43 protein-coding genes are annotated in these 41,044 nt (G+C 48.3%); 19 read left to right on the top strand and 24 right to left on the bottom strand.

The genetic code is table 11. The features are described 5' to 3' along the window. The 9 genes from ACQY33_RS00360 to ACQY33_RS00320 form a co-directional block, all read right to left on the bottom strand. Positions 1-483, bottom strand: a 483-nt coding sequence (locus ACQY33_RS00360) for a hypothetical protein (protein ID WP_428073133.1), incomplete at its 3' end; no start/stop codon positions are given. Positions 484-664: 181 nt separating this feature from the next. Further along, positions 665-2,161 carry an HD domain-containing protein gene (locus tag ACQY33_RS00355; RefSeq protein WP_428073131.1) on the bottom strand — a complete coding sequence of 499 codons (1,497 nt, stop codon included), beginning with the start codon at positions 2,159-2,161 and terminating at the stop codon, positions 665-667. Positions 2,162-2,164: 3 nt separating this feature from the next. Beyond that, the gene (locus tag ACQY33_RS00350) at positions 2,165-3,781 is read right to left on the bottom strand and encodes a long-chain-fatty-acid--CoA ligase (protein WP_428073129.1); all 1,617 of its coding nucleotides are present in this window, start codon (positions 3,779-3,781) and stop codon (positions 2,165-2,167) included. 48 nt (positions 3,782-3,829) lie between these two features. After that, on the bottom strand, positions 3,830-4,705 hold the full coding sequence (locus tag ACQY33_RS00345) for an ABC transporter permease (protein ID WP_428073127.1): 876 nt from the start codon (positions 4,703-4,705) through the stop codon (positions 3,830-3,832). 4 nt (positions 4,706-4,709) lie between these two features. Beyond that, entirely contained in the window at positions 4,710-5,735 is a 1,026-nt protein-coding gene (locus ACQY33_RS00340) for an ABC transporter permease (protein ID WP_428073125.1), read from the bottom strand. A gap of 27 nt (positions 5,736-5,762) precedes the next feature. Beyond that, the gene (locus ACQY33_RS00335; RefSeq protein ID WP_428073123.1) at positions 5,763-6,908 is read right to left on the bottom strand and encodes a M20/M25/M40 family metallo-hydrolase; all 1,146 of its coding nucleotides are present in this window, start codon (positions 6,906-6,908) and stop codon (positions 5,763-5,765) included. Positions 6,909-6,916: 8 nt separating this feature from the next. Beyond that, positions 6,917-7,981: an ABC transporter ATP-binding protein gene (locus ACQY33_RS00330; RefSeq protein ID WP_428073121.1), complete on the bottom strand. Its 1,065-nt coding sequence runs from the start codon at positions 7,979-7,981 to the stop codon at positions 6,917-6,919. Beyond that, the gene (locus ACQY33_RS00325; RefSeq protein WP_428073119.1) at positions 7,903-8,880 is read right to left on the bottom strand and encodes an ABC transporter ATP-binding protein; all 978 of its coding nucleotides are present in this window, start codon (positions 8,878-8,880) and stop codon (positions 7,903-7,905) included. The genes ACQY33_RS00330 and ACQY33_RS00325 overlap by 79 nt, the downstream gene beginning before the upstream one ends. A 78-nt stretch (positions 8,881-8,958) precedes the next feature. Beyond that, positions 8,959-9,492 (bottom strand): type IV pilin protein, encoded by a 534-nt coding sequence (locus ACQY33_RS00320; protein ID WP_428073117.1) that lies wholly within the window; start codon positions 9,490-9,492, stop codon positions 8,959-8,961. Between the two features lie 107 nt (positions 9,493-9,599). On the opposite strand from ACQY33_RS00320, the gene ACQY33_RS00315 reads away from it, so the two are divergent. Genes ACQY33_RS00315 through ACQY33_RS00305 form a run of 3 tightly spaced genes read left to right on the top strand, consistent with a single transcriptional unit; the run spans position 9,600 to position 12,361 of the window. After that, entirely contained in the window at positions 9,600-10,040 is a 441-nt protein-coding gene (locus ACQY33_RS00315) for a DUF192 domain-containing protein (protein ID WP_428073115.1), read from the top strand. Beyond that, complete coding sequence (locus ACQY33_RS00310; protein WP_428073113.1) at positions 10,037-11,476, top strand: M20/M25/M40 family metallo-hydrolase; 1,440 nt, start codon at positions 10,037-10,039, stop codon at positions 11,474-11,476. Before ACQY33_RS00315 ends, ACQY33_RS00310 begins: the two co-directional genes overlap by 4 nt. A gap of 9 nt (positions 11,477-11,485) precedes the next feature. Beyond that, positions 11,486-12,361: a VIT1/CCC1 transporter family protein gene (locus ACQY33_RS00305; RefSeq protein ID WP_428073111.1), complete on the top strand. Its 876-nt coding sequence runs from the start codon at positions 11,486-11,488 to the stop codon at positions 12,359-12,361. 60 nt (positions 12,362-12,421) lie between these two features. Here ACQY33_RS00305 and ACQY33_RS00300 read toward each other — a convergent pair whose 3' ends face one another. Next, entirely contained in the window at positions 12,422-13,192 is a 771-nt protein-coding gene (locus ACQY33_RS00300; protein WP_428073109.1) for an exodeoxyribonuclease III, read from the bottom strand. 112 nt (positions 13,193-13,304) lie between these two features. Between ACQY33_RS00300 and metK the strand changes: the two genes are divergently transcribed. Genes metK through ACQY33_RS00285 form a run of 3 tightly spaced genes read left to right on the top strand, consistent with a single transcriptional unit; the run spans position 13,305 to position 15,512 of the window. Continuing rightward, positions 13,305-14,465 (top strand): methionine adenosyltransferase, encoded by a 1,161-nt coding sequence (gene metK / locus ACQY33_RS00295; protein WP_428073107.1) that lies wholly within the window; start codon positions 13,305-13,307, stop codon positions 14,463-14,465. 46 nt (positions 14,466-14,511) lie between these two features. Next, positions 14,512-14,967, top strand: a complete 456-nt coding sequence (locus tag ACQY33_RS00290; protein ID WP_428073105.1) for a C-GCAxxG-C-C family protein — start codon at positions 14,512-14,514, stop codon at positions 14,965-14,967. Between the two features lie 2 nt (positions 14,968-14,969). Next, positions 14,970-15,512 (top strand): DJ-1/PfpI family protein, encoded by a 543-nt coding sequence (locus tag ACQY33_RS00285; RefSeq protein ID WP_428073103.1) that lies wholly within the window; start codon positions 14,970-14,972, stop codon positions 15,510-15,512. A 106-nt stretch (positions 15,513-15,618) separates the two neighbouring features. On the opposite strand, the gene ACQY33_RS00280 is transcribed toward ACQY33_RS00285, so the two are convergent. Together ACQY33_RS00280 and ACQY33_RS00275 are read right to left on the bottom strand one after the other, a co-directional pair. Next, positions 15,619-17,577, bottom strand: a complete 1,959-nt coding sequence (locus ACQY33_RS00280; RefSeq protein ID WP_428073101.1) for an APC family permease — start codon at positions 17,575-17,577, stop codon at positions 15,619-15,621. Between the two features lie 72 nt (positions 17,578-17,649). Then, positions 17,650-18,129, bottom strand: a complete 480-nt coding sequence (locus ACQY33_RS00275) for a PTS sugar transporter subunit IIA (protein WP_428073099.1) — start codon at positions 18,127-18,129, stop codon at positions 17,650-17,652. Positions 18,130-18,236: 107 nt separating this feature from the next. Between ACQY33_RS00275 and ACQY33_RS00270 the strand changes: the two genes are divergently transcribed. From ACQY33_RS00270 to ACQY33_RS00260, 3 genes are all read left to right on the top strand, one after another. Beyond that, entirely contained in the window at positions 18,237-19,736 is a 1,500-nt protein-coding gene (locus tag ACQY33_RS00270; RefSeq protein WP_428073097.1) for a TM0106 family RecB-like putative nuclease, read from the top strand. Next, the gene (locus tag ACQY33_RS00265) at positions 19,711-20,487 is read left to right on the top strand and encodes an inositol monophosphatase family protein (protein WP_428073095.1); all 777 of its coding nucleotides are present in this window, start codon (positions 19,711-19,713) and stop codon (positions 20,485-20,487) included. The genes ACQY33_RS00270 and ACQY33_RS00265 overlap by 26 nt, the downstream gene beginning before the upstream one ends. A 111-nt stretch (positions 20,488-20,598) precedes the next feature. Next, positions 20,599-21,009: an ACT domain-containing protein gene (locus ACQY33_RS00260; RefSeq protein WP_428073093.1), complete on the top strand. Its 411-nt coding sequence runs from the start codon at positions 20,599-20,601 to the stop codon at positions 21,007-21,009. A 159-nt stretch (positions 21,010-21,168) separates the two neighbouring features. Here ACQY33_RS00260 and ACQY33_RS00255 read toward each other — a convergent pair whose 3' ends face one another. Genes ACQY33_RS00255 through rlmN form a run of 5 tightly spaced genes read right to left on the bottom strand, consistent with a single transcriptional unit; the run spans position 21,169 to position 25,194 of the window. Continuing rightward, positions 21,169-21,672, bottom strand: a complete 504-nt coding sequence (locus tag ACQY33_RS00255; protein WP_428073091.1) for a hypothetical protein — start codon at positions 21,670-21,672, stop codon at positions 21,169-21,171. A gap of 9 nt (positions 21,673-21,681) precedes the next feature. Then, positions 21,682-22,014, bottom strand: a complete 333-nt coding sequence (locus ACQY33_RS00250) for a DMT family transporter (protein ID WP_428073135.1) — start codon at positions 22,012-22,014, stop codon at positions 21,682-21,684. A 7-nt stretch (positions 22,015-22,021) separates the two neighbouring features. Next, positions 22,022-23,737, bottom strand: a complete 1,716-nt coding sequence (queC, locus tag ACQY33_RS00245; protein ID WP_428073089.1) for a 7-cyano-7-deazaguanine synthase QueC — start codon at positions 23,735-23,737, stop codon at positions 22,022-22,024. Continuing rightward, the gene (locus ACQY33_RS00240; protein ID WP_428073087.1) at positions 23,718-24,155 is read right to left on the bottom strand and encodes a hypothetical protein; all 438 of its coding nucleotides are present in this window, start codon (positions 24,153-24,155) and stop codon (positions 23,718-23,720) included. The genes queC and ACQY33_RS00240 overlap by 20 nt, the downstream gene beginning before the upstream one ends. A gap of 19 nt (positions 24,156-24,174) precedes the next feature. After that, positions 24,175-25,194 carry a 23S rRNA (adenine(2503)-C(2))-methyltransferase RlmN gene (gene rlmN / locus ACQY33_RS00235; RefSeq protein ID WP_428073085.1) on the bottom strand — a complete coding sequence of 340 codons (1,020 nt, stop codon included), beginning with the start codon at positions 25,192-25,194 and terminating at the stop codon, positions 24,175-24,177. Between the two features lie 134 nt (positions 25,195-25,328). Here rlmN and ACQY33_RS00230 point away from each other — a divergent pair, with 134 nt between their 5' ends. From ACQY33_RS00230 to ACQY33_RS00205, 6 genes are read left to right on the top strand one after another with little or no spacing between them, the layout of a single operon-like run. Further along, positions 25,329-26,816, top strand: a complete 1,488-nt coding sequence (locus ACQY33_RS00230; protein ID WP_428073084.1) for a hypothetical protein — start codon at positions 25,329-25,331, stop codon at positions 26,814-26,816. A 29-nt stretch (positions 26,817-26,845) separates the two neighbouring features. Then, the gene (gene eno, locus ACQY33_RS00225) at positions 26,846-28,117 is read left to right on the top strand and encodes a phosphopyruvate hydratase (RefSeq protein WP_428073082.1); all 1,272 of its coding nucleotides are present in this window, start codon (positions 26,846-26,848) and stop codon (positions 28,115-28,117) included. Beyond that, positions 28,114-28,416 carry an FtsB family cell division protein gene (locus ACQY33_RS00220; RefSeq protein ID WP_428073080.1) on the top strand — a complete coding sequence of 101 codons (303 nt, stop codon included), beginning with the start codon at positions 28,114-28,116 and terminating at the stop codon, positions 28,414-28,416. Before eno ends, ACQY33_RS00220 begins: the two co-directional genes overlap by 4 nt. An 18-nt stretch (positions 28,417-28,434) precedes the next feature. After that, positions 28,435-29,043 (top strand): MBL fold metallo-hydrolase, encoded by a 609-nt coding sequence (locus ACQY33_RS00215; protein ID WP_428073078.1) that lies wholly within the window; start codon positions 28,435-28,437, stop codon positions 29,041-29,043. Then, entirely contained in the window at positions 29,043-29,828 is a 786-nt protein-coding gene (gene lgt, locus ACQY33_RS00210; RefSeq protein ID WP_428073076.1) for a prolipoprotein diacylglyceryl transferase, read from the top strand. Before ACQY33_RS00215 ends, lgt begins: the two co-directional genes overlap by 1 nt. After that, positions 29,821-30,735 (top strand): RluA family pseudouridine synthase, encoded by a 915-nt coding sequence (locus ACQY33_RS00205; RefSeq protein WP_428073075.1) that lies wholly within the window; start codon positions 29,821-29,823, stop codon positions 30,733-30,735. The genes lgt and ACQY33_RS00205 overlap by 8 nt, the downstream gene beginning before the upstream one ends. Before the next feature lie 123 nt (positions 30,736-30,858). Here the strand turns inward: ACQY33_RS00205 and ACQY33_RS00200 are convergent, their stop codons facing one another. From ACQY33_RS00200 to ACQY33_RS00180, 5 genes are all read right to left on the bottom strand, one after another. Continuing rightward, complete coding sequence (locus ACQY33_RS00200) at positions 30,859-31,965, bottom strand: GNAT family N-acetyltransferase (protein ID WP_428073073.1); 1,107 nt, start codon at positions 31,963-31,965, stop codon at positions 30,859-30,861. Positions 31,966-32,030: 65 nt separating this feature from the next. Continuing rightward, complete coding sequence (locus ACQY33_RS00195) at positions 32,031-33,221, bottom strand: aminotransferase class I/II-fold pyridoxal phosphate-dependent enzyme (RefSeq protein ID WP_428073071.1); 1,191 nt, start codon at positions 33,219-33,221, stop codon at positions 32,031-32,033. 59 nt (positions 33,222-33,280) lie between these two features. Beyond that, positions 33,281-33,745 (bottom strand): D-glycero-beta-D-manno-heptose 1-phosphate adenylyltransferase, encoded by a 465-nt coding sequence (gene rfaE2, locus ACQY33_RS00190; RefSeq protein WP_428073069.1) that lies wholly within the window; start codon positions 33,743-33,745, stop codon positions 33,281-33,283. Then, on the bottom strand, positions 33,729-35,120 hold the full coding sequence (gene accC / locus ACQY33_RS00185) for an acetyl-CoA carboxylase biotin carboxylase subunit (protein WP_428073067.1): 1,392 nt from the start codon (positions 35,118-35,120) through the stop codon (positions 33,729-33,731). The genes rfaE2 and accC overlap by 17 nt, the downstream gene beginning before the upstream one ends. A gap of 11 nt (positions 35,121-35,131) precedes the next feature. Then, entirely contained in the window at positions 35,132-35,506 is a 375-nt protein-coding gene (locus ACQY33_RS00180; protein WP_428073065.1) for an acetyl-CoA carboxylase biotin carboxyl carrier protein, read from the bottom strand. A gap of 130 nt (positions 35,507-35,636) precedes the next feature. On the opposite strand from ACQY33_RS00180, the gene ACQY33_RS00175 reads away from it, so the two are divergent. After that, positions 35,637-36,107 carry a TspO/MBR family protein gene (locus tag ACQY33_RS00175; protein ID WP_428073063.1) on the top strand — a complete coding sequence of 157 codons (471 nt, stop codon included), beginning with the start codon at positions 35,637-35,639 and terminating at the stop codon, positions 36,105-36,107. 53 nt (positions 36,108-36,160) lie between these two features. On the opposite strand, the gene ACQY33_RS00170 is transcribed toward ACQY33_RS00175, so the two are convergent. Next, complete coding sequence (locus ACQY33_RS00170; protein WP_428073061.1) at positions 36,161-36,418, bottom strand: hypothetical protein; 258 nt, start codon at positions 36,416-36,418, stop codon at positions 36,161-36,163. 439 nt (positions 36,419-36,857) lie between these two features. Between ACQY33_RS00170 and ACQY33_RS00165 the strand changes: the two genes are divergently transcribed. The 3 genes from ACQY33_RS00165 (at position 36,858) to ACQY33_RS00155 (ending at position 39,902) form a co-directional block, all read left to right on the top strand. After that, entirely contained in the window at positions 36,858-38,918 is a 2,061-nt protein-coding gene (locus tag ACQY33_RS00165) for a ribonucleoside triphosphate reductase (protein ID WP_428073059.1), read from the top strand. 127 nt (positions 38,919-39,045) lie between these two features. Continuing rightward, complete coding sequence (nrdD, locus tag ACQY33_RS00160) at positions 39,046-39,246, top strand: anaerobic ribonucleoside-triphosphate reductase (RefSeq protein WP_428073057.1); 201 nt, start codon at positions 39,046-39,048, stop codon at positions 39,244-39,246. A gap of 32 nt (positions 39,247-39,278) precedes the next feature. Then, positions 39,279-39,902, top strand: a complete 624-nt coding sequence (locus tag ACQY33_RS00155) for an anaerobic ribonucleoside-triphosphate reductase activating protein (protein WP_428073055.1) — start codon at positions 39,279-39,281, stop codon at positions 39,900-39,902. Positions 39,903-40,014: 112 nt separating this feature from the next. Here ACQY33_RS00155 and ACQY33_RS00150 read toward each other — a convergent pair whose 3' ends face one another. Then, positions 40,015-40,797, bottom strand: coding sequence for a hypothetical protein (locus tag ACQY33_RS00150; protein ID WP_428073053.1), 783 nt, complete (start codon positions 40,795-40,797; stop codon positions 40,015-40,017). Between the last annotated feature and the right edge of the window lie 247 nt (positions 40,798-41,044).

Genomic DNA, 41,044 nt, shown 5'->3' with positions numbered 1-41,044 from the left:
TTCCAAACGAAGCTGATTTGCGTTCGTGGTAATTTGGTTAATGCGGCTGGCCGGATCGTTATACCCGCTGGGGCCCACAAACCGGGCGGCGCCCCCGTTGAACTTAACGTTTAAGTTCCCGGTGCTGCTGGAAGAAACGCAATTTTCCAAAGAAGAGAAACACGTACCGGGAAAGTCCAAGGTAGGTTCGGCCGGGAAATTATTGACGACATCGTCCGACTGTGCGCCTTTGCGGCCGTCCAATAACGGAATGTCATAGGCTAAAGCGTCTGACTCGCTTTCGTTAATGCTGACTGTTCCGGCGGAACGTACTTGCATGGACTGCGCCGTCAAGCCCCCTTGGAAAGTTGCCTTTTCAGACACTTTCAAGCGTTCATATTGGCCTAAACGTGCAGGGTTAAAGTTAATGGTTTGGATGACTTCTGCACTTAAGGGCGCAAAAGCCAAAACAAAAAACATTCCTGTCATTATTAAATGTTTCATATTCACCCTCCTTAGGGGCGTAACTGCCTTTTAAACAGCAAAAACAAGACCCCGTGTACCCCTATACACGGATATTTCAAAACCCACTGTAGCAAAAAAAAAAAAACAAGTCAAGCCCTATTTAAACAAACAAAAAAATCCGTTTGGGAAACCCAAACGGATTAATAACAAAACCTGTTTTCTATTTGCTTAGATGGGCAAGAAACGCCAGGGCGTCCTCCCGCGTGAAGACTTTGCCCTCCGCCTGCGCTTCCGCCACTTTTTCCAATATTTCCCCTATTTGCGGGCCGGGCGGAAGATGCAGCGTATCCATCACGTCTTTGCCGTTAATCAAACGGGAAGGCTTCATTTTTTTAGGTTGGTCAAAATATTTGCTAAGCAGTAAAGACAGCACCTGCATATGCCGCAGCGTTTTGCCGATGTTGGCGGTTTTTTTGGCGCGTTCCAAACTCATCATCCGTTCCCCGCTGCGGGGAATAATGCGTTTTAGCTGGTAGTCTGTCACGTAGCTGGTATAATCGGCCCAGCATAATAATAATAAAGGAAGGGCGGCATCGGCCAAATCTTTAAAAAAATGGTAGGCGCCACGGTCTGTAATAACGTCGTTGCTGGCTAAATTGCTGGGGCGCAAATGCTGCCCTATCATAGCGCAAATAAGCCGTATATCCGCCCGGCTGTAATGTAACTTCTCTAAAATGGTTTTAGCCATACGGGCGCCGCGTTCTTCATGATAAAAAAAACGCAGTCTGTCCCCTACTTTTTTGGCGGTGGCGGGTTTGGCGATATCATGCAACAGGGCCGCCATTTTTAGCAAAGCTTTGTTGGCAATATAGGGTTTTAACTTTTTAGCGTACTTAGGAAAAGCTTTATCCAAATGTTCCAGCAAATACTCCATGCGCTTAAATACCGCCAGCGTATGCGAAAGCACCCCGCCGGTACCATAATACACCCGCGCGCAGGAGCGTTGTTCTTCCAAAACCGGGAACAGCGCCGTAAGCAAACCGCTTTTTTCCATTAACAGCAATTTCTCATAGGATTTGGGGGTATTAAACAGGCGGGTAAGTTCTTCCTGTATGCGTTCCCCGGCACTTTGCCAAATAAGAGGGGCATCTTTTTTTATTTGTTTTAATACGGAGACGTCTATACTAAAATTTAATTCCGCCCCGCAGCGAAAAGCCCTCAACATACGCAAAGGGTCTTCTTTAAAAACTTTGGCGGAAGTAAGACGGATTTGACGTTCTTTCACCGCCTGCAAACCGCCGCAAAAATCTATAATTTGGCTGCGGCGCAATCCTTTTAGTAAAACCTTGGTTTGTTTATTTTCTTTTTTAACGGCAACGCAGACCGGCTGGGTAACCGGGTAAGCCAAGGCGTTGAACGTAAAGTCCCGCCGCAGCAAATCCTCTTTTAAATTTTTACCTTGCCAGGCGCACACGTCTATTTGAATCCCTTCCCGCCGGGTTACCAAACGCCAAACGCCAAAGGCGGGGTCCATCTCAAACACGGCGGCATTTAGTTTTTTGCCCAAAGCCAGGGCCACGGTTTTTACGTCTTGCTGGGGAAGGGTTATATCCACATCACTAGACCACCGTTTTAATAAACTGTTGCGCACCGCACCGCCTACATAAAAGGCCTGCGGGGCTACTTCTTTTAAAACGGCGGCCAAACTGACAGACATGGGTTAAAGGGTTTCCTCCGTCTTTACTTGACGCTCGGCCAGTTTAGCCACCGCGTCTTTGCGAAGCTCGCGCTTTAATACCTTTTTAAGCGCGTTTTTAGGCAGTTCGTCCACAAATTCAAAATCGCGCGGACGTTTATAGGTATCTAAATGTTGTTTTAAAAATTTGCGGAAGTCATTGTCCGAAAGTTCCGCCCCTTCTTTTTTAACCGCGTAGCATTTTACAAATTCACCGCCGCGGCCGTCCGGCACGCCGATGATGGCGCACTCCTCAATGGCCGGGTGTTCGCAAATAACGGCTTCCACCTGGGCGGAAAACACTTTCAGCCCTTTGATGATAATCATGTCTTTTTTGCGGTCTTTAATAAAGATAAAACCGTCATCGTCAATCACGCCGATGTCCCCCGTTTTAAACCAGCCGTCTTGGGTAAAAGCGTCCTGCGTGGCCTTGGGATTGTTAAAGTACCCTCTAAACACGTTGGGGCCTTTAATACACAGTTCCCCTTCCTGGTTGCGGGGCAGTTCTTTGCCGTCATCATCCAGTACAATCACGCTTACGGCAGGCAAAGCCGGCCCCACGGATTTGATTTTTTGAAGTTCTTCCGTATTCACGCTTACCACCGGGCTGGTTTCCGTTAAGCCGTACCCTTCCAATATGGGTACGCCTATTTTTTGTTCAAAGCGGTCTTTAATTTCTTGCGTAAGCGGGGCCGCGCCCGATACCGCAAAGCGCACATCTTTAAACGGCCAAAACTGTAAATACAGCCGTTTGAAACCTTTGGCTTCTTTAGACAGCACGGCGTAAATTTGCGGAACCGCCAAAATAAGGGTTACTTTTTCCGAACCCATCGCGCTGAGCCAATGGCTGGCGGGCATGATGTTAGCCACAATAACCACTTTTAAGTTAAGGTATAGAGGGATAACCACGCACGTCGTCCACGCGAAAGAGTGAAACATAGGCAACAGACACAAGAACACGTCCTCGTCGGTTATTTTAAAAATCTGCGCGGCGGAAATTACGTTGGAGGCCAAATTTCCGTGCGTCAACATAGCCCCTTTGGGCAGACCGGTAGTGCCGGAAGTATATAAAATAAAAGCCAAATCATCCAACCCGGCGCCGGGGTTGGAGGTTTCTTCGTGATAAGTGGATTTTTCCACTTCGTCCCAAAATTTAAGAACGGCCGGGTTATCCTGCACGGAAACAGGAATTTCATCCGTGGAAAAAATATACTTGATATCCGGCAAACTGGGCAGCACTTTTACATAATGGCGGATAAACTCCGCCTGCGTTACCACCGCTTTGGCGCCGGAATCTTTTAAAATAAATTCCAGTTCCTCCGGCTTAGTAACCATAAAATTCATGGGAATGCATACCGCGCCCAATTTATATAAACCGAAATTGGCCACTACCGTATCTATGGAATTGCGGTGCGCCACGGCTACGCGGTCCCCCTTGCGGACCCCGTGTTCAAAAAACATATCAGCCGCACGGTCCACTTTCATTAAAAGTTCCATGTAGGTAACCGAACGTTTTGTACCGGTTTCCACCAAAGCGGTTTTATCCGGGAAACGGAAAGCACTGTCCGCCAACGCGGTATATAAATCTTTACGTCTAATCATGCGCTGCACCTCTGTAACACGATAAACTCTCTTTCTATTGTAGTAAAATTAGCCTTGGCGCGGGTCTAAAATATCCCGGAAGGCGTCTCCCAGCAGGTTCCAACCCAATACAAAAAAGAAAATCGCCCCGCCGGGAATAAAAACCGTATGCCAATAGGCCAGCGTATTGCCGCTGGTACCCAACACCCAGTTGCGCGCCATGGCAATCAGCTGCCCCCAGTCCGCCGTGCCGGGCTGGGCTCCCAATCCTAAGAAAGATAAAGAAGCCGCCGTAAGCACAATATAGCCTATATCCAAACTGGCTACCACCACGGAAGGATAAATGGAATTGGGCAAAATATGCCTTAACATAATGCGGGGGCCTCCCGCGCCCAGCGCGCGGGCAGCGGTAACAAAATCCCGCTGTTTAACAGATAAAATATCCCCCCTTACCAAACGAGCGTAGGAAGGCCAAGCCACCGCGGTAAGGGCTATCATCATATTTTTAATATCCGGCCCCAGCATAGCGGCAATTACCATAGCCAACACCAAAGAAGGCACGGCAAAAACCACATCCGTTAAACGCATGATTACTTCGTCTGTTTTTCCGCCGAAATAAGCCGCCGCGCTGCCTACCAAAAGCCCAATTAAAAACGCAAAAAACGTAACGGTAATGCCTATCTTAAACGCAAGCCGGGCCCCCCACACTACGCCGTAATATAAATCGTATTGCTGTTCCGTTGTTCCAAACCAATGGGAAGCAGACGGCGTTTGCGGTTCAATAGCATAACTGCTTTGGGGCATTTGATACGGATTGCGCGCATTATCCACAGGCGCCAATACCGGCGCGAACAAAGCGATAAAAGCAAAAAAACAAACCAGTAAAAGCCCCACTAAAGAAGTTTTGTTTCTGGTAAAACGTTTAAAAATACGGTTTTGTAACATATCATTAGTCCAGCCTGATGCGCGGGTCTACCGCGGTATATAAAACATCTGAAAGCAAATTCCCCAACACAAATAAAACCGCCACCATGAGCGAAAACCCCATAATGCCCGCAATATCCAGCTGCTGCGCGGCAATTACGCCAAAACGCCCGATGCCGGGATATTCAAAAATCGTTTCCACAATAACCGTTCCCCCCAACAAACGGATAAATTGTATACTGGCCAGCGTGATAACGGGAATAACGGCATTTTTCCCCGCGTGTTTATAGGTAATTTGCCATGGGGCCAACCCTTTGGCGCGCGCCGTGCGCACATAATCTTTTCCTAATTCCTCCAGCATACTGGAACGCATCACCCGCACCATTAAAGCAAAAGAGCCGATACACAGCGTAACCGCAGGCAACACCAAATGCGAAAGGACGTCCCCAAACACACGGAAATTTAAATTTAATAAAGAGTCCACCAACAAAAACCCGGTATAGGAGTGGAAGTCCCCCCCGTGTACAATCATATCCGTGTATACGGAATATCCCCCCGGTGAGAACCAACCCAGCCGTCCGTAAAACAACATTAAAAGCAAAAGCCCCAGCACAAATATCGGCAGGGAAAACCCCCCTACCGAAAACAATCTGGCCACCACGTCCTGCCATTTATCTTTCTTTACCGCCGATACACACCCGAACCACACGCCAAAAAACACTACCAAAATAATGGTTACCACCGCCAGCTGCACCGTGGCCGGCAAATACGCTTTAATAGCCTGCCCTACCGGCATATTGGCGCTTTGGCTGTATCCCAAATCCCCTTTTAACGCGTTAGCCAGCCAATGGCCGTATTGCTTAAACACGCTGTCACGCAGGCCATATTTTTGGATGACTTCTTCCAGCGCGCCCATTTGGCGGGGATCTTTAATATATAAGGAAGCGCGCATCTCCGGGCTCAAGCGCTGGGTAAGGAAAAAGAGCAAAAAAGTTACCCCCAGTATGACTACTGGCAATAACAAAAGCCGACGCAAAACATAATTAAACATAAAACGCTTTTTCCTTTTGTTGGTTTTTTATTTTTGGTATTTAAGTACGGTGCCCATTACAATTTTAAAAGCCGTAAAAAAGGGTTTTAATTCCAAATATTCAGCCGTAGTATGGCATTTTTGCACGCCCACGCCCAAATTAGGAAGCGTGAATCCGAAATCGCTCAGCACGTTGGCGTCACAACCGCCGCCGGAAGCGCAAGCGCGCAGCTTTACGCCCTGTTCTTTGGCGGACTGGGTTACTAATTTTACGATGGGCGCATTCTTTGCCACACACACCGCCCCATACCGGCGGGAAGTAACAAATTTAATTTGAGGGCGCAAAACTTTGCCGTCCACTTTTTTTACGAACAGTTTGGCTGCTTTATCAAAACAGCTTTTCATATGGGCAAGCTGTTTTTTTAATTTGGCCTCATTTAAGCTGCGCGCTTCCCCTTTGATAAAAATATCTTCGGTCACTATATTGGAAGCGGCTCCGCCTTTAATAATGGCAAAATTAGCGACGGTTTCTTTGTCTATGCGCCCCAGTTTCATTGAAGCAAGCGCTTTGGCGGCCAATTCCAAAGCGGAAATGCCTTTTTCCGGGCAGACGCCCGCATGCGCCGGCACCCCTTTAATCCATACTTCCACATCGCTTACGCAAGGGCCCTGGATGAGAAGCTCGTCATACTCCTCATTATCCAAGATAAGGCCTTCGCGGCTTTTTATTTTTTTATAATCCAAATTCTTTGCCCCGCGCATACCGCTCTCTTCCGTAAGAGTAAATACTACTTCTAATGGGGCATGCGGAATTTTTTGTTCTTTTAAAGAGGCAAGTACTTCCAAAATAATGGCAATACCGGCTTTGTCGTCCCCTCCTAAAATGGTGGTTCCGTCAGAAGTGATGCGGTCTTTTTTAACAATGGGCTTGATACCGCACCCGGGGGGAACTGTATCCATATGGCAGGATAAAATCATCGGCCGGCTTTTTTTAGTGCCTTTAAAGGAAGCGATAATATTGCCTTTGGCATCTGTTTCATACTTGGAACCGGCGTTATCCACATACACGCTGCATCCTAAAGCTTTTAATTTCTTAACCAATAAATCCTGTATGTTTTTTTCATGAAAGGATTCACTGTCCGTGCGGACCAGTTCCAAAAAAGTATCAACCAAACGTTTTTCATTTACTTGCATGCTTCCTCCTATACGGCAAAAGAGCTTTTTTTATTCTTAAACGGCAAAGCCGCACACGCGCAAAAATGGCCGGGGCGAACTTGCGCAAGAAGCGGCGCAGTGTGACAGGCTTCACACACATAAGCGCAGCGCGGCGCAAACGGACAAGGATGATTTTCCATACCAGGGAGGGCGGTAAGAGAAACAGCCTCCCTCTTTTTTTGACGGACGGGATCCGGCACCGGCACGGCAGAAAACAAAGCCTCTGTATACGGGTGCTGCGGGTTGGAAAACAATTCCTCCGCGGGCGCGTATTCCATAATGCGGCCTTTATACATGACGGCTATCTCATCACACAAAAAACGCGCCACGGCAAAATCATGCGACACAAACAGCATGGAAAGCCGTCTTTTTTGTTTTATTTCTTTTAACAAATTCAAAATTTGCGCTTGCACCGATACATCCAACGCCGATACCGGCTCATCCGCTATTAAAACTTTAGGGTCCAGCGCTAAGGCGCGCGCAATGGCAATGCGCTGGCGCTGCCCGCCGGAAAACTCATGCGGGTAGCGGGTTAAATGCTCAGGAGATAGCCCTACGGATTTCACCAGTTCTTCCAATATTTTACGCCGGGAAAGTTTGTCTTTGTACAAACCGTGTATATCCAGCGGTTCCCCAATAATTTGGCCGACGTTCATGCGCGGGTCTAAGCTGGAATACGGGTCCTGAAAAATTACTTGCATTAAACGGCGCAGCTTCTTAAAAGCGGGCTTCGTTAACTTGCTTATTTCTTTGCCGTCCACTATCACTTGCCCGCTGGAAGCTTTTTCCAAACCTAAAATAATTTTAGACAAAGTGGTCTTTCCGCAGCCAGATTCCCCCACCAAACCCAATACGTGGTTTTCTTTTAAGCAAAGAGATACATCTTGCAAAACGGGGGTTTCTTCCCTCTTGCCAAAGGATAAAAAACGTTTACGCGTATAGGTTTTATATACGTTTTTAATCTCTATCGGATTCACGCTTTTTCCTCCAGCAGCCAACAAGCCGCTTGATGTTCTCTCTTGCCAAAAAGCGGCGGGCGGGTTTGAAAACATCTTTTTTCCGCGCGCTGGCAGCGCGGCGCAAACGGACAGCCGGGGCATTCCTTTCCCGGCACGGGAGGGTTACCGGCAATGGCGGGGAGCAGGTCTTCTTTTTTGTTGATAGACACCAATGAATTTAACAAACCTTGCGTATACGGGTGAAGCGGATTTTTAAAAATAGCCTGCACGGAAGCCTTTTCCATACATAAGCCGCCATATAATACAAGCACCTCATCCGCCACATCCGCAACCAGCGCCAAATTATGGGTAATAAATACGGCAGACATACCGGTCTGCTGCTGTAAATTTTTTATTAAACGCAAAATTTGGGCTTGAATGGTTACATCCAGCGCCGTGGTAGGCTCATCGGCAATAAGCACTTGCGGTTTTAAAGCAAGAGCCATGGCTATCATTACACGCTGGCACATCCCGCCGGAAAATTGAAAAGGATATTGGTCATAACGCCGGGCGGCGTCCAAAATTCCCACTTTTTTAAGCAGGCGTATGGCCGCGGCTTTGGCGCGCAATTTAGAAATTTTACGGTGGGCAAGAATGGTTTCCTTTAATTGTTCCCCCACGGTAAGCACCGGGTTTAAGCTGGACATGGGATCCTGAAAAATCATGGATATACGCGCCCCGCGCAGTTTGCGCAGCTGTCTTTCCGGCAGAGAAACCAAGTCTTTCCCTTCAAATAAAACATGCCCTTCTTCTATATCCGCGGTAGGAGGAAGCAAGCGCAAAAGAGAAAGCGCATGCACCGTTTTTCCGCTGCCGGATTCCCCTACCACAGCCAACACTTTTCCTTTAGGTAAAGAGTAGGACAAGCCTTTAAGCACTTGTACGGTGCCTTCTTCGGTAGAGAAAGAAACGCGCAGGTTCTGCACGTCCAACAAAGCGGAGGAAGAATTCATTGTATCTATTATACCAATTTTATACTTGTATATTAGAAGAGAAACCCCGCCGCGATATGCGGCGGGGTTAAATAAAAATTAATTGTCTCTTGGTTCCGGACAGGCTTCCATCCGTCCGTCCGTACAACAATACTCCGCCGGGGTATCCGTACCACAGAAATCAGTGCATAGTTCCTGTCCGGCCGAATTGATGCCGTGGCAGGTTAGGTCTTTGGCTTGGTAAAACTGCATTAACTCATACTGATACTGCAATTCCCCTTCCGATGCATGGCGGCGCGCGGTGGCGCTGCCTAAACGGAATTCGGTCTCCGGCTCTAAAATAATAGCAAAACCATTTCCGTGCTCTCCCGTTACCACATCCCCCTTCGTATAGTAAACATTACCCTGAGCTCCTTGAGGGGATACGGAAAGCCCGCGGTAATCCGTAGCATACCGGTTAAACTCCATAAATTTATGACGCTGGGTATCCGCCAATGTACCCAATAAATTTTGGGCTTCCGCCATGCGGCTTCTTTCCACCGCTTTAAAATATTGCGGCAGCGCCATAGCCGCCAATATGGCGATAATTAACACAACAACCAATAACTCTACTAAAGTAAACCCTTTACGCATGTTCCCTCCCAACAAATACATACTATGTTTGTCAGTCTATCAAAAAGGGTCTATAACGTCAATCATTTCTACTCCTATTGGGCCGTATTTTTGCTACACTATTAAATATGAGAAAAATCTTTCTTTTTTTCTTGGCCGCTTTATTGTGCGCCTGCGGGAAACACGCCACCGCGCCGGTTACCCTGCCGGACGGATTTACCCTCAACGCACGTATAGCTGATACGCCGGAAAAAATAGAAAAGGGGCTCATGTTTGTTACCAAATTGCCGGAAGGGGACGGGATGCTTTTTCTGATGGATAAAGAAGAAGAACAGGCCTTCTGGATGAAAAATACATTAATTGATTTAGACATTATTTTCATAGGGGCGGACCACGTTGTAAACCAAGCCCATGAGTATGTACCCCATTCTTACACCTACACGCCGGACGCGGAAGTGGCCGTTGTGTATGGTTTTGGGCGGTATGTGTTGGAATTGCCGGCCGGATCTATATCCCGCCACGGCATAGTACCCGGTTCTAAAATTCTATTTACGGCGGAAGAAAAATGAAAAAACTGTGCACCCTTTTATTAAGCCTATTCTGCTTGTGGCAGCCCGGGTTTGGAGACAAAAACGCTTTCCCGGAATTGGAAAAACGCGCACAGGATTATTTGATCGGCCTCATCAATATAGACACTTCCGAGCCGGAACCCAACGAACTGCAAGCCGCCCGTTTTATTTACAAACAGCTCAATAAATACGGTATAGACTGGGATATTTTAATCCCGCGCAAAAACCGCGCCAACTTATTGGCCCGGCTCAAAGGATCGGACCCGGAGCTAGAGCCGTTGCTTCTCATATCTCATTTAGATACGGCCGCCGCGGCGGATAACTGGACCTACCCCCCCTATAAAGCCACGGTAGAGGACGGCAAAATCTACGGTCTGGGCGCAACAGACGCCAAAAATTATACCGCCGTCTATTTGGCTTTATTTACGTGGTTAAAAGAACAGCAAGTTCCGCTTAAGCGCGATGTGATTTTTTTGGCTACGTCCGGTGAAGAAGTAGGAAGCGATACCGGCCTAAAATGGCTGGCCAGCAACCATTGGGATAAAATCAAGCCCGGTTTCGCGTTAAACGAAGGCGGCGGAATTATTGTAGACAAAGACGGGGTGTCCATTGTCTTTGCCGAAGCGTCCACCAAAATGTATATGGACATCAAAGTAACGGCCTATGGCGTAGCCACGCACGCCGCCATGCCCACGGAAAACAACGCCGTGTACCGCCTGTCCCAAGCGCTTTCCAAAATAGCGGCGTACAATCCCCCCGCGCGCATGACACCCACCGCTTTAAAATTTTTCAAAACCATTGCCCCCCTCCAAGATGAGGACGGGCGCACCACCATGCACTTTTTGCTATCCGGCAATGAAAAAAACAGCCAAATGGCCGCGGAAATTATTGCCATAGACCCGTTCTTCCGCTCCCAATTAAAAGACACGGTAAACCCCACCGTTATTTCCAGCGGCAATGACGCCGGCACTTCCGGCGGGGAAGCCATCGCCGTGTTAAACGCGCGCCTCTTGCCGGGAACGGACCCCGACGCTTTCTTTGACGATTTAAAATCTTTGTTTGAAGGGGACGAAAGCATCAGCCTGGAAATTATAGAAAAACCGCAAATGCCGTTCCCGGAACCGATGGACGGCTCTGACGAACTTTTTGTTTCCATAGAAAAAGCGGGCAACCGCCTGGTTCCCCATTCTATTACCGTTCCGGGCATGAGCCCCGCCTCGGGAGACAGTGAATTTTTACGCCGCTTAGGCGTTATAACTTACGGCCTGGGCCCCAATATGGACCCTACCGGCGAAAACCGCACCCACGCGGCGGACGAGTTTATCAGTTTGCAGGATTTGTCCGACCAATTAAAATTTGTAGGCAGCGTGGTGTACGATTTTGCCGCCGGGCAGGAATTCCCCATCAATGACGCGGCTCCCGCCGCCAAAAAATAACAGGACATTATGACAAACACACCCGACACACAAACCTTAGCGCAACTGCGCGCTTTTGCGCGCGCCGAAATAACCGAAAGCCGCATTTACCGCCGTTTAGCCGCGCGGGAAAAGAACCCCCAAAACCGCCAAGTGCTGGAACAAATAGCCGCCGAGGAAGAAAAACATTATGAGCTTATTTATAAAGAAAGCGGCGTAACCGCCCGGCCGGATAAATTAAAAATTTTTATATACTCCCTGCTGGCCCGCGTGCTGGGCCTTACTTTCGCCATTAAACTAATGGAAAACGGGGAACACGGAGCGGTAAAAAATTACTCCCAATTTACCCAATACCCCACCATTTGCGAACTGGCCAAAGAAGAAGACGCGCACGAACAAAAGCTCATCGCTTTAATTAACGAAGAACGCCTGGCGTACATGGGGTCCGTGGTGCTGGGGTTATCGGACGCGCTGGTGGAATTTACCGGCGCGTTGGCCGGGTTTACTTTTGCCCTGCGGGACCCTAAACTCATCGCCCTTACCGGGGCCATAACGGGCATAGCGGCGGCGCTGTCTATGGCGTCTTCGGAATATTTATCCTCTAAGTCAGAAGACACCGGCAAACACCCCGTGAAAGCGGCCCTTTACACAGGGGCGGCTTATGTAATCACCGTAGCCGCATTAGTCAGCCCGTTTGCGCTGATGCACAATGTGCTGGCGGCGCTGGGGGTGATGCTGGGGGCGGCATTGGTGCTCATTGCGGCTTTCTCTTTTTACTATTCCGTAGCCCGCGGGGAAAACTTCCGCCGCCGCTTTGTGGAAATGGCCTGCCTTAGTTTTGGGGTAGCCGGGGTAAGCTTTTTTATAGGATACCTGTTAAAAACATTAACCGGCATAGAAGCTTAAAAACTACTTAAAACAAAAACCCCGGGTTTAAAAACCCGGGGTTTTTTAGGAAAAATGATTTTACAGCTCCATAGTTAAATCTATGGGGCAGTGGTCAGAGCCTAAAATATCCGTCAGTATCTGCGCGCTTTTTACTTTAGGGGCGGAAGGCGCGTCCACCATAAAATAGTCTATCCGCCAGCCCACGTTGCGTTCCCGCGCGCGGGTTTTGTAATCCCACCAGGAATAATGCCCGCCCTCTTTTTCAAACAGTCTGAAAGCGTCTACATACCCTTGGGTAAAAAATTTGTCCAACCAGGCGCGTTCTTTGGGCAAAAATCCTGTTACGTTTTCGTTTTGTTTGGGGCGGGCCAGGTCCAGCTCGGTATGGGCGGTGTTTACGTCCCCGCAAGCAATAACGGTTTTACCGGTGGCAAAAAGTTCCTGGCTTTTTTTCAAAAACGCGTCGTAAAAACGCAGTTTAAAATCTATGCGGTCTTCCCCTTGCCCTCCGTTTGGAAAATAAATATTTAAAAAATAAAAATCAGGGTATTCCAATATCAGGGTGCGGCCTTCGGCGTCAAACTCCTCTATACCTAAACCGGGCGTTACGTTTAAGGGTTTTTCTTTAGCGTAACAAGCCACCCCGCTGTACCCTTTGCGCTGGGCGCTGGCAAAATAGGCGTGGTATCCCTGAGGGAGGGTTAAAGCGGCGGAAAGCTGCTGCGGATCGGCCTTGGTTTCCTGTACGGCCAAAATATCCGCCTTAGACAAAGCCAAGAAATCCAAAAAACCTTTTTTTTCTATAGCCCGCAAGCCGTTTACATTCCAGGAAATAAAGCGTTTAAACATAATGTCCCCCCGGCATAAGCCGCAAGTAAATTGGTATAATAATTATTATAATAAACTTCATAAATAAGGCGGTATCCCCCCTCAAAATTAAACCCGCCGGGAGTAACAAACCATGATTAGAAAAGGAAAGTTCTATTTTACTTCTGAGTCCGTCTCCAAAGGGCACCCGGATAAAGTCTGCGATCAGATTTCAGACGCTATTTTAGATGAAATCTTATCCAAAGACAAAACCGCGCGCGTTGCCTGCGAGACGTACATCACGAGGGGGCTGGTTGTGGTAGGCGGGGAAATTACCACCCGCACCTGGGTAGATGTTGAACAAATCGCCCGCAACGTAATAAAGGACATCGGGTATACCGATTCCAAATTTGGTTTTAACGGCGATACGTGCGCCGTGGTAAACGTAATCGGCAAACAATCGCCGGACATCAGCCAAGGGGTGGACGTAGGCGGCGCCGGGGACCAGGGTCTTATGGTAGGCTACGCCGTAAACGAAACGCTGGAATATATGCCCCTGCCGCTGGTATTGGCCAATGATATTTTGAAAAATTTGGAAAAAGCCCGCAAAACAAAAACCCTGCCCTACGTGGGGCCGGACGCAAAAAGCCAAGTAACCGTGGAATACGTGGACGGCAAACCGCAGCGCGTGGACACCATTGTTCTTTCCACCCAGCACACGGAAGACATTTTGGATAAAACCGGCAATAAAATTACCGAAAAATCCAAAAAAGAAATTGAAGCCGTGGCTATTTTGCCCGCCGTCAAAAAATGGATAGACAAAGACACCAAAATTTACATTAACCCCACGGGCAAGTTTGTCATCGGCGGGCCGCAAAGCGATACGGGCCTCACCGGCCGCAAAATCATTGTAGACACCTATGGAGGCCGCTGCCCGCACGGCGGGGGAGCTTTCTCCGGCAAGGACCCAACCAAGGTGGACCGTTCCGCCGCGTATATGGCGCGCTATATAGCCAAAAACATTGTGGCCGCCAAGCTGGCCAGCGAATGCACCGTTCAAATCGCTTATGCCATTGGGCGCGATGAACCCGTAGGGTTTTATGTGGATACGGACGGCACCGGTATAGTGGCCGATGAGAAACTGGCCGCCGTTGCCAGAAAGATTTTCCCGCTCACGCCGCGCGGCATTATTGAGCACTTTAAACTGCGCAGCCCCATTTATTTGCAAACGGCCGCTTACGGGCACTTTGGCCGCAAAGGCCTGCCCTGGGAAGCCACAGATAAAGTTTCCGCCCTGCAAAAAGCGGTTAAATAATTTCTATCCCGGGTTACTCCGGGATATTTTTTAAAGAGGAATTTTTATGACTAAATCCAGAGTACAAGACGCCAAAAACCGCCATAAAAACGGTTATAACTGCGCACAGGCCGTAGCCTGTACGTATTGCGATTTACTGGGCATGGACGAAAAAACCGCCTTCCGCGCGGCGGAGGCCTATGGGCTAGGAATATCCAAAAGATACGCCACCTGCGGCTCCGTGTGCGCGATGATTATGCTGGCCGGCCTTAAAAACAGCGACGCAAATTTGCAGGCCCCGGCGTCTAAATTTTCCACCTTTGAATTAGGCGGAAAAATGATGGACCAATTTGAAAAGTGGAACACCTCCTGCCAATGCGCCGACCTGCGCGGCACGGACGGCAAAACAGACCGCCTGCGCTCCTGCCGCGGCTGCGTGGCGGACTGCGCCCGCCTGGTGGAAGATTTCCTGTTCCCCGGCCAGTTTGAAAAATACGAAGAACGTTCCCCCGAGGAGGAATAACTATGACAAAAAAAGTTTGCATGATTGTAACCAATGGGTTTGAAGAAATTGAAGCCATCGGCACTTATGCCATTTTGCGCCGCGGCGGGCTGGATGTGGATATTTACAGCTTAGCCGGTTCTGAAGCCACCGGCCGTTTTGGCGTAACCTGCGCTAAATTAACGCCTTTTAACCAAATAGACACCGCCCATTACGACGCGCTGGTTATCCCCGGCGGCCCGCAATTTAAAGAATTGGAGGCGGACGCGCACGTCCAACAAACCATACGGGACTTTATGGACACCGGCCGTATCACCGCCGCCATCTGCGCCGGGCCCACCATCTTGGGACGCGCGGGCTATTTAAAAGGCCGCAAATACACCTGTTTCACCGCCATGAACCAAGACTTTGGCGGAATTTATCAGGAAGATTACGCCGTAAAAGACGGCAATGTCATTACCGGTAAATCCGCCGCCGCCACCATAGATTTTGCCTTTATGGTGCTGGAAGCCGTTGCCGGCAAAGAAACGGCCGACCAAACCAAAAAAGAAATTTATTATAAGTAATTTCTTTAAGCAATCAAAAACATCCGGCCCGCCCAGGCCGGATATTTTTTCAACAAAAAACCCCCGCCCGCAGGCCAAGGGGTTTTGTTTTACATAAACGGAAAAATTAATTGGTAAAACGGTAGGAAATTTCCCGCCCTTCCCAAATAATGCGTACTTTAACGGGGTGGTTTAATTCCCTTTCCTTTACCGCGCCCCAAGCCATTACAATGCGCTCCATTTGCGTTTGCGCACCGTGCAGGCCGGAAACACCCATAATAATTTCTTTCGCGTCCGCCACCGCCGCCACTTGGGCAATGGCGTAAAAAGCATCGTTGGATTGCACCATCACCGGCGTAATAGGCAGGCCGTATTTTTCCGCCAGGAAAATAACCTGGGTAAACAGTTCATGCTCGTCCACCGCGGCGGAGCGCATATCCTGCCGGTAAAGCAAATTTTCCACCGGTTTGGAATACAGCACAATAACGTCGGTATCGTCCGGGTTGACGGTGCGCAGGGTTTCTTCTAAGTGATAAAGATGTTCGGGCGTCTTTACCGCCACCAATACGCGGTTAGGCTGGGATAAATCTTCCAGCGCGTCTTTCAAATCCAAAGACGTTTCCGCATTCACCCTCTCCCGGTAGCCTTCCTCAAACATGGTGTTGGCTTTTTTGGCGTTTAACCGTTCCGAAAGCGTAAACACCGCATATAAAAAGATAGTAAAAGAAATACCCGCCACCGTGGCGATGGATTTGGTAAACAGGTTTACCACCGCAACAGAAAGCAAAAATAAACACAATAATCCCAACCCCACGGGAATATAAAAATTTTCATAACGCACGTTCAGCGGGAATAAGAAATCCCGCTTTTCCCCGCGGCGTTTAAAACGAAGCGCCATAATGGCGGCCGCCTCCAACACAAAACACCACATCACGCCAAAAGCGTATGCTTCACCCAGCAAATACACATTTCCGCCGGAAAGCAAAATAATCACCGCCTGCAGCGCGGCAATCAGGTGTATCACATGATAGGTAGTGCCGTACTTGCGGTGTATTTTGCGGAACCAATCCGTCAAAATGCCGTCTTCGGCAATGCGGTTCATCAGCGCGTTGGAGCCGATAAGAGAGGTATTCACCGCCCCGCTCAACATCACCACGCCGGCCACCACCACCAAGGTTTGCATGAGCAGCTTTAATAAGTTGGGCCCCGCCATGGACATAGCCAACCCGGAAAGCAGATTGTCCCCGTATTTGCTGGCAATTAAATCCGGCGGGATAATAACGGCGGATAAAAAGGTAAGCCCTCCTGTAAAAAGCAGGGCGAAAATAAAAATAAGCAAGGCCGCTTTCTTTAAATTTTGCGCTTTGGGATATTCAATTTCCCGGTACACCTGGGAAAGCGTTTCAATACCGGACAAAGCCAAAATACTGTGCCCAAAAGCCATTATCATTCCTAGCAGCCCCACGGCTTTCATCCAGTCTATTTTTCCGGCCCAACCCAAAGCGTCCGGCGCAAAATGCAGCTTAGCGGGCGGTACATGCGCCCCCTGCAAAGCAATAGTGATAAAAGACCATATGGCCAACAAAAAACAAACCGCCAAAGAAAACGCGATGATTTTGGCGCTCTTAGAGCTGGATTCTTCTATTCCTTTTACGTTCTGACGCCAAAAATATCCGGTAACCAATAAACCAAACGCTACGGAAAATCCCCCTTCCGGCAGATGGAAAGAAAACCCAAACTGCGCCAAAAAAGAATTAAATAGCCCACCCAAATAATGCCCGGCGGTTACGGCGCTGATAGGCCCGGTGAGAAGGAAATCAAACACCAGGGCGGAGGCGGCCAGTTTGGCCATGCGGTCCCCCAGCCCTTCCCGCACAATTTTATAAGCGCCCCCGCGCACAAACAGGGAGCAGGCCTCCAGCTCCAACATAAGCAAAAGCCCCGCAAAAAGCATCACCGCCAAAATGTACCACGGGAAGGCCGGCCCAAACGCGCGCATGGCGAGGCCTCCCGCATAAAACGCGCTGGAGCCAAAATCACACAGCACAATAGCGGCTGCTTTCCAAAAAGGAATAAAGGTTAACATGGCTGTAGTAATTACAACCACTTTTTTAACACGCAAAGGACTTTGCGCAGAAGGTGTAGAAGAAGACATGGCTTAACGATGCCCTTTTAAACGGGCTAAAATTTCTTCCGGGCTGCCTAAAGCAGCCAATTCGTCTATAAACTCCGGCTTAAAGGTTTCCGCCAGGGAAGACAATATCTGCAAATGGCGCTGAAAAAACACCGGTTTAGCCGGAGACAAAAACAAAAACATGGCTTTGATAGACAAATTAGGATTTACCGGGTCCTGCGCCGCATTGGGCAAAACGGCTAAGGCGGCTTTAAAATCGGTAATTTCTTCCAGGCGTGCGTGCGGAATGGAAAGCCCCGTATCCAAAGTGGTACTGATGCCTTCCTCGCGCTTTAACACTTGGGCCAAAATATCGGCCCCGTCCAGCTTGGGGTCCTGTTTGCAAACGGCGCTTACTAATTTTTTAATAAGCTCCGTTTTGGTACTATTTCCCCTTTCCACTACAATTTCCGCTGGGGAAAGCAAACGGCCTAAATTAAATTTATATGGTTCTTTTACTGACATATCTATAGCATTTTTATGTTAACAAATATCTATTCCCCTTGGCAAGACGCGCCAAAAACAAAAAAGCGTTTCCTTACTGCCCGCAAAAGATATAAAATAGAATTAAGATGTTAGAAAGCCTATATAACACCCTTTCTGCCGGAAGAACGCCAGGCAAACAAGATTTTAACGTCTCCAAAATGTTTTCTTTGTTGGAAGACCCCTTTGGCATTTGGTGCTTCTTCCATGCCCCCAAAGAAGAAGCCGTAAACGAAATTAACCGTTACGAAAATTTAAAAGTGCGTACCGACAGAAACGCCCGCGACGAATGGATTAAAGAAGAATTTCCGCAAGTGGTTTTTGTTACCGGGGAAACCGAATCCGAACGTTTTAAAAACACCTTAAAAGCCATGTTGGAAGGCCAAAGCGCCATTGCCAACGCCGTACTGTGGAACCTGCCGGAAAACGTATACGGAAGCATTAACCTTTTGGTAAAAAGCTCAGACGCCAAAAGCAAACTGGGAGGCTGGTATTACCGCATTTTCCAGTTTAAGCGCGCGCATGACTTAAAGGAACATTACGCTTTGCAGGCAAGCCTGCTTAACCGCATTTTAGGCTGCGTGCAGGGCTTCACCCCTTACCAAACGCGCGTATTTTTGAAAGACAAAACCATAGATGTAGACTACCGGGATCATGAAGAACGCCTAAGCCAAGAACTGGCTTTCTGGCGCTTGATACGGGACGGAAAAGCCCGCCCGGAAGCCCATAAACCCCCCAAGGCGGCCAATTCCCCCTGGCGGGTATACGCCAATAAAATAGTGGCCCAAACCAAAGATTTATTGATGCTGCCGGCCTTAAGCGCGCAAATGCGCCAGGCCTTAAAAATTAACGGTATTTTTACTACGGATGATTTAGCCAAGGCGGATTTGAATTTTTTAAGAACTTTTCTGGAAGACCCCTACGCCCAAGACGCGTATTACAATTCCCTGGCTTACCTGCATAACAAACCGGTGCTGCGGGAAGCGGGGCACTTTCCCCCTCCCGTCAAAAAGCGCAATTTGTATTTTGATTTTGAGGCTACGGAAACTTTCACCAAGAATAATGTTTCCTTTGTCTATCTAATAGGCATTTGGGATAAAGAAGAAAACAAATACGTCAGCTTTGTGGCCAAAACGCCGGAAGAAGAAATTCACATTTTTGAACAGTTTTACGATTATATTAAGGATTTTGACAATACCGTTCTGTACCACTGGACGGAATATGAAGTAAAAAAAATGCGCAATTTAGCCGCCAAATACCCTCAGGACGCGGCCAAATTAAACGCCCTGTGTGATATTTGTTTTGATTTAAAAGTAGCCGTAAACAAAGCGTTTTATCTGCCGGCCCCCAGCTTTTCACTAAAAGCGGCGGCCCCGGCATTTGGTTTTAAATGGCGCCAAGACGACTGCGGCGCCATGGACAGCATGGTCTATTTTACCAACTGGCTTAAAACCGGCAATGAGGACCTCCTTAAAAAAGTGCTTATGTATAACGAGGACGACTGCGTAGCCATGCTATACTTGGAAGACAAATTAAAAAACGCGGAAGTATTGGATTTAAAACATGACGCTTCAAATGCAAACGCTTAAATTGGCTTTAGAAACAGCCGGCCGCGCCGTACGCCGCCGCTTTGGCAAAGTGGGCTACCGCTTAAAAGGGGAAGCCAATTTAGTAACGGAAGCGGACCTGGCCAGCCAAAAAGCCGCCATTCAAGTAATAAAAAAAGCGTTTCCCACCCATGATTTTTTAGGGGAAGAAGACGCCCGCAAAAATACAGGTTCCCCCTACACCTGGGTAATTGACCCCATAGACGGCACCACCAATTTCGCCCATACTTTTCCCCAATGCAGCGTATCCGTTGCGCTTTTTTACAAAAACCAAGTGATACTGGGCGGGGTGCTAAACCCCATTACCAATGAAATGTTTCTGGCCCAAAAAGGCAAAGGTGCCACGTTAAACGGTAAAAAAATACACGTGTCTAACGTAAAAAAAGTGCACGAGGCCCTGCTGGTGACCGGGTTTCCCTACAACCGCAACGAAATCATGCCGGAACTTTTACACCGCTTTGAAAACTTCCTGCGCGCAGGGCATGACGTACGCCGCCTAGGCTCGGCCGCGTTGGATTTATGCTGGCTGGCCGCCGGACGCTTGGACGGATACTGGGAACAAAACCTAAACCCCTGGGACGTTGCCGCCGGCACGCTGATACTTACCGAAGCCGGCGGAAAAGTAACCGATTTTAGCGGCAAAAAATGGCCCAAAATGCAGGATTTTGGGCGGCAGGTGTTGGCCTCCAACGGCAAAATACATGCGGAAATGCTAACCACACTCTCCCGCTGAACAGATGTTTCCAAACGCTGATAAACGCTTTTAATATAAAGCTATTTTGCCCGATGTGTGCTATAATGGAAAGTAGAGAACCAGCCGTTTATTGTTCCAAAAGGGGTTTGCATGTCTATCAGCGTTATTAAACAATACAGCGTGTTTTTAATTAACGAACCCGGCGCACTGAAGAACTTCGCCGAGCTTTTTGTGCGGGAAAATGTAAACATTATTGCCATTTCCCAAGACGTCCGTTACGATGCGGCCGTCGTGCGCATTGCCGTAAAATACGATGAAGAAATCAGCCACGCGCTTACCAAAGCCGGTTTTACCAGCGTAAAGACGGACGCTATCTGCTTGGACGTGCAAGACCGCCCCGGCCTGGCCAGAGACATTGGCGCGGTACTTTTTAGACAAGGCATAAACATTACCACCATTTACGGTTCCGCCATGGAAGACGGCATGAGCCGCTGGGTAATTGTGGTAAATGACATAACCAAAGCGCTTAACGCCTTGGAAAGCAGCGGAGAATTTAACTAATACCCAATCTTCAAACAATAAAAACGCTTGCGCCACCTCTGCGGAAGCGTTTTTTTATTCCCGCCCCCAAATTGCAAAACCGGCTAACCGTTTGGTATACCGCAAGAGAAGCCATAAAAAATACCGCCGGAAATATCCGGCGGTATTTTATTTTAAAATTTAACGCATTAACCGTTTTTGGTCTTTCATTTCCTGCTTCCAAGCTTTTTGGGCCAGCTTATATTTGCGCTCCGCCGCACCGGAAAGCAAATCCTCCACCCGCTGGGCTTTTAAATCGTCCCACTGGGCTTCGCTTTCAGCCAATTTGCTTTCCCAATGGGCCAGGTTAGCTTTTTGCTGGGCGATACGGGTCTTCATGCTGGAAAGGCCCAAATCCATGCTTTCGGATACAATTTGATATAGTTCTTCTTTAATAGCCGGTTTCTCTTCCGCGGAGGCTTTGCGGTAACGCTTTACCAATTTATTAATTTGCTTGCGGCGCTGTTTAAAAGCTTTTTTGGCTTCTTTTTCACTCTCAAAAACGGGCAACACTTTTTCTGTCTGCGCTTCTTGCTTTTGTTGCGCTTTAGACTGGGAGGACGCCTCCTTCGTTTTTAATTCGTCTTGCGCCACACACACAATACCCCAGAACAACGGAAAAACCATTAACAAATATTTTTTCATTTTTTCACCTCAACTTCCCACCGTTTTAGAAAATAAATGAATCACCGCCACCCCGGCAATAATCAACCCCATGCCCAGCATGGCGGGCGCGTCCGGCTTTTCGTGAAAAACAATAAAGGCCAAAAGAGCGGTAAGTATAATGCCTACCCCGGCCCAAATGGCGTACGCCACCCCTAAAGCCATGCCTTTCAACGTCATACCCAACAAATAGAACGAAGCCGCATAGCCGCATACCGTCAACACGGCGGGCCACAGGCGGGTAAAACCCTGGGTAGCCTTTAAGGCGTTGGTGCCGATAATCTCACACACAATGGCACCCATTAAAAAGGCATAATATTTCAGCATGCGGTTAATCTTCAACAGCCGGGTCTTTTATTCCGGCTTCGGCAAAGCCTTTGGCGCGCAATTTGCAGGAGTCGCAATGCCCGCACGGTTTTTGCCCGCCGGCGTAACAACTCCACGTTAACTCAAACGGAACTTTCAGTTTGGCGCCTAAACGCACAATATCCGTTTTAGACAAGCGCATCAACGGGGCCAATACTTCCACCCCTTCACTGACTCCCATTTTAGTACCGCGGTTAATGGCATCCCCCGCCGCTTTAAAAAAAGCGGGGGTGCAGTCAGGATATCCGGAAAAATCCACCGCGTTCGGCCCTGCCACTATGGCGTTGGCTCCCACTGAATCCATCAAAGAAGCCGCAATGGACAAAAACATCAAATTGCGCCCCGGCACATACGTAGAAGGAATTTTTCCCCCTTCTATTTGTTCCAGCGTTAAATCCGGCAATGCTTGGTTTTTATCCACCAAAGAACTGCTTTTAAGCCAGGGGAAATGAAGTTCTATTTTATGTAATTTTACCCCTAATTTCTTGGCGATAAACTCAGCGGAAACCACTTCGCGGTCATGACGCTGGCCATAGGTAATGGTAAGGGCTTCGCATTCATACCCCTGGTTAAGCGCCCAATACAAACAGGTGGTGGAATCCAACCCGCCGGAAAAAAGCACAATGGCTTTCTTCTTTCCGCCGGAAGAGGCTTCTTGAACGGCAGGCATTTTTTCTTCCGTTTCCGCAGCGGGCTCCCCGCTTTGTAAAACAGCATCCACCGGGTCCATTACGGGTTTTATGGTAACGGGCCTTTCCCCTTTTTTATTGAAGGTTTTTAACAAATCTTCTTTTAATTCTTCTTCCTCTTTGCGTACCGTATTTAAAAAACCGCGCAAAAGCCCCGATAACTTATGGGACGTGCTGTTTTTAGACTGCGCCTGATCGGGTTGCTTCGGCTGTACGACGGGCCCCATAGAGGCCTCTTCCAGGGAGGGCATACTCACTTGCGGCTCTAGGGAATCTTCCTGCGGATCTTCTCCCGTTAAATGGCGGGGAGCCTGCTGCCCATACGGGAAACATACCGCGAAATCCTGCCCTTCCACAAACTGAAAAGTAGGAATAAGCGGCAGAAAATTTACTTGAAAAGCGATTTTGGCGTCTTCTTTAGCGGTTTTAGGCCCTTGTTTTAAAAACTCCATATACCGCAATGTGTTTTTTATATCAGAAACCGTATTTTCCGCGTTGCCAAAACCCTGAATAAAATCTTTCAAAGCGCTAACGCACATAAAATCTTCCACGTCTTCCGGATCACCGAACAAACCGCTGGGCACTAAAAGCACGTCACGGCTTAAACTTTTTAAATGCGTAGCCAATGTATAAAAGTTACAAAAGCCGCCCATAAAAATACCGCAAGCTTGTTGGGCCGCAAATACGGCTTTGGTGCCGGCCGTAGTTACAACCAAGGCGGGAATTTTAGGGTCTGCTTTGGCGGCCAAAGCGGGGGAATTGTCTTTATGTTCAAACCCGGCAGGAAATTCCAGCTCAGAATATACCTCAAACTGCGGATGTTCTTCCCTAAATTTCATGGCGGTTTGCGTATCTTCAAAAATCAGCACATCGCGTTTGCCCGCCTGCAACAACTGGCAAACGGTGGTGGCGCTGCGCAGCACGTCCACCACCACGATGTAATCTTTCCACAGTTTGCATTCGTCTTTGGTTTTAGCTATTAGTACGTTCATTTAAAATCCCCAACACTTCAAAATCTTCAATGGCTTTTTTGTCTTCCTCAGACAAATCATCCACATATTTAATTGCGTAAATAATTAACGTTACCTTTGGTACGGCGGCGCCGTCTTCAGCGCTGTTATACTGGCCCAACAGCATGGCGTCCGCCCCTTTGGAGGCTACAAATTTACGTCCTCTTTCCACCCCGCGGCGAAGAGACTCCCGGTCCGGGTCTACATTTTTAATGCGAAGCAAACCCAAATTCCCATACGGGCGGGTAATACTATCCCGGCCGGTTACCAATTCCACCTTGCCCGATTTGTTAGGCGGAAAATCCGGCCCGATGGCAATCCAGTCCATATTTACCTGGTCCAGCGTGGCACAGCCCGCTAATGCGAACAACATCACAAATAATGAAAGTAGTTTTTTCATACGCCTCCCCTGTATCTATTTACTTGCGCGCAGCCAGCTGCCCGCAAGCGGCTAAAACATCGTTCCCCATACTCTTGCGTATGGTAACGCCAATTCCCATCGCTTTAACGGCGGCGGCAAAATCTTTTACTATTTTATCATCCGTTTTGGCGCCGCGCCCTAAATTGCACGCTATTAAATTTACGTGTATTAAATAATTGTCTTTAATGCCAAAAATCCATTTGGCCAGTTTGCGGATATGCTCCGGGCGGCTGTTTACATTTTCCAGTACGGAATATTCCAAAAATACCTGCCGGCCCGTCATGGCGATATATTCTTCCACCGCTTTTTGAAGCTCGTCCAAATTAAAACGGCGGTTGACGGGCATCATCTTGCTGCGTTCTCCGTCGTCCGCATTATGCAAAGACACAGCCAAATTGGCTTGCGGCAAGTCCACCGCCAGTTTATGCAGTTTATCGGCTATACCCGCGGTGGAAACGGAAATATGCCGCGCGCCGATATTTAAATAATCCGGGTTGGATAAATCCCGCGCGGCTTTGACAACGTTTAAATAGTTTAACAGCGGTTCGCCCATACCCATAAACACCACGCTGGATATCCGCTCGGCCAGTTTTTCTTTACGTACGTATTGGTACCACATTAAAACCTGGTCCGTAATTTCTTCTTGGGTCAAATCCCGCTTAAAACCCATTTTGCCCGTACTGCAAAAAGAACACCGCAGCGGGCACCCCACCTGGCTGGATACGCACACACTCCACGTATCCTGCGGCTTTAAAAGCACCGTTTCTATTTGAAGCCCGTCCCGCAAAGTAAGCAGCGCCTTAGCGGCTTTGTCTTTTTGGGAGAAAACCATTTTGCTGACTGTAAAACTTAAAAGGGGATATTTTTGCTTTAGTTCTTCCCGCACGGGCGCCGGCAGCGAGGTGGCCTCATCCCAGGAAGAAATGCCTTTTTTAAAAACGGCCTCCTGCACTTGCGCTATGCGGAAGTTAGGCAGCCCCAGCTGTTTAATGTGTTCTTTTACGGCTTCAAAATTCATATGTTTACACCTGTATATAGATTATATTTATTTTACCATTTTATATAGGTAAAAAACCGGTTTTAAACGGAGTTTTAATAGGGTTCTTCAGCAAGGGTGAAAAAACGGCATTATTTTAGTATAATACCAGCACGATGACCCAAGAAATTAAATTCAGCACGGCCGGTTTCCGGACCGTTACCGCGGACGGCATGACCGCCCAGTCCGTACAACGTTTGGCTTACGGGATTTCCGAACACATTTTGGAACATCCCTTCTATGGTTTTGAAGGTACCGGTTACCAAAAACACTGCCAGGAACGGGGTAAAAAACCTAAAAAACCATTGGTTTTGGTAGGGCATGACACGCGTTTCCTTTCCCGCCAGTTCGCGGCGGTGGCTGCCAACGCGTTGGTGCAAAGCGGCATTACCGTAAAAATGGCCGAGCTGCCCCTCCCCACCCCGGTGGCGGAATGGGCGGTGCTCAATGAGTGCGCCGTGGGGGCCATTGTTATCACCGGAAGCGAAAGCGAATATTATGTAAACGGCATTAAATGGATTTCTTACTACGGCGGCATCGCCAACAATGAAATTGTAAGCGATATTGAACGCCGCATACCGGCGCCGTCTTCCCAAATTTTAAAAGCTTCATCCACAGAGTTTGACTATTTAAACGCGGCCGTCATCGTTACCAAAGATATGCGCAAAGACTATATTGCCCATATTGAAAAACTGCTGGATATAAAAGCGTTAAAAAAGTCCAAACTTAAAATAGCGGTGGACCCGCTTTACGGGACGGCAAAAAATTACTTCCGCGATTTGCTGGAAAAATACGGAGTTACCGTGGAAGGCATTCACGAAGAAACGGACGTGGTCTTCGGCGGGAAAGTGCCCAACGCGGGGCCGGTCAGCTTGCAGGAATTAAAAAAGTTGGTTCTTTCCAAAAAAATGCATTTGGGCATTGCCTGCAACCCGGACTGCGATAAATTTGGCATTATAGACAGCGACGGGAACTGGGTTTCCCCTAATGAAATTATCCCCATGTTGTTGGAACACATCGTACGCAACAAAAACATTAAAGGGCGCGTATGCCGCAGCGTTATTACGTCTAACCTGTTAGACCAAGTGGCCAAAGCGCACGGTTTAATGCTGCGCGAAACCCCGGTAGGCTTTAAATATATTACGGAACTGATGACCACCGGACAGTATTTAATGGGAATGGAAGAATCCGGCGGGATTGCCATTGCAAACCACATCCCGGATAAAGACGGCTTGCTTGCCTGCTTTTTGATTGTGGATATGCTGGCGGTGGAAGGCAAAAGCTTAAAACAGCTGCGCGCCTCTTTCTACAAAAAATACAAACCGTTGTATGACCAAAAAGTCAGTATGCCCAAAACGGAAACGGAAATCAACCGCATTATGGAACGGTTGGATATTAAGCCGCCGCTTTCCATTAACAAAACTTCCGTTTGGCGCATTGATTCTACCGACGGATTCAAATTCATTTTAAAAGGCGGCAGCTGGCTGGCTATACGCCCCTCCAGCACGGAACGCCTAATCCGTATGTATGCCGAAGCGCCGGAAGAAAAAACACCCGCCGCGCTGATTAAAGAAGGCAAAAAAATTATAGACAGTATTATTTAGCCCCGCTTTTTACGCGGGAGGGAGGAAGTATGCCCCACATTAAAAAAATAAACGCAAGAGAAGTACTGGATTCCCGCGGGTTTCCCACCGTGGCGGCGGACGTGTTGCTGGACGACGGCACCGTAGGAACCGCCAGCGTGCCAAGCGGGGCTTCCACCGGTTCCCATGAAGCGCTGGAACTTAGAGACGGCGGCCCCCGTTACAACGGAAAAGGCGTTTTGAAAGCGGTGGAAAATGTAGAGCGTATTTCCCAACAACTGGCGGGGATGGACCCGTATGACATCCGCTTGATTGACGACAGCCTGCTCGCCCTGGACGGGACAGAAAACAAAAGCAACCTGGGCGCAAACGCCATGTTGGCCGTTTCCATGGCGGTGCTGCGCGCCGGGTGCCACCACGCACGCCTGCCTTTATACAAGCACCTGCGCAACGTGTATGATTTGCGGTTGGATACTTATTTGCTCCCCGCCCCTATGCTAAACATCATTAACGGCGGCAAGCATGCGGATTCCGGCTTAGACGTGCAGGAATTTATGATTCTTCCTCTTTCCTTCCCCACTTTTGCGCAAGCCCTGCGCGCCGCCAGTGAAACATATCATGCCTTAAAGGCTCTTCTTAAAGAACAAGGCATGGTAATCGCCGTGGGGGACGAAGGCGGCTTTGCCCCCAAAATCGCCCAGCATGAAGACGTATTTAAAGTCATTCTTGCCGCCGCCCAAAAAGCGGGATACCCCAACATGGCCTTGGCGATAGACTGCGCCGCCAGCGAATTTTATAAAAACAATCAATACCAATTTGAACACGCCGCTTACTCCGCCCGGCAAATGACGGATATTTACGCTTCCTGGTGCAAACAGTATCCGCTTCTTTCCATAGAAGACCCTTTGCAGGAGGACGACTGGGCCGGCTGGCAATACATTACCCAAAAACTGGGCAAGAAAATCAATTTGGTGGGGGATGATTTATTTGTTACCAACCCCCTGCGCCTGCAAAAAGGCATAGAAGCAAAAACCGCCAATTCTATTTTAATTAAGTTAAACCAAATAGGCACCGTGTCGGAAACGGTAGACGTAATACAAAAAGCGCACGCCGCCGGGTATACCGCCATCGTTTCCCACCGTTCCGGCGAAACGGAAGACAGTTTTATTGCGGACTTGTCCGTAGCCGTTAACGCGGGCGCCATAAAAACCGGCGCGCCCGCACGGGCGGAACGCACGGCCAAATACAACCGCCTGTTGCAAATTGAACTGGAACTGGGCGAACAAGCCGTATACGCAAAAAACGCCGTATTTAAAAAATGATTTCCAACGAACTGCGCCGTTTTATACACAAAAACAAAAAACCGCTGCTGGGAGTGGTGATACTCCTGGCAGTGGTTCTTGCTTTTTTGGGCGGAAGCATTTTAAGTTTAATTCACAATAAAATGGAATTAAAAAAATTAACCCGCCAAACTATCCAGCTGGAAGAAGAATACCAGCAACTAACCAAACGCTTAAAACTGCTTAAACAGGAAGATCCCCACTACTTGGAACACTTGGCCCGCACGCGTTACCATATGACCAAGCCGGGGGAAATTGAATTTCGCTTTGAACAGCCTTAACCGCTTAAAGGAGTAATTATGAATATTGATATTTTAAACCTGGGCCCTATGGATAACTGCACCTATTTAATTACCGAGGCAGACCAAGCCCTTTTAATTGACCCCGCCTGGGACATGAATTTTATCAGCCATACGTTAAAAACCAAAAATCTAAAATTGCTGGCCGTTTTATTTACACACGGGCATTTTGATCATGTCAAATTTTCACAGGAATTATTAAAAGAGTACGGCTTAAAAGCCTATATTGAAGAGCAAGACGCCAATTTAAGCGGCATAGACCCGCAATACTTGCATACTTACTGCGGCGAGCAAAATCTGCAAATCGGCCCGTTTGCCGTACACATTATCCCCACCCCCGGGCACACAGCCGGCGGGGTTTGCATACAAATACAAAACGCGGTTTTTACGGGGGACACGCTTTTCCCGGGAGCGTGCGGACGGGTGGATTTGCCCTCCTCTAACCCGCGCGATATGCGCAAAAGCCTGCTCACCTTATCCAAACTGCCGGACGACACGCAAATTTTTTCCGGGCACAGTTATGGGGGCAAGTCCAGTTCGTTCATCCAGTATGAACGCCAACATAACCCCTTTATGCGCAACGCCATTAAAGACGAGGATTTTATTTAATGCACCCGGTACTTTTTAAAATAGGCTCTTTTGAAATGGCCAGCTACGGCCTGATGACCGCCCTCGGATACGCGGCGGCGGCTTGGTATTTGGTAAGAAAGCTAAAAGAAATCCAGCTGGACAAAGACACTTTTTGGAATTTGATTTTCATCGCGTTTGTAGGCGCCTTGGCCGGCAGCAAACTGCTTTATATTATTGTATCCTGGCCGCTGTTAGGAGATACCCTGGCGCAAAAGCTAACCAATATTGTGCAAAATTTCCGCTATGGCTTTGTGTTTTTTGGCGGAATGATTGCTTCCGTGGGGGCGTTAGTTTGGTATATAAGAAAAAAGAAATTACCGCTGCTGTCTACGGCGGATTTTCTAATTGTGGGCCTGCCTTTGGGACACGCGCTGGGACGCATAGGCTGTTTTTTGGCAGGCTGTTGCTACGGCCGGCCTACCAGCTCCCCTTTGGGGGTGGTCTTTACCAACCCGGATACGCTCGTTCCGCCCGAACTGCGCGGCATTCCTTTGCATCCCACACAATTATATGAATCAGCCGGCAACATACTCTTGTTTATTTGGCTGCATTACGCCTATAAAAAGAAACACAAACCCGGCAGCATTTTGCTGCAATACGTTACCGGTTACGCGGCTATGCGCTTTATCATAGAGTTTTTCCGCGGGGATTACCGCGGGGCGTATATTTTAGGAATGTCCCCCTCCCAAGCGCTGGCGGTTTGCACGGTGTGCGCCGCGGCGGCTGTATATTGGTTTTTTATGAAGGAGCCGAAACATGGCTGAAAAAAAGAAAATCGTGTTCGACGGGTACTCCCGCCGGTTAGACATTTTTGTGTGTGACGAGTTGGAAAAATTTCCCCGCTCCCTTATCCAACGTTTGATAAAAGACGGCAAAGTAACCGTAAACGGCAAAGCGGTAAAACCGTCCTGGCCGCTGACGCCGGGAGAAACGGTGGAAATAGAAATGCCCTCCAACCAAAAGACCGCCGCCTTTTTAAAAGATTTACTTATTTATGACGATGAAGATTTTTTTGTCATCGTTAAACCGGCCGGCATGCTGGTACATCCGCAAAGCCCCATTTGGGAAACTAACCCGGAGGCGGCTTTCTCGTTTGAAGAGACGTTGGTATCCGTTATTTTGGCTAACCCGCCCAAAGGGTTTGACATGTCCACCCCCCGCGCCGGCTTGGTGCACCGCTTGGACCGGGAAACCAGCGGGGTAATGCTGGTAGCTAAAAACGCTATTTTTCAAAACTGCATGACCGAGCTTTTTGCCCAGCGGGAAGTGCGCAAGACCTATCATTCCATCGCCTGCGGGGAAATACCCGATGATGAAGGCGTGATAGACGTACCCATCGGCCGCGTAGCCGGCGGAAAAATAAAAGCGTCCGACTTGGGGCGCGAAGCCGTTACCGAATATAAAGTATTGGAACGCAAAAACGGCTTTACCCGTGTGCAATTACACCCCGTTACCGGGCGGACCAACCAGCTGCGCGTGCACTTAAGCTGGCTGGGTTACCCCGTACTGGGGGACTGGCTGTATAAAGGGGCCACCGCGCCGCGGCTGATGCTGCACTCCCGCCAGGTGGAATTTAAACACCCCTACACCGGCAAAAAGCTAAAATTTGAGGCACCCGTCCCACCGGACTTTACCGCCGCCTGGGAAAACGTTACCCAAACTAAAAAATAAGTATCTCCCCGGTAAAACCCCGGGGTTTTACCTGACAAAGAATAAATATACTTTGCAAATAACAACCTATAAAAAATAAAACCCGGGCTGTCCGTCCGGGTTTTTACTTGCGCCAAATAGCAATTACAGGCTTTTTTGATACAGCCGGTAGCGTTTGCTTTGCCAGCAGCCGCATTCCAAAATACCGCGTATAATGCCTTGGTTGTCTTCCAGCACCCAAGACAGTTCCGCCTCGTTCCATATGGCGACGCCATGGTCTATAATATGCTTAATTAAAATTAAATCAATGCCGCGGTGGCGGTGCTGCGGAGAAACGCCCAACATAATCAGCCGCGCGTCCTTAATCCGCCGCCACGCCCACAGCGCTTTTAACACGCGCCACGGGTTGCATAAAGAACCTTTCAGCTCTTTTAAAGCATGGTTCATATTGGGAATGGCAATATAAAAGCCGGCCGGCTCCCCGTTTACTTCCAGCACGCAGGTTCCTTCCGGGCGGACCACCATTTTCAGTTCCTGCACCATGTCGGCCATTTCCTGCGCGGTAAGCGGGACAAACCCCCAATTATCCGCCCATGCTTTATTGTAAATATCCCGGATGATTTGCGCTTCTTTTTCAATGTTTTTTAAATCAATGCGCCGAAGCGTAATACCCGGCTGGCGCGCGCAGCGGGCGCATACTTTTAAAAACCGCTCGGAAAATTTTTCTTCTTTGGTGCGGTGAAAGGCCAACACGTCTTTTACTTTGCTAAAACCTTCCGCCATAATCAAATCCGCGTAATAGGGGTAATTGTACGGCATCATGATAGCGGGCATTTTGTCAAAACTGTCCACCAACAAGCCGTATACGTGGTTGCTGGAAGGGTTTGCCGGCCCGCGCATGGCGTTCACCCCACGGGAGCGGAGCCAATTTTCCGCCGCTTCAAACAAGACGTGGGAAACATCGTCATCTTCCACACAGTCAAAAAAACCAAAAAAGCCGATGTGTTCGTTATGGTACTCGTTATGGGCGCGGTTGATAAGCGCCATAATGCGTCCGGACAATTTACCGTCTTTATACGCCAAAAACATTTTATTTTCGCCATGCTTCCAAAAAGCGTTATCCGGCGAAAGCAGTTTGCGGGTATCGGCTTTCAGCTCCCCCACCCAATACGGGCTTTTTTTATAAAGCTGAAACGGAAAATCAATAAATTCGGTTACGTTCTCTTGAGTTACTTCTTTGATTTCAACCATATGGGCAAGCCCCCTGTTAAAAGTACAAAACCCCGCCTAAGCGGGGTTTTGCGTGTCTGATAAATTTATTTAATTATGCCCACCGCGCGGCCCGCCTGGGCAAACGCGTTGATGATTTTTTCAACATGTTCATCCGTATGCGTAGCCATCAGCGTAAGGCGCATAAGCGCGTGGCCGGGGGGCACCGCCGGGCTGACCACCGGGTTAGAGAAAATACCCAGCTCGTGCAAGGCGCGCCACATCTTAAAGCAGTTTTCATTGCTGCCCACATGCACCGGAATGACCGGGGTGGTGCTGTGCCCTAAATCAAAACCCAGGGCGCGCAAACCGGCTTTCAACTTATCCGTCATGCGGAATAAATTATCCCGGCGGGAAGTGTCGTTCTCAATCAATTCCAGCGCTTTGGTAATAGACGCAACCGAGGCCGGCGGCAACGCCGCTGAAAAAATCTGGCTGCGCGCGTTATGGCGAATAAAGTGAATGACGTCTTCATCCCCCACCACAAAACCGCCCACCGTGGCAAACGTTTTAGAGCAGGTGCCCACCACCAGGTCCACCTCGCCGTTTTCCAAACCAAAATATTCACAGGTGCCGCGTCCCGTTTTGCCGATAATGCCCGTAGCGTGGGCATCGTCCACAATAATGCGGGCCCCGTATTTCTTGCCGATTTTGACAATATCGGGCAGCGGGCAAATGTCCCCTTCCATACTAAATACGCCGTCCACAATAATTAATTTACCGGCTTCTTGCGGCAGTTTGGATAAAACTCTTTCCAAATCCGCCATATCATTGTGTTTAAAGCGAACCATTTCCCCTTCGGAAAGTTTTACCCCGTCTAAAATGCTGGCGTGGTCCAACTTATCCACAATGGCGTAATCGCCTTTTTTAAGCAGGCAGGAAACTACCCCTAAATTCATCTGGTACCCTGTAGAAAAAATAAGCCCCGCCTGTTTGCGTTTAAAACGCGCGATGCGCTGTTCCAGCTCATCGGCCGCTTTGGTATTTCCGTTCAAAAAGCGGGAGCCCGCGCAGCCGGTGCCGTATTTTAAAGCGGCTTCGGAGGCGGCTTTTTTCATTTCCGGGTCATTGGCCAAACCCAAGTAGTTGTTGGAACCGGCCATAATATACGTCTTTCCGCCGATAACCACTTCCGGCCCCTGCGCGGATTCAAGCGGCTGAAAATAGCCGTAAATGCCCATGCGCATGGCCAGTTTGGCGTCTTTATAATTCCTGCATTTCTCAAAAATATCAGACATTTTCTATCCCTTCAGCAAAAAACCACACGCGCGCGCACGACAGCGCAGCGCGGGCGGCCTTACTTACTTACCTTTTTAATAATATTGGTGGTGGAACGGCCTTTTAAAAGGGCAAAACGAACCACTTTCTTTGCAAACTCCCGCCCGACGATTTCAGAAGGTTTGTAGTCCCCTCCTTTTACCAGCACGTCCGGCTGCAGGAGTTTAATCAAATTGTACGGGGTGTCTTCCTCAAATATACACACGGCAGAAACGCTTTCCAGCGCGGCCAAAACCAAGGCGCGGTCCCCCTGCGGGTTTACCGGGCGGGTGGGCCCTTTTAAGCGGCGTACGGAATCATCGCTGTTTATTCCCACCACCAGCACGTCCCCTTTAGAGCGGGAAAATTCCAACACGCTTACGTGCCCCGCATGCAAAATATCAAAACATCCGTTAGTAAATACAACTTTTCGGCCTGCCGCGCGCTGGGCCTGCACAAATTTCTTTAAGGCACGGCGGCCCATGATTTTATTTTTTGCTTTCACTGGCTTTTTTATCCTCAGCCATCATGCGTTCAATCAGGCCGGTATCCATATTCCCGGCAATAAAATCCGGGTTATTTACGATTTTCTGATGAAAAGGAATGGTGGTATCCACCCCGCCTATTTGAAATTCACCCAAGCAGCGGCGGCAGCGGGCCAGCAGTTTGGTTCTGTCCGGCGCCGTTACAATCAGTTTGGCAATCAGGCTGTCATAATAGCTGGGAATGGTGTACCCCGTATATACATGGCTGTCCACCCGCACGCCCAAACCGCCGGCGGGAATCCATTCCGTGATGGTGCCGGGGCAGGGAGTGAAGTTGCGTTCGCTGTTTTCGGCATTGATGCGGTGTTCAATGGCGTGGCATTTTACCGCGCCAGCCTCTTTTTGCGTAACGTGCAGCGGCTCCCCTTGGGCAATTTGTATTTGCATTTTTACCAAATCATATCCGCAAACGGATTCCGTTACCGGGTGTTCCACCTGAAGACGGGTGTTCACTTCCATGAAATAAAATTCTTTATTTTGCGCCATTAAAAATTCCACCGTGCCCACTCCGCGGTAGTTGGCGGCTTTGGCCAGGCGGCAGGCGGCCTCCTGCAATTTGGCGCGGGTGGCTTCGTCCACAAACGGGGAAGGAGATTCCTCCACCAATTTTTGGTGGCGGCGCTGCATGCTGCAGTCGCGCTCGGCAAAAGCAACCACGTTGCCGTAATTGTCGGCCGCCATTTGCACTTCAATATGACGCGGGTTTAAAACCAATTTTTCAAAATACATGCGGTCGTCGCCAAAGTTGGCTTTGGCTTCGCCCTGGGCGGTTTTCATCATGCGGTCCAGGTCTTCTTCGCGCAGGCATTCGCGCATGCCTTTCCCGCCGCCGCCAAGCGCCGCTTTAATCATAATGGGAAAACCGATTTTGCGCGCCACTTCGTGGTAATTCTTCCCCACCACGCCGTCAGACCCCGGGGTGATGGGCACGCCGCCTTTTAAGGCAATCTCGCGCGCGGTGGATTTAACACCCAACATTTCAATGGCTTGCGCCGTAGGCCCGATAAATATGATGCCGGCTTCGGTTACCGCGCGGGCAAAATCCGCATTTTCAGAAAGGAAGCCATAACCGGGGTGTACCGCGTCCGCCCCTGTTACTTTGGCGGCGGTTACCACGGCATCTATATCCAAATAGCTAAGCGGAGAAGGCGCCGCCCCGATGCAGACGGCTTCGTCCGCCATGCGTACATGCAGGGAGTTGCGGTCCGCCTCGGAATAAATGGCGACAGACTTGATATTCATTTCCCGCAGGGTGCGAATAACCCTAAGGGCAATTTCACCGCGGTTGGCAATTAATATTTTTTTAAAAGGGGTTATGGTTACTTGGGTAGACATGAACAAAGCTCCTAAGGTTCAATAAAGAACAACGGCTGGTTAAATTCCACCGGCTTGCCCTCTTCGGCGGCGATAATGCGCAGCTTGCCCGATACAGGAGCGGTAACGGCGTGCTGTTTGGAAACGCTTTCCACTATACCTAAACAATCCCCTTCTTTTACAGCGTCCCCTTCTTTCAAAACCAGATTTTTACCCTTGGCGGCCGTTTTATAAATGCCAATGGCCGGAGCGCATACGGCGGACAAAGAACAGGTAAACTGAGCCGGTTCCGGCAGCGCTTCGCGCGTTTTTACTTCGATAGAGTCTCCGTCTTTTTCATAACAAAATTCAGCCAAATCAGTAGTTTTAAGCCAATCGGTTACTTCTTTAATTAACTTTGTATCCATGGTTTCCTCTGGTTAATAAGTTAAAAAATCTTATTTTTTATTTTACCATTTTTTATCCGTTAAGCGCACGGAGCCTAATCCTTTTATATATAAGCACAGGCGTGATAAAAAATGCTAAGGTGCTTGGTATATGAAGAAAATCAGGCAAATCTTGTATTTATTTTTTTGGCTGGTTGTATGCCAGCTTCCCGGTTTAGCGGGCGCGGGTTGCGTAAAAAATCATTTAGATTGGTACCATGCGCTTAGCCGCCCGCCGTTCACCCCTCCGGACGCTGTCTTCGGATTGGCCTGGGGCATATTATATATATTGCTGGGAATATGCGCTTGGCTGGTATTTAAACCCGGCGGGCAAAAACGGACAAAAGCCCTTCTCTTATTTATTATACAACTGGCGTTAAACAGTTTATGGACCCCCCTGTTTTTTGGCAAACAAATGCTTTGGCCTGCGTTAGTATTGCTTGTTTTGTTACTGGCCGAAGCCGGCTGGCTTTTTAAAGTCATCCGCGCCAAACATTGCTTAAGCGCTTGGCTGTTGACTCCTTATATAGCTTGGCTGCTGTTTGCCTGTTATTTGAATATAGGATTTGCCGTGTTGAATTAAACGCACAAAGGCCCGCTGCCGCGGGCCTTTATATTTATTGCAGTATCAAAACGCTAACGGCGGCGGTATTTGTTTACCAAATCCACCCCTAATTTCATGGCACGGTAAAAAGTGCTGTCTAACAAAGTAGAAACATTTTCCACCAAGTCAAAAGCGGAGCGGGTCTTTTCCACATTTTCCGCCGTGATGACAGTCAAATACTCCACAGACTCCGCCGTGCGGTACAGCTGCAGCATAGTCCGCACAATAAAAATAACCATAATCACAAAAGCAATTACAGCCACCAAAACACACCATTGATAAAAATCCATAAGGCCCCCTTTTATTTTTTTAAATTAAACCAGTTTCACACCAAAGCGTCAAGTAGAAACAAGAAAAAAGACCTATTTTTTTGTCTAGGCCTTAGGGTGTTTTTTTCTTTTTTAGAAGAGAAAACCCCAAAACCACATTTTTCGTCTTTTTTACCTCTCCTTTTTTATCTACCGATTGGTAAAGCAATTTTAACTATATTTTAAGCAAAAAAAAGCAAATTTCCACCCCTTCTTGCCGCCATGTTTGACAAAATGTTTTTTATAAATAATAATGTTTCTTAGCCCGGTTTTAAAACATCTTTCAAAACAGGGCTTCGTTGTTAAAATCATACACAACACCCTTTTAAAAACGCCTCCGGCCCGACGGAAATAAACCGGAGAGGGTGACGCATAAAGTTTTATTGCGCAGCGGTAAAATTATTTAGGATTGGACAAAATTATGGAAAACGCAGAAGTCATCACCAGTATTGTAAAAAGAGACGGAACCACCCAACAATTTGACCCTAAAAAAATTACCAAGGCTATCGCCAAAGCGGCGGAAGCCACGGGCGAATTTGACCTGGAAACCGCTAAAAAGCTGACTATCCGCGCCATTAACATTATTCAACAGCTCTACGCAGACACTATCCCCAACGTGGAAAACGTACAGGATATCGTGGAAGACGTACTGCTTACGTCCAATTACCACAAAACCGCCAAAGCCTATATTTTATACCGTGACCAGCATGCCCGCATGCGTGAAATATCTTCCAAGTTTAATGTAGACTTGGTAGACCAATACCTGCAAAAAATTGACTGGCAAGTAAATGAAAACAGCAATATGGGGTATTCCCTGCAGGGGCTGAACAATTATATCTCCTCTGAAATCAGCAAGGTGTATTGGCTTAATAAAATTTATCCTGAAAATGTACGCCGTATGCATTCCGAAGGGGACTTTCACCTGCACGACTTAGGCCTGTTGGGCGCTTACTGCGTAGGCTGGGATTTGCAAGACTTGTTGCTCAGCGGTTTTAAAGGGGTGGTGGGCAAAGCCGAAAGCAAACCCGCCAAGCACCTGCGCACCGCGTTGGGACAGGTGGTAAACTTCTTTTATACGCTGCAAGGGGAAAGCGCAGGCGCGCAGGCTTTCAGCAATTTTGACACGCTGTTGGCTCCTTTTATTTATTACGACAAATTGACTTATGAAGAAGTAAAACAAGCCCTGCAGGAATTTTTATTTAACGTAAACGTACCCACCCGTGTGGGTTTCCAAACGCCGTTTACCAATCTGACCTTGGACTTGACTGTTCCTTCTTATTACAAAGACCAGCCGGTTATCATCGGCGGGAAACTGCAGGATAAAACGTACGGGGAATTCCAGGAAGAAATGGATATGCTTAACCGCGCTTTCTGCGAGGTGATGTTGGCGGGTGACGCCAAAGGGCGCGTATTTACCTTCCCTATCCCCACCTATAATATCACCAAAGATTTTGACTGGAACAACCCCAAGCTCACCCCTCTGTGGGAGATGACGGCTAAGTATGGTATCCCGTATTTTGCCAACTTTATCAATTCCGACATGAACCCGGAAGATGCCCGCTCCATGTGCTGCCGCTTGCGTATTGACAACCGCGAGCTTAGAAAACGCGGCGGCGGGTTATTCGGCTCCGCCCCGTTGACGGGTTCCATCGGCGTGGTAACCATCAACTTGCCGCGGCTGGGGTATCTGTCCAAAAATGAAGACGAATTCTTTAAAAACTTAAAAGACCGCATGGAAGTGGCCAAAACCAGCTTGGAAATCAAACGCAAAATCATTGAGCGCTTTACCTCGGGCAATTTGTACCCGTATATGAGCTTTTACCTGCGCACAATTAAACAGCGTTTTAACGAATACTGGAAGAACCACTTTTCCACCATTGGGCTTGTGGGTTTAAACGAAGCTTCCCTTAATTTAATAGGAGAAGACATCGGCACCGAAAAAGGCCGCGCGTTTGCCGAAAAAACGCTTACTTTCATGCGTGAAACCTTGGTTAAATTCCAAGAAGAAACGGGCAATAACTATAACCTGGAAGCCACCCCGGCGGAAGGAACCTCTTACCGCTTGGCTAAACTGGACAAAGAACGTTATCCCGGCATCATCTGCGCCAACGAAGCGCTTTACAAACAAGGCCATCAGCCTTTTTACACCAACTCTTCCCAACTGCCCGTAAACTATACGGACGACGTGTTTGAAATGCTGGACTTGCAAAGCACCATCCAGTCCAAATACACCGGCGGCACCGTACAGCACATCTTTACGGGTGAGAGAATAAAAGATTTGGAAGCGATGAAGAAATTCATCAAAACCGTGTGCGAAAGATACACGCTGCCTTATTTTTCCATCACGCCTACGTTCAGCGTATGCCCCAAGTGCGGCTACATTGAGGGTGAACATTTTGAATGCCCCAAATGCAAAGCGGAACGCATGCAAGAATTGGAACACCAAATCAAACTGCTGGAAGAACAGCTTTACAGTAAATAGTATTACCTTTTTTAGGCAAAAAATAACCTAAAAAAGCAGTTGTAACCGCGCGTATAAAACGCTATGCTTTATAGTATAAGGGTTGGCGCGCGGCCAACAAAAAGTAGACGTACTAGGAGAAAAGAAAATGACCGCTCAAGAAAGACAAGTAGTTGAAAATAAAATTTCCGAACTCAAAAAAGAGTTAAACGAAGTACACGGCTCCAAGTGTGAAGTTTACTCTCGTGTGGTGGGGTATTTGCGCCCGGTACAAAACTGGAACAAAGGCAAGAAAGAAGAATTCTCCCTGCGCAAAAACATGCATGTGGAATGCGGCTGCGGGGAATAAATTAAGGTTATTTTCTAAAGGCACGGGTTTCCATGAAGTTAGGCGGGCTGATTAAATTTACATTGATAGACTTTCCGGGCCGGCCGGCCGCCGTGGTATTTACGCAGGGGTGCAATTTCCGCTGCCGTTATTGCCACAACCCGGAATTGGTTTATCCGCATTTATTTCTGGAACCCATGCCCGAAGAAGAATTATTCTCTTTCCTCAAGCGCCGGCAAGGCACGTTGGAAGGCGTTGTAATCACCGGCGGAGAACCTACCTTACACGAAGACATTCTGGATTTTACCTCTAAAATAAAAGAAATGGGCTTTGCCGTTAAATGGGACACCAACGGCACCCGGCCCGACGTATTGCGTGAAGCATACAACCGCCATTTATTAGATTATGTAGCCATGGATTTAAAAGCTCCGCTGGAAAAATACTCCGTTATTACCGGGGTGGATTTTAACCCGGCCGTGCTAAAAGAATCCATGAAAATAATTCAAGAATCAGGCATTGCCTATCAATTCCGCACCACGTATGACAAAGAAGCGCTAACCGATGACGATATTGCCTCCATACGCGCATTAACGGATGAAAACCATTACCGTGTGCAGGAATGCCTGCCCGTAGCAAAAGAAAAATCCGCCCTGAAAGTAATGCATAAAGAGTTATAAGGCTTTGTAAATAAATTGGATGTTTTTAAAACAACTTCCGCTTTACAGCGGGTTTTTTATTGAAAATAAAAGCCGCCCTTTTACGGGCGGCTTTTATCAAAAGAGACACTAGCTATTTAAGATCTTTTTCTATGGCTTGGGCCCAAGCGTCCATCTCATACTGCAAAGAGCCGTATACGTTGATGCTCTCCATTGCGATAAAGCGGGATATCACCAAATCCGCCCCGCCAAAACCGGTTTTAATGGGTTTGTTAATTTCACGGCTGAGCAAAGCGGCTAAAGCCGGGTTATTTTTGCGAAGCACGTTGTGCGTATCCATCACGGCCGCCAAAGACTGCAAGATAAAAGAAGCGTCATATTCTTTGGCATTGTTAATATATTCACGGCTGGCAGCCAAGTGGTTTAATACCCGGCGCACGGCGGGGCTTTTTAAAGCGGTGGCCTGGTCTTCTTCCAGCTGGGCCCCCCACGCGTTAAACTCATCCTGTAAAGAGCCATACAGCACAATGCTCTCGCGGTTAATTAATTGGGTAACGGTCAACTTTTCCCCCCAACCCGCTTTAAAAGGAGCGTTCACTTCGGCCGATACCGCTACCGCCGCAGCCGGAGAAATTTCCCGCAATTCTTGGTAAGCTTCCATTACTTTCACCAAAGACTGGAAAGCCCAGCTGAAATTGGGTTCTTTCATGCGGGCAATCTCGTTTTTGGCTAAAACGGAAGAAGTGATAACCGCTTGTTTTAGTTGGGTGAGATCCGGCTTTTGGTTAGCTACCGCCTTTGCAATAGCAGAAGCTACGGAATCGGCCCCTTTCGGAGCAGGCGCCGCATTAGGAACAGCAAAAACAACGGTTGCCACTAACATACTAAAAACGGACATCAGTAAGCCTTTTTTCATATATTCTCCTTTTAATTAACAGCTTTCTTACTATTAGGATAAAATTTAGCCGCGTTTGAAACAAGAGACTTTAGACCTATTTCCCGCCTAGGCCCCATCTAGGACCCATATGAAACTCCCCGGGCTTACGCCCGGGGTTTCTTTCTATACGAACAATTTCATTGTTCGCCCCAAATCTTCTTTTCCCTGCATATCTATATATTTTCGTATTTGTTCTTCGTTTATCCCTACCGTGGATACAAAGTAT

Source organism: Candidatus Avelusimicrobium aviculae (genome assembly GCF_949292495.1).
GTDB lineage: Bacteria > Elusimicrobiota > Elusimicrobia > Elusimicrobiales > Elusimicrobiaceae > Avelusimicrobium > Avelusimicrobium aviculae.
The sequence above is the reverse complement of the archived record's forward strand: the minus strand, read 5'-3'. Positions and strand labels throughout refer to the sequence as shown.

Excerpts from the sequence above, each read along its gene's own strand:
- ACQY33_RS00355 (WP_428073131.1), bottom strand. The coding sequence starts at position 2,161 with ATGTCTGTCAGTTTGGCCGCCGTTTTAAAAGAAGTAGCCCCGCAGGCC.
- ACQY33_RS00350 (WP_428073129.1), bottom strand. The coding sequence starts at position 3,781 with ATGATTAGACGTAAAGATTTATATACCGCGTTGGCGGACAGTGCTTTC.
- ACQY33_RS00345 (WP_428073127.1), bottom strand. The coding sequence starts at position 4,705 with ATGTTACAAAACCGTATTTTTAAACGTTTTACCAGAAACAAAACTTCT.
- ACQY33_RS00340 (WP_428073125.1), bottom strand. The coding sequence starts at position 5,735 with ATGTTTAATTATGTTTTGCGTCGGCTTTTGTTATTGCCAGTAGTCATA.
- ACQY33_RS00335 (WP_428073123.1), bottom strand. The coding sequence starts at position 6,908 with ATGCAAGTAAATGAAAAACGTTTGGTTGATACTTTTTTGGAACTGGTC.
- ACQY33_RS00330 (WP_428073121.1), bottom strand. The coding sequence starts at position 7,981 with ATGTTTTCAAACCCGCCCGCCGCTTTTTGGCAAGAGAGAACATCAAGC.
- ACQY33_RS00325 (WP_428073119.1), bottom strand. The coding sequence starts at position 8,880 with ATGAATTCTTCCTCCGCTTTGTTGGACGTGCAGAACCTGCGCGTTTCT.
- ACQY33_RS00320 (WP_428073117.1), bottom strand. The coding sequence starts at position 9,492 with ATGCGTAAAGGGTTTACTTTAGTAGAGTTATTGGTTGTTGTGTTAATT.
- ACQY33_RS00315 (WP_428073115.1), top strand. The coding sequence starts at position 9,600 with ATGAGAAAAATCTTTCTTTTTTTCTTGGCCGCTTTATTGTGCGCCTGC.
- ACQY33_RS00310 (WP_428073113.1), top strand. The coding sequence starts at position 10,037 with ATGAAAAAACTGTGCACCCTTTTATTAAGCCTATTCTGCTTGTGGCAG.
- ACQY33_RS00305 (WP_428073111.1), top strand. The coding sequence starts at position 11,486 with ATGACAAACACACCCGACACACAAACCTTAGCGCAACTGCGCGCTTTT.
- ACQY33_RS00300 (WP_428073109.1), bottom strand. The coding sequence starts at position 13,192 with ATGTTTAAACGCTTTATTTCCTGGAATGTAAACGGCTTGCGGGCTATA.
- metK (WP_428073107.1), top strand. The coding sequence starts at position 13,305 with ATGATTAGAAAAGGAAAGTTCTATTTTACTTCTGAGTCCGTCTCCAAA.
- ACQY33_RS00290 (WP_428073105.1), top strand. The coding sequence starts at position 14,512 with ATGACTAAATCCAGAGTACAAGACGCCAAAAACCGCCATAAAAACGGT.
- ACQY33_RS00285 (WP_428073103.1), top strand. The coding sequence starts at position 14,970 with ATGACAAAAAAAGTTTGCATGATTGTAACCAATGGGTTTGAAGAAATT.
- ACQY33_RS00280 (WP_428073101.1), bottom strand. The coding sequence starts at position 17,577 with ATGTTAACCTTTATTCCTTTTTGGAAAGCAGCCGCTATTGTGCTGTGT.
- ACQY33_RS00275 (WP_428073099.1), bottom strand. The coding sequence starts at position 18,129 with ATGTCAGTAAAAGAACCATATAAATTTAATTTAGGCCGTTTGCTTTCC.
- ACQY33_RS00270 (WP_428073097.1), top strand. The coding sequence starts at position 18,237 with ATGTTAGAAAGCCTATATAACACCCTTTCTGCCGGAAGAACGCCAGGC.
- ACQY33_RS00265 (WP_428073095.1), top strand. The coding sequence starts at position 19,711 with ATGACGCTTCAAATGCAAACGCTTAAATTGGCTTTAGAAACAGCCGGC.
- ACQY33_RS00260 (WP_428073093.1), top strand. The coding sequence starts at position 20,599 with ATGTCTATCAGCGTTATTAAACAATACAGCGTGTTTTTAATTAACGAA.
- ACQY33_RS00255 (WP_428073091.1), bottom strand. The coding sequence starts at position 21,672 with ATGAAAAAATATTTGTTAATGGTTTTTCCGTTGTTCTGGGGTATTGTG.
- queC (WP_428073089.1), bottom strand. The coding sequence starts at position 23,737 with ATGAACGTACTAATAGCTAAAACCAAAGACGAATGCAAACTGTGGAAA.
- ACQY33_RS00240 (WP_428073087.1), bottom strand. The coding sequence starts at position 24,155 with ATGAAAAAACTACTTTCATTATTTGTGATGTTGTTCGCATTAGCGGGC.
- rlmN (WP_428073085.1), bottom strand. The coding sequence starts at position 25,194 with ATGAATTTTGAAGCCGTAAAAGAACACATTAAACAGCTGGGGCTGCCT.
- ACQY33_RS00230 (WP_428073084.1), top strand. The coding sequence starts at position 25,329 with ATGACCCAAGAAATTAAATTCAGCACGGCCGGTTTCCGGACCGTTACC.
- eno (WP_428073082.1), top strand. The coding sequence starts at position 26,846 with ATGCCCCACATTAAAAAAATAAACGCAAGAGAAGTACTGGATTCCCGC.
- ACQY33_RS00220 (WP_428073080.1), top strand. The coding sequence starts at position 28,114 with ATGATTTCCAACGAACTGCGCCGTTTTATACACAAAAACAAAAAACCG.
- ACQY33_RS00215 (WP_428073078.1), top strand. The coding sequence starts at position 28,435 with ATGAATATTGATATTTTAAACCTGGGCCCTATGGATAACTGCACCTAT.
- lgt (WP_428073076.1), top strand. The coding sequence starts at position 29,043 with ATGCACCCGGTACTTTTTAAAATAGGCTCTTTTGAAATGGCCAGCTAC.
- ACQY33_RS00205 (WP_428073075.1), top strand. The coding sequence starts at position 29,821 with ATGGCTGAAAAAAAGAAAATCGTGTTCGACGGGTACTCCCGCCGGTTA.
- ACQY33_RS00200 (WP_428073073.1), bottom strand. The coding sequence starts at position 31,965 with ATGGTTGAAATCAAAGAAGTAACTCAAGAGAACGTAACCGAATTTATT.
- ACQY33_RS00195 (WP_428073071.1), bottom strand. The coding sequence starts at position 33,221 with ATGTCTGATATTTTTGAGAAATGCAGGAATTATAAAGACGCCAAACTG.
- accC (WP_428073067.1), bottom strand. The coding sequence starts at position 35,120 with ATGTCTACCCAAGTAACCATAACCCCTTTTAAAAAAATATTAATTGCC.
- ACQY33_RS00180 (WP_428073065.1), bottom strand. The coding sequence starts at position 35,506 with ATGGATACAAAGTTAATTAAAGAAGTAACCGATTGGCTTAAAACTACT.
- ACQY33_RS00175 (WP_428073063.1), top strand. The coding sequence starts at position 35,637 with ATGAAGAAAATCAGGCAAATCTTGTATTTATTTTTTTGGCTGGTTGTA.
- ACQY33_RS00170 (WP_428073061.1), bottom strand. The coding sequence starts at position 36,418 with ATGGATTTTTATCAATGGTGTGTTTTGGTGGCTGTAATTGCTTTTGTG.
- ACQY33_RS00165 (WP_428073059.1), top strand. The coding sequence starts at position 36,858 with ATGGAAAACGCAGAAGTCATCACCAGTATTGTAAAAAGAGACGGAACC.
- nrdD (WP_428073057.1), top strand. The coding sequence starts at position 39,046 with ATGACCGCTCAAGAAAGACAAGTAGTTGAAAATAAAATTTCCGAACTC.
- ACQY33_RS00155 (WP_428073055.1), top strand. The coding sequence starts at position 39,279 with ATGAAGTTAGGCGGGCTGATTAAATTTACATTGATAGACTTTCCGGGC.
- ACQY33_RS00150 (WP_428073053.1), bottom strand. The coding sequence starts at position 40,797 with ATGAAAAAAGGCTTACTGATGTCCGTTTTTAGTATGTTAGTGGCAACC.